Raw genomic sequence first — 56,893 nt, 5'->3', positions numbered from 1 at the left:
GGAGGGCATCTGGGCACCCAAGGCTCCGATGCTGGAAACCCTGCGGGCGGAAGCTGACCGCTTGCGCGACGAGTAGCGCTGAACCAGAGGCTTTCGATGATCATGCTGCAACGCCTCTCCCTCAGGCTTGCCCGTTACGAAGAGATGACCGCCGCTGCCCTGGCAGCGGCGGTCACGTGTCTCATCCTCGCCAACATTGCCTTTCGGGCGCTGGGCAATCCGCTTTACTGGGTCAGTGAACTGGCCATCTACGCCATGATCTGGATGACGTTTTTGATTGCCGGGGCGGTCTTGAAGCGCCGACAGGGCATTGCCGTGACGCTGCTCAGCGATCTGTTGCCCGCCACGGGTCAGCGTGCCATTACCTTGGCGGTGGACGCCATGGTGCTGCTGTTTGCGCTGCTGTTGGCGTGGCTCTGCTGGCGCTGGTATCAACCCTGGGCGTTGGCCCAGGCCGGGTTCGATGTGCGCGCCTTCCAGGGCCAGACCTTCAATTTCATCTACGCCGAAAACACCTCCACGCTGGGCATCAAGAAATTCTGGGCGTGGCTGATCGTGCCCTGGTTTGCGCTGTCGCTCAGCCTGCACGGCGTGGCCAACCTGCTGCAATCCGTTCAGGGGCTGAGGGAACGCACATGACCGTTGTGGTATTTCTGATTCTGCTGCTGGGAGCGGTGCCGATTGCGCTGGTGCTGGCGCTCACGGCCATGTGGTATATCCAGGCATCGGGCAATGCGGTGCTGTTCGATTCGTACCCTCAGCAGCTGTTCAGCGCCATCGAGAGTTACGGACTGCTGGCCATTCCGCTGTTCATGCTGGCGGGCGAGCTGATGAACGAAGGCGGCCTGACCAAACGGCTGATCGCCCTGGCGCGGCTGCTGGTGGGCGGGTTTCGCGGTGGGCTGGCATATATCAACCTGGTGGCCAACATGATGATGGCGGCGATCATTGGCTCTGCGGCGTCGCAAATCGCCATCATGTCGCGGGCCATGGTGCCCGCCATGGAGCAGGAGGGGTATGACAAGCCCTACAGCGCCGCGATTACCGCCGCCGGTGGTTTGCTATCGCCGATCATTCCGCCCTCGATGCTGTTCGTACTGTTTGGCGTCATGGCGCAGGTGCCGATCGCCGAAATGTTCATTGCCGGACTGCTGCCCGGACTGCTGTTAGGGGCCAGCTTTTTCGTGGTCATTGCGCTGGTGGGGCTGGTCCAGCAGTACCCCAAGGGGGAGTGGCCCAGCCGCCAGCAGGCGCTTCACGACGCGTTCTGGGGGCTGCCCGCGCTGCTGATTCCGGTGATCATCATTGGCGGCATTCTGCTGGGCATTGCGACGCCCACGGAGTCGGCTGCCCTGGCATCGCTGGCGGCCCTGCTGATGGGGCGCTGGGTGTATGGCGACCTGCGCCTGGGGCAGCTCCCGCAGGTGTTGGCACGTACGGCCATGAATGCAGGGCTGGTGATCATGCTGATTGCCGCCGCCGGGGTGTTTGGCTGGGTGGTGGTATACGAGCGCTTGCCGCAGATGGCCGCCGCGTGGATTGCTGCGCTGACCAGTGATCCTTTCGTGTTCCTGCTGCTGGTGATTGCGGCGCTGCTGCTGGTGGGCATGATCATCGATGGCATTGCCGCACTGATCCTGGTGGTGCCCATTCTGATGCCCATTGCGCAGAGTCAGTTTGCGATCAGCCCATATCAGTTTGGCGTGGTGGTGTGCCTGACGCTGGTGATGGGGCTACTGACCCCGCCAGTGGGAGCGGGGCTGTTCATCGCCTCCTCCATGACCGGCGCGCCGCCGCTGAAAATTTTCCGCGCCTTGCTGCCGTTCCTGCTGGCCACATTGGCCACGCTGGTGCTGCTGGCCTGGCAGCCGTGGCTGACCAATGGCCTGATTCAGCGCTGACTTGCTGGCGTGCCGCTGACGGCCAGCGCAGGCGGTTCAGGCGACGCTGTGCTCGGTGAGCGGCATGACATCCACTTCCACTTCGAGCTGGTGCTCACCGCCGCCGTTCATGACCCCTTTCAGGGGGGCCACATCGGCGTAGTCGCGCCCCCAGGCCAGCACCGGGTGCTGTTCACCGGCCAGCGTACCGTTGGTCGGGTCCAGGGCTAGCCAGCCCCAATCGGGGATCCACACGGCCAGCCAGGCATGGGAAGCATCGGCGCCAATCAGGCGGGGCTGGCCGGGGGGAGGCTGGGTTTCCAGATAGCCGCTGACATAGCGGGCAGGCAGGCCCACCGAGCGCAGCGCGCCAATGGCCAGGTGGGCAAAGTCCTGGCAGACACCCCGGCGGTTGGCCAGTACGTCACTCAGTGGCGTGGCTAGGGTGGTGAAGCTGGGGTCGTATTCGAAGGTATCGTAGATGGTCTGGTTGAGGGCCATGGCGGCTTCCACCAGCGGGCGGCCGGGCGTGAAACAGCTGCGGGCAAAGTCGGCCAGCTCATCGTTGCGGCGGATGAATGGCGAATCCAGCCGATACAGCTGCATGTCGAAACGGCTGTCCTGGCGCAGTTGCGCTGCCACGCTTTCCCAGCTGGGCGAACTGGCAGGCAGCGGCCCCAGAGGTTGAGTGTTCAAAGGCGTGACGACCGTCACGTCCAGCGTCTGGTGCACCTCTTCCATGGCGAAGTAAAGTACCCGATTGCCAAACACGTCCCGCCGCTCTGCCTGCACGTGAGGCATGGGGCTGATGGTCAGCTCGGAGGCCCCGCACTGCTGGTGCTGCGTCTTGCGAGGCAGCACGCGCGCCTCGCTGTGGCACAGGGTCACGGGCGCGCTGTAGTGGTAGCGCGTGGTGTGCCGCAGGGTGTAATTCATTCGTCGGGCTCCATGCTGACAAGTTGGCGCGGTCGCTCTACATGGCTGAAATGACTGTGGCTGATGGCGTCCGAGAGGGCGCTGAGCGGCGCAATCAGCTCATCCAGCAGCTGTTCCAACGCGGCCTGGGCATCGGGCGTGTCGGCCAGGTGGCTCAGGCGGTCGATGTCGGCCAGGTGCAGGGCGGCATTGGCCTGGATCAGCAGCCGCCGTTCGGCGTTGCGGTAGGGCGACGAGCTGCCGGGTAGGCGATCCATCTGCCGCTCCAGGCGCTTGAGCATGTAGCCCACCGAGCGAGGGTTGGTCTCGTCGAACAGCAGCAGGTCGAGAATGGCCTCGGGGTGCAGCTCGCTGCGGTAGCGGCGACGATAGGCGGTGAAGTTGTCCGTGGTGGCCAACACGACTTCCCAGAGCGCCAGCCCCGGCGAATGGGGCGCGTTCAGGGTCAGCTTGAGCAGCGATAGCAGCCCAAGCACGCGGTCCAGAAAGCGCCCGATGTCCATGAACCGCCAGCCGTAGTGATGGGGCATGGTTTCGTTGCACAGCCCAAAGAAAGCGGCAATTTGCGCCGATAATCCTTCACAGGCGCGCCGCGCCGCGCTGGCGCCCAGGCTGGGGCTGAACGTATCCACTCGCTGGCGTAGCTGATGCACCACCCGCCAGGAGTCGTCGCCCAGATGGTCACGCACGCTTCGAGCGTTACGTAGCAAATGAGCAAACAGCGGCTTGAGGGCCTGAGCGTCTTGCTCGTCGAACTGGGCCAGCAGCGCCGTGCGTTTTTGGGCAAAGCCCACCAGCGGGGGTTTGGCGCCTTCGCCGTCGCCGTTCAAGGTAGTGATTTCCAGCGCCAGCAGCAGCTCGTCCAGTAGCTGGTCGGCAATTTCGTCCTGGTCGTACTCCATCAGACGCATCAAGGCTTCGCGTAGCAAACGGGCACGGGCATCCAGCCGTTCGCCGTAGCGACCCAGCCAGAACAGGCTTTCCGCTACCCGGCTGGGCAGGTCGGTGCCATCGCGGGTAGCCACCACGGGACCGCGTGCCTGACGCAGTTGACTGACGTGAGGCTGGGGCGTGTTGGCGGTCACCCAGACGTCCTTGACGATGGGGCTGCTGAGCGACGGCGAGCCGGGGGTGCCCACCCAGGCAAGCCCCCCCGGCATGACGTGATAATCGCTGGGCTGTTGGCTGCGGGTCGCGACGCTGCCCGGGGCTCTGGAAACGAAACAGCGCAGGTTCAGGGTGGTGGGCGACAGCCGCTGCATGTGCGGGTCGAACAGGGGGGCCGTGGCAGAAGGCGTCTGGGCATTGGCGCTGGGCAGTAGCAGTGCTTCCCCCAGCAGGTGCTGGCAGAGTGCTGGCAGGTAGTCAGCCAGCTCCGGCAGCTCCAAAGCGCCTACGCCTAGCGCATTCGACATGGCTACGCCGCTGGCCCGAGCGGCTTGCAGTAGGCCCGGGACGCCCAGCTGGGAGTCACCGCGTAGTTCCAGCGGGTCGCAGTAGGCGTCGTCGCAGTGGCGCAGCACCACGTCCACCGGCTGCAGGCCGCCCAGGGTACGTAACCAGAGCTGGCTGTCGCGCACGACCATGTCCTGACCTTCCGCCAGGTCGATGTTCAGGTAGTTGGCCAGGTAGGCATGCTCGAAATAGCGAGGGCTGCCCGGCCCCGGGGTCAACAGCACCACGGTCGGGTTGTCGCGGTGCTGGTAGGCCAGTGCGGTCAGCGTGCGGTGGTATTTATCCAGGAAACCCGCCAGGCGCTTCAGCGGCGCGTTGCGGTACATTTCAGGCAGCGCGCGGGCCATGAGAATACGGTTTTCCAGCGTGAAACCGGTGCCGGAAGGCGCTTGCAGCCGGTCGCCAATAACGCGCCATTGGCCTTCGGCATCCTGGATGACGTCGATGCCGTGAAAACTGATCGCAGGGCGGTCACTGGGCTGAGAGCCGTGGCAGGGCAGCAGGAAGTGGGGCGAGGCCAGCAGCGCCTGGGTGGGCAGCAGGCCCGCATCGAATAGCGTGCGCGGGCCGTACAGGTCGTCATACAGCGCATTGAATAGCCGCGTACGCTGGGTCAGGCCGATTTCCAGCGCTTGCCATTGCGCCTGGTCGATGACCCAGGGAAGCGGGTCCAGCCGCCAGGCGCGCCCCTGGGTGTCATCGTGCATATTGAAGATGACGCCGTTCTCGGCCAGCAGCCGCTGAAGCTCTTCATGCTGCTGATAGCGGCCCTCGGCACCCAGGCTTTCCAGAGCGCCAAGCAGGCCCTGCCAGCCGGGGCGCAGTTGGCCCTGACGGTCGAGCATCGCATCAAACGTGCCGGGCTGTCCCTTGCCTAGCTGATTCAAGTAGTCCTCGATGAGCCCGGCAGCGCCGAGCTCAAGCAGTGAGGGAGAGACAGGGGCAGTCATGATCCTGAGAGTCCTGAGCGAGTAAGGGGCGGATTATCCTGCAGCTAGCGCCGATAGGAAAGCATTACTACCTCATCGGCGCGGGCTCCAGCGTAGGTCAAGGGTACACGGCAGTTCCTGACTGAGGGCTTCTGGCATGGGCGCCTGGTAGCCATGGCCGTGGCCACTGTCGCTAAAGCGGCCCAGGCGTCTGGCTTCGGCTTCGAAGGCATTGACCGGGAACGTCTCGAAACTGCGCCCCGTGGGATGCACGACGTGATAGGTGCAGCCCGCCACCGAACGCTGGTTCCAGGTGTCGATGACATCGAACACCAGCGGGGCGTGAACGGGAATCTGGGGGTGCAGGGCCGACGGCGGCTGCCAGGCCCGGTAGCGCACGCCTGCGACGGCTTCGCCGTTGCGTCCGGTGGGGGAGAGCGGTACCCGGCGGCCATTGCAGGTCACCACGTAGCGGTCGCCGCTCATGCCGTTGACCTTCACTTCCAGGCGTTCCACCGAGGAGTCCACATAGCGGGCGGTACCGCCTGCCGTGGCTTCTTCACCCAGCACGTGCCAGGGCTCGATGGCTTGGCGCAGCTCGATGGAGAGCATGGGAGTATGCAAGCGGCCATGCACCGGGAAGCGGAACTCCCGGAACGGCGCAAACCACTCCAGCTCGAAATCGAACCCATGGTGGCGCAGGTCGTGCAGCACATCGTTCAGGTCTTCCCACAGGTAGTGCGGCAGCATCCAGCGGTCCTGCAGGGCACTGCCCCAGCGTACCGGGCGCGCACGGTAGGGCGTCTTCCAGCAGCGCGCCACTAGGGCGCGGATGAGCAGCGTCTGCATCAGGCCCATGCGGGCGTGGGGAGGCATTTCAAAGCCGCGCAGCTCCAGCAGCCCCAACCGGCCGCTGTCGCTGTCCGGTGAGTAGAGCTTGTCGATACAGAACTCGGCGCGGTGGGTGTTGCCGGTCAGGTCGGTGAGCAGGTGGCGCAGCAGTCGGTCCACCAGCCAGGGCTGAACGACCTCGCCTTCGGGCATCTGTTGCAGGGCGATTTCCAGCTCGTAGAGCGCCTCGTGGCGGGCTTCATCCACCCGCGGGGCTTGGCTGGTCGGGCCAATGAACAGCCCGGAAAACAGATACGACAGGCTTGGGTGGTGCTGCCAGTAGGTTACCAGACTGGCCAGCAGGTCCGGCCGACGTAGAAACGGGGAGTCCTCTGGTGTCATGCCGCCCAGCGTGACATGGTTGCCGCCGCCGGTGCCGGTATGGCGGCCATCGACCATGAATTTTTCGGTGCCCAGCCGCGCCTGGCGGGCTTCATCGTAGAGCCGTTCGGTCTGGGCGACCAGCGCTGGCCAGCTGTCGGCCGGCATGATGTTGACCTCGATGACGCCGGGGTCCGGGGTGATCTGGAAGCTGGACAGACGCGGGTCCCGGGGCGGCGCGTAGCCTTCGATCATGACCGGGCAAGCCAGCGCCTGGGCGGTTTCCTCGATGCTGCTCAACAGGTCGAGGTAGTGCTCCAGGTGAGTCAGCGGTGGCAGGAAGACATGCAGGCGGCCCTCACGAGGCTCGACGCACAGGCTGGTATGGATCACCTTGTGTTCGCGGTCGTCGGCGGCGCTTGGCTGCTGCTGAACGGCTTCGCCTTCCGGGTGGCTATGGCTGGGGTGCAGGCTCTGGCCATGGCGCTCGGCGCTGGTGAAGCGATGCTGTTCGGCATTGCGGCGCGCCACTTCCCCGTGAATGTCGCCCAGCGCAGGTCGCGGTGCAAACAGCGACTGGGGCTGCGGCTGCTCTTCCGGGTCGGCCCAGGGGAGCGCCGACAGCGGCAGACGCAGGCCCATGGGGGAGTCGCCTGGCACCAGGAACAGGTGATCGCGTTTGAGCGGCCAACGGCCGCTTTCCCAGCGATGAGACTGGGAAATCGAGTGACGCAACGGGAGCGCATAGCCCACGACGGCGCCCAGGTCCTGCTCCAGCAGCCGTGCCAGGCGGCGGCGTTCGGCATCGTCTTTCAGGTCGGCATTACGCGGGTCGACGCTGACCGGTAGGGTCTGCTCTTTCCAAAGGTAGTAGTAGGCATCTTCGTAGGCGGGAATCCAGTGGCGCTGCGCCACGCCCAGGCGTTCGCCCAGCGTATGGATGAAGCGCTCTACCATGGCGTTGTCGACCTTGGCGTGGGGCGCGCCTTCGGTGCTGGCCAGCCACTTGGGGTCGCGCCACAGGGGCGCGCCATCCTTGCGCCAGTAACAGGCCAGCGCCCAGCGAGGCAGCGGTTCGCCAGGGTACCACTTGCCCTGTTGCTGCTGAATGACGCTACCGGCCGCGTAGGCTTCCTGCAGTCGGGTCAGCAGCGCCTCGGCGCGCTCACGCTTGTGCTCGCCCAGCGCTTCGGTGTTCCACTGGGGGCTCTCCATGTCGTCGATGGAAACGAAGGTCGGCTCGCCCCCCATGGTCAGGCGAACATCCTGCTGCTGGAGGACTTCATCCACCTGGTCGCCCAGCGCCAGAATGGCCTGCCACTGCTGATCGCTGTAGGGGCGGGTGACGCGCGGGTCTTCATGGATGCGCTCCACGCGCATCTCGACATCGAACTCCACTTCGCACTTGTCGGAAAAACCGGTAATGGCCGCGGCGCTGCCGGTGGTGGGGGTGGCGGCCAGCGGAATATGCCCTTCACCAGCGAACAGGCCGGAGGTGGGGTCCAGGCCCACCCAGCCTGCGCCCGGCAGGAAGACTTCGGTCCAGGCATGCAGGTCGGTAAAGTCCACCTCGGTACCGCTGGGGCCATCCAGCGCTTTGACGTCCGGGGCCAGCTGAATCAGATAGCCGGATACAAAGCGAGCCGCCAGCCCCAAATGGCGCAGGATCTGTACCAGTAACCAGGCGCTGTCGCGGCAGGAACCACTGGCCAGAGTTAGGGTTTCTTCACAGCTTTGTACGCCGGGCTCCATACGCACCAGGTAGCTGATGTCCTGTTGCAGACGCTGGTTGAGCGCCACCAGAAAATCGACGCTGGTGGTGGGCTCCCGAGGTACTTCCTTAAGCCATGCTTTTAGGCGCGGCCCTGCTTCGGTGACTTCCAGATAGGGGCCTAGCTCCTTGAGAAGCTCATCGGAATAATGGAACGGAATTTTTTGCGCGGCATCGTCGAGAAAAAAGTCGAAAGGGTTGATGACCGTCATGGGGGCCACCAGCTCGACGGCAATGGTGAGTTCCTTGCGTGGCTCTGGAAACACGATACGCGCATTAAAGTTGCCAAAGGGGTCTTGCTGCCAATTCAGAAAGTGGTCATCCCCTGAAATATTCAGCGAGTAGGCATCGATATGAGTACGGCAGTGGGGGGCCGGGCGCAGGCGGACGACATGGGGTGACAGTTTGACGGGGCGGTCAAATCGATAGGTTGTGCGGTGATGCAAGGCAACGCGAATGGTCATGAGCCACCCTCAAATAAAAGCGTAAATTCTCGCAGCTACTGATGAACTGCGACGCAACAAGACATTTACCCAAGAGTATCGTTGGAGTTGAACTTTTTTGCAGCTGCAATATGCCCAAGGGCGTTTAAGAAGTGTGGAAAATTGTGATCGCATCGCTTTTAATTAAATCTTGCACCAAATTGGTGCTTTTTTTCGAGAGTTTTTTTGTCAAGGCACAAGTTTGGTTCAGTGAGGGGGTGGGAAGGTATCGCGGCATTACAAAGTGGCCGCGTTTTATCAAACGTGGATGCCATAGCGTTGAAATATCGGGAAAGGTGGTACGAGTATTGCGTGGTTATATAGCTCAATAAATACGTCGATTGCACGCGGCAGGCCTACACTATTGTTCAAGGAAGTTGCCGCTTCCACCCCAGCGCCAGGAGAGCGCCCATGAGCCAAGTCAATTGGAACAACTATGCGTGCCGTGATTTTTACGATGAGTTGCTAGAAGCGCCAGGTAAACCCAGAGCTTCTGCCGATGAGCTTTGTAATATGCTGGCTCGGTTTAGCGCCGAAGAGTTAGCGGAAAGAAAAACCGCTGCGGAAATCGCCATTCGTACCATGGGGATTACGTTTACCGTGTATTCCGAAGGGGCAATGATCGACCGCGCCTGGCCATTCGATATTGTGCCCCGGATCATACCGGCCCATGAGTGGCGCAAGACGGAAGCCGGTTTAAAACAGCGCGTCCAAGCACTCAATCTCTTTATCGACGATCTTTATCACGATCAGAAAGTGGTCAAGGACAAAGTGCTGCCTGCGGAAGTGCTTGCTCAGTCGGCTAATTTTCGCCCGCAGTGTGTGGGCATTAACCCGCCCCATGGTATCTGGGCGCATATTTGTGGCTCTGATTTGGTACGCGGCGGCGATGGCACACTCTACGTGCTGGAGGATAATCTGCGGATTCCTTCCGGGGTCTCCTACATGCTGGAAAACCGCAACGTCACCAAACGGGTGCTACCTGAGCTGTTTGCGTCGGGCAAAATCCTGCCAGTAGACGACTACGTGGCGCAGCTGTATGACATGCTGGCGGCCATGTCTCCCCGTCCCGGCGATGACCCTCAGGTCGTGGTATTGACCCCCGGCATCTACAACTCGGCCTATTTCGAACACGCCTATCTTGCCCAGCAGATGGGGGTCGAGCTGGTGCAGGGTAGCGACATGCTGGTGGACGACGATGACGTGGTCTACATGCGTACGGTGGAGGGGCTGCGACGGGTGGATGTCATTTATCGTCGTGTGGATGACGAGTTTCTGGACCCTGAAGCCTTCAATCCGCATTCGATGCTGGGCGTGCCTGGGCTGATGCGCGCCTGGCGGGCGGGCAAGGTGGCGTTGGCCAATGCGCCAGGGGCAGGCGTGGCAGACGACAAGGTGGTCTACGCCTTCGTGCCCGAGTTGATTCGCTACTATCTGGATCAGGAGCCGCTGCTGCCCAACGTGCCCAGCTACCTGTGCATGTTCGATGACGACCGCAAGTACGTACTGGATCACCTCGACGAGCTGGTGGTGAAGCCTGCCAATGAGTCCGGGGGCTACGGCATGCTGATCGGGCCTCGCTCCACCAGGGAAACCCGCGACGAGTTTGCCCGCCTGATCAAGGAGAACCCGCGCAACTACATGGCCCAGCCTACGCTGGCGCTCTCCACCACGCCCACCCTGGCCAACGGCTTGCCGCAGCCGCGTCATGTGGACCTGCGCCCGTTCATTCTCTCCGGCCCCGAAACCCATGTCACCACGGGTGGTTTGACCCGCGTGGCACTGGTGGAGGGGTCGCTGGTGGTCAACTCGTCCCAGGGGGGCGGCAGCAAGGATACCTGGATCGTCGAGGTCGATGAGAACGCGGCTGATGCCGCCGAGCAGGAAGGAGTCTAACGCCATGCTGTCACGCGTAGCTGAAAACCTGTACTGGATGGCGCGCTACATCGAGCGGGCCGAAGACACCGCGCGGCTGCTGAGCGTCAATAGCCACCTGATGCTCGACCTGCCGCGCCACCTGCCGTTGGGCTGGGCGCCACTGATCGAAATGACCGGTACTCTGGATGCGTTTAACGAGCGCCATTCCAGCTTTGACGAGCGTAGCGTAGTGCATTTTTTGTGTGCCGATGCGCAGAATGGCAGTTCGATTCTTTCGGCGCTGGCCAGTGCTCGGGAAAACCTGCGCACTACCCGAGACGTGGTGCCCAGGGAGATCTGGGAGGAGGTCAACCAGCTCTATTTGAGCGTGGCCGACCATGCGGAAAACGGTGTCAGCCCGCGCCGTCGCGATGCCTTCCTGAAGAACGTGATTCGCGGCTGCCAGACGCTGACTGGCCTGATCGAAGGCACCTTGAGCCATGGGCCGGCCCGTACCTTCATCCAGTTGGGCAGACATCTGGAGCGGGCCGACATGACCACGCGTATTGTGGACGTACGTTCCGCGAGCCTGCTGCCCCAGAACCCCGAAGAGCTATTGCCGTTCGAAAACCTTCAGTGGATGAGCGTGCTCAAGTCGCTGACGGCCTATCAAATGTACCGTCAGGAAGTGCGGCTGAGAGTGCGGGGCCCCGATGTGCTGCGCTATCTGCTGCAGGACCCGAACCTGCCGCGCTCGATTGCCTGTAGCCTGGAAACGCTGGGCCATGAGCTACAGCTACTGCCCAGGCAGGACCGGGTGGCCGCCACGGTGTCGCTGGTGCGTGCCGATGTGGTCGATGCCGATATCCAGGCGTTGGCTCACTCCCCCAGCAAGTTGCATGCGTTCGTGGATGAGCTACAGATTGGCTTTGCCGCGATCCATGACACGCTCAGGGCAACGTACTTCGTGAATAGCGACAACGTGCCCAAGGTGACCCAGCGACAAAGTCAGGGCCACCTGGGGGATCATGATAACGATTGATCAAGTAGATCGAGCGTTAGCGCTGGCGCTGTGTACTAACTCATGAAGGTACGCCAGCTTGTCACGCACCGGGGGAGGCAGTACCCCCGGTGCCAGGTCCAGTAGCCCCATATCACGGTTGAGCTCATTGACGACCATCCCCACCTGATGAAACGCTCTTAACATGCTGTCCAGCGTGCCGTCATATTCGGCCCGTGAAATCCCCATGTGTAGAGCGGTGTCCAGCACGGCCACCATGTCCAGATAAAACGCAAAGGTTTCGGCGAAGTCCTCCCACGGGTGCATGGCGGCATAGGCAGAAATGAACCGTGTTGGCCAGTCGGCCGGCGCGCCTTGCTGATAGTAGGTTTCCAGCGCATCACCGTAGGTGGGGGCGTTATGGTCGCCAAACACTCGGACGCTGGCGGCCTCATCCTGATCCTTGACCAACAAGTCCCAGTAGTAATGCCCCACCTCATGGCGAAAATGACCGATCAGGGTGCGGTGGGACTCGTTCATGTCCACCCGCAGTCGCTCACGCTCGACGTCGTCGGCTTCCTTGACGTTGATGGTGATATGGCCGTTGGCATGGCCGGTATAGACCTTCTCCTGATTCGCCGTGGAGCGCCAGAGCCCTTTGTCAGGGAGGGCGTCGGCCATGAACGAGAAGCTCAAGGGGACGCGAATATCATCGCCCTGGGTTCCGTGGGGGAGCTTGAGAATCTCCAGGGTGTGGAACAGACGACGCTTGGCAGCTTCCAGTGCGGCCCAGCGCTCGCGGTGACCCTCTACGTTCAGGTCGGGAATCACATCGTTGTAGCGGCAGCAGTCGCACAGCGTGTCGGCTTCGCCTTCGGTCATGATCACCATGCGGTTGCATACGTTCTCTACCGCGTAATTATGGCACTTCATCAAGAGGGTGCCGCAGCCTTCGTGGGTGCAGCGGTATCCGCCGCCTTCCAAAGGGGCCAAGGCAACGATATTGCTGCAGGCCGGGCACCAGCCGACTTCCGACTCACAGGCAACACAATGGGTGTTCTCGAAGAACAGCGGGTTGCCGCACTGGCAATTGAACGCTTGCATGGATACCTCCTTGTGGAAAGCCACGTTATGCATCGTCGATAGGCAGGTTGAGAAGGCGCCCTGACAGCATAGCGAGGCTCTTTCCTTGAGGGAAAGGCTATTTCCCCAGTGCGGTGAATTTAGCTTTATCGAGTGGCTAATTGACGTTTACGTCAACTTGCTGATATACCCTAGGGGCTCCTTATTCAACCCCATAACAAACACAACCACGAGGAACGTCTGTATGTCCGTTCGCCAGATACCCATGTATATCGATGGCCAGCCGGTCGAGTCGCAAAGCCAGGAGTGGCGCGATGTCGTCAATCCGGCGACCCAGCAGGTCGTGGCCCGGGTGCCTTTCTGTACCCCTGACGAGGTAGAGCGTGCCATTGCCAGTGCCAAAACCGCGTTCAAGGAGTGGCGCAAGGTGCCGCTGGGCAAGCGCATGCGCATCATGCTGAAACTTCAGGCCCTGATTCGTGAGCATACCGCGGAACTCGCCGCGCTGATCACCGAAGAGCATGGCAAGACGCTGCCTGACGCAGAAGGCGAAGTAGGCCGCGGGCTGGAAGTGGTCGAGCACGCCTGCTCGATTGCGTCTCTGCAACTGGGTGAACTCGCCGAAAACGCGGCCAATGAGGTCGATGTGTATACCATGCATCAGCCGCTGGGCGTGGGCGCCGGGATCACGGCGTTCAACTTCCCCATCATGCTGCCTTGCTTCATGTTTCCGCTGGCCATTGCCACGGGCAATACGTTCGTTCTGAAGCCTTCCGAGCAGGACCCCAGCTCGACCATGCGGCTGGTGGAACTGGCCCATGAGGCGGGTATTCCGGCGGGCGTGCTCAACGTGGTGCATGGCGGGCCCGAAGTTGCCAACCAGATTGCCGACCATCAGGACATCAAGGCGCTGTCGTTCATTGGCTCTACCCATGTGGGATCGCTGCTGTATGGCCGTGCGGCGGCGGCAGGTAAGCGTATGCAGTCCATGATGGGGGCCAAGAACCACTGTGTGGTGATGCCGGATGCCAACCGTAGTCAGGCCATCGACAGCCTGCTGGGGTCGGCCTTTGGGGCAGCGGGTCAGCGCTGTATGGCCAACTCGGTGGTGGTGCTGGTAGGCGAGGCGCAGGAGTGGCTGAGCGATATCGAAGCAGGCGCCCGTAGCATGAAGGTCGGCCCCGGTACCCAGCGGGATGCCGACCTGGGGCCGCTGGTGTCTCCTCAGGCCAAGGAGCGTGTCGAGCGCTTGATCACCGCCGGTGAAAAAGAGGGGGCCACGCTGCTGGTGGATGGCCGAGGCTACACAGTAGAAGGGTATCCGGAGGGCAACTTCGTGGGGCCGACGCTGTTTGCCAACGTCACGCCGGAGATGACCATTTACCGGGAAGAAATATTCGGTCCGGTGCTATGCGTGGTGGGGGTCGAGACGCTGGATGATGCCATCGACTTCATCAACGCCAACCCGAACGGCAACGGCACGTCGATTTTCACCAACTCGGGCTGGGTGGCGCGCCGATTCGAAACCGATATCGACGTTGGTCAGATCGGTATCAACGTGCCGATTCCGGTGCCGGTGGCCTATTTCAGCTTCACCGGCTCTCGGGCTTCCAAACTGGGGGATTTGGGCCCCAACGGCAAGCAGGCCATCGCGTTCTGGACGCAAACCAAAACGGTGACCGCACGCTGGTTCGAGCCCGAAAACGTCTCCAGCGGCATCAATAGCACCATTGCGCTCTAGATATTTGGCGAACCGCTGACGCATCAGGGGCCCTCTGCCACGGCAGAGGGCCCCTGGGGATCAGACGGGTTCGAAAAGTGGCAGGCTGTCGCGCAGGAGCTGTTCTATAGGCTCCAGTTGGCTTTCATGCAGCACCAGCAGGTAAGGAGCATCCTGTTCATCGTTGAGTGGCGCAAGGAGTGCAAACTCGCCCTCTTCAAGATGGAACTCATGGATTTCTCGCAGCCCGTGGGGAGTTTCGCACTGAGAGCAGCGATAGGTGTCGTCTTCGCCGTACACCAGGCGGTGATACATCTTGAACAGCGTGTACAGCGCTAACCCCCCTTCGAACGCTTGCCAGCGAGCGGGTGTTTCTCGAATGTCTTCGTTCAAGACCAGACCTTCGGCCTCGGCATCGGCAATGGCGTCGGCCAGCGGTTCTGCCAGAATGGCGCTGCCATCGGCGGGCAGCGGTGCATTTTGCTGATTCGCCGCCGTAAAGCGCGCAGCAGCAGCATGAAAATCTGCCAGGCTGTTGAGATGGAAGTCCGCATGTTGCAGGTCGGCTGGCTCGAAACCGCCGTTCTCCCAGCCGTGAATGACACGTAGCGTAATTTGACCCCGGGCGATGGGGCGGGCCAATAAGGCATGAAGCATGATACGGATATGCAGCTGGCGTTCATCCGTGTCGTTTTCGAACGCACGGTAAGGGTCGGCGAACAATGCATGCAAACGCCCCGGCGTGTGCTCTCTTGCTTCAGAATAAGACATGGTGGTTTCCCTGTTACAGACGCCGTTTGCTCAACGCTGCCTTTTTTATGAAATACAGTCGATAAGAGTATGGCGAGCCTCAAGGTGTAATGAAAGTCTAATCCGTTAGCATTTTGTTAACCATGACCCCGTATCGCGCAAGGCGTTTATCAACACGACAAAAAAGAGGTAAGCATGTCTGCGTCATTACTCGGAGTTCTACCTGATGGGGCGCGTGCCCAAACCTGCCTAGGCAAGGGCGCATAACGCACGGCAGCGCTTTACCAGGGCGCTCCTTTCAGTGAAGATACCGCCTTCATTCACTGTCGCCAGGGGAGCCCTTCGTGGGCTGAGAATGCACGTCATGCAGACCCTGGAACCTGATCCGGATAGTACCGGCGGAGGAAGCGCGACATGCCGTACCTGACGTCTGCAGTGCTGGGCGCAGCGCTGTGCTGCTTTGCATTTTTAGGCCTTCGGGCGCGTTTTGGGGGAAGCTCGCTGGATGACTACGTCACGGCGCGCAACTCGCAAACGGCAACGACCCTGGGGTTCTCTTTTCTGGCCTCGGGAATGGGGGCCTGGATTCTCTTTGCGCCGCCTGAAATTGGCGCCTTCGTGGGGCCGGTGGCGCTGCTGGGCTATGCCGTGGGCTCGGCGCTGCCCTTCCTGGTGCTGGGGCTTTATGGCCCCAGAATACGTCGTGCGCTACCCGCCGGGCGCAGTATCGCCGAGTTTGCCGAAGCGTGTTATGGCAAGGGGGTCCGTCACTATGTCACGCTTGCCTCCGTGGCGTATATGGGGTGCTTTCTGGCAGCTGAGCTGACGGCCATCGGCGCCATTACCGCGCTACTGTCAGACGTTCCGCCTGCCTGGGTCATCATTGGTGTGGCGCTGACGACCCTCATCTATACCGTGCTCGGTGGCCTGCGCGCCAGTTTGGCCACCGACCGCTGGCAGGCCTGGCTGCTCTTGATACTGTTATGCGCCGTGGCGGGCGTCACGTTATGGCGCCTGCCTTCCATGCCCAGCGATGCGGCGCTACCGGACGTCCCCCTCGGGGCGTCGCTGAGCGTGGCGCTGACGCTGATCATTGCCGTGACCGCGGCCAATTTGTTTCACCAGGGCTACTGGCAGCGGCTCTGGGCGGCTCAGGATAGCGCCAGTCTTGGCCGTGGCGCGTGGCTGGGGGCCGTCATGACGGTGCTGGTGGTCATGGTGATTGGTGGTGTCGGCATGATGGCGGCACTCAGTGGGGTGAGCCTGGGCGAGCCACCGATGCCCTTTTTTGCCCTGTTGGCAGAGGCTCCTGTCTGGATCACACTCCCGGCTCTGGTGCTAGCCGTCACGCTGGTGACTTCCAGCGTGGATACGTTGCAAAACGGCATTGCCTCGCTGTGGGCAACGGGAGATCAGCCAAAAGCGTTGCATGCAGCGCGCTGGATCACGGTGCTGCTGATGGTGCCGGTGATCCTCATCGCCTTGCAAGGGCTATCGGTACTGAGGCTGTTTTTGATAGCCGACTTGCTGTGTGCGGCCATCGTGGTGCCAGTGCTGCTGGGCCTGTGGCAACGCATGTCGCCGCTGGCGGCGATCAGCGGTGGCGTGGCGGGGCTGGTGGGGGCAGTATTGCCGGGCTGGCTGGGGCAAGGCTCCTTGATGGCAGGCATCATGGCCGCCACGTTTCCTGGCAGTATTCCTACCCTCGGTCCCTTCGTGGGGGCGCTGCTGCTCTCGAGCCTGGTGAGTATCCTCGTGGCGTGGTGGCTCCCTTCAGGCAAGGTGTTAAAAAAATCAACGCGTTAGGCAGGCTGTGCAGTTTCGCGCTATGATGACGAAGGGGTTTGAAATACACAAAGGAGTGTTAACTATATATCGGGTTTAACCACCATGAGCCACCTGTTGCCATCCAATGAAGCGTTGCGTATTGCTGCTTTACAAGAGCTGGCGTTACTGGACACCCCCAATGAGCCGGTATTCGACCGAGTGACTCGGTTGGTCACCGTGCTGTTGAGGGTACCACTCTCCACGGTGACACTCGTGGATACCGACCGACAGTGGTTCAAGTCTCAGGTGGGGCTGGAGCTTTCGGAAACTCCCCGCGACGTGGCGTTTTGTGCCTATACCGTGCTGGCGGAAGCGCCGCTGGTCGTCAACGATGCGCTGCAGGATCCGCGCTTTGCCAGTAACCCTTATGTCATCAAACCCGACGGCATCCGCTTCTACGTCGGCATCCCTCTGAAAACCACCCAGGGGCTGGTGTTGGGCTCCCTGTGTGCCATGGATACCCGGCCCCGCGAACTAACCCCCCAGGAGTTCACCGCGCTACAGGACCTGGCCGATGTGGTGTCCGGTGAAATTCATTTGCGCGAGCGCTTGATTCAGCAAGAGAAGCGCAATGCCAGCTTCAAACGCGACCTTGCGGCGCTGCATCGTAGTCTGGAGCAGCAGATCGAGCGACGTACCCGCGAGCTCAACCTGGTCATCGAGTCGGCTTACGATGCCTACCTGAGTATCGATGATCGTGGCCGGGTGCTGGACTGGAATCGCGCCGCACAAGCCATGTTCGGCTGGTCGCGCAAGGAGGCGTTGGCCCGCCCCATTACCGATCTGATGTTTCCTGCAGGCGTGCCCGGGCAGGACGATCCTTCACCCATTGAATGGGAAGCCCGGCGTCGAGATGGTGGGCGCTTGCCGGTAGAGATTCGCCACCAGCGCTACGAACTCAGTGGGCGATGGCGACGCAGCCTGTTCATCCATGACATTACCGAGCGTCAGCAGTTGGCGCGCCTGCGAGACCAGGAGGCCAGACAAGATGTCTTGACGGAGCTGCCTAACCGCCGCGCCCTCGACGAACGCTTGCCAGAGGCCATGGCGCGTACTCGGCGGAGTCTCGTACCGCTGGCGGTCATGTTTCTCGACCTGGATGGGTTCAAACGAATCAATGACCTGTATGGACATGCCATGGGCGATGAGCTGCTGCGCGACATCGCCAGACGCTTGCAAGCCGCGCTGCGTGAAACGGACTTCGTGGCCCGTTGGGCAGGGGATGAGTTTGTGCTGATACTGGAGAACATGGACAACGACGCCATCGAACCGCTGGCGCAGAAGCTGATCCGCACTATTGAAGATCCGCTGACCATGGGCGACATAGTGCTCGAGGTCAGTACCAGTATCGGCGTGGCCGAGTATGTGCCTGGCGGAGAAGAAACCCCTCAGGAACTGTTGAAACGAGCCGATGTGGCGATGTATGAAGCCAAACGGGCAGGCAAGGCGCAGGCGCGGCTAGCAAGCCCTGTGCTGCCGTCAACCAACGCCAGCGAAGTCAAGGAAAGCACATGATTCGATGTCTGATGACCATACCCGAGGGAGAAGTGCGCGAAGGCGACCTCTCGCTGATCAATGCCTGGAAACGCCTGGAGGGCGCGCATATCTGGGTGGACATGCAAGGTGAAAGCGAAGCCAGCGAGCGTGAGGTGCTCGAAGGGTTTGCGTGCCACCCCATGGCGATACAGGATGCCCACAAGGTGCGTCATCCACCCAAGATCGAAGAGTTCGAGAATCATACGCTGATCATCTACCGAGGCATTTCCTCCTTCGATGCTCAGCTCAACTTCGTGCCTCAGCAGCTGTGCTTTTTCGTTGGTGAACGCTTTCTGGTCACGCTGCATCCTGGCCATGCGCTGAGCATCGAGCGATTGCTCAACGACCAGGGTGCGCGGCTACTGTCGCGCTCTCCCGAGCAGGTTGCCTTGCGTGTCATGTATACCTCGGCGGGCTTTTATATCGACAGCCTGCTGGAGTTCGAGACCGAGCTGAGCGACCTGGAAGACGAGCTGCTGGAAAACGGCAATGACGTGCTGATGCGTCGGATTACCGCGTACCGCTCTCGGTTGGTCAAGATGCGGCGAGTGTTCAGTTACCACAAGGGCATCACTCAGGAGCTGACGGCCTACGACTACGCGCACCTTCCGCGGGGGGAGAGCGAGACGCTGCATGCCATCACCGATGTGGAGGAACGCTTCGAGCGTCTGCACTCCTTGACCCAGATGTATTACGACATCTGTGGTGATCTGGTGGATGGCTACATCTCGATTTCGTCGCATCAGTTGAACATCACCATGCGGGTATTGACCGTCATTACCGCCATTTTCGTGCCGCTGACCTTTATTGCCGGTATTTATGGCATGAACTTCGAATACATGCCCGAGCTTGCCTACCCGTATGGTTATTTCTTCGTACTGGGGTTCATGCTGGGCATTGGCGTTGTGCTGATCTGGTGGTTCAAACGTAAAGCCTGGTTCTAGACGTTGTCCGAAAATGGGCTGCGTTCGGCCTACGGCGTTAAGGATCGGCAGTAGACTGAGCCAGGATACGCAGGCGTAGCGTCAACAGACAAAGCCCAAGGCCAATCAACAGCCATAGCGAGGCTAGCAGCACGGGAAACGCGCCGGGCCCGGCGGTGTCCAGTAGTGGGCCCGTCAGCGAAGGAATGATCAGTGCCCCGCAGCCCGCGGCCGTAAAGATGGCGCCGGTGGTGCGGCCCCGCATCACCATGGTGTGGTTGCACAGCGCAAACAGGGTGGGGAAAAAAGCCGAGGCGGAGAGGCCAAACAGCAGCGCGCCTGGGGCCAATGAAAGCACCCCTGCATGCCAGCCGCCAGCGGCGCTGAGCCCAATGGCCAGGCAGCCGACCAGTACTTGCCAGGGCGCGCACCAGCGCAGTAGCGGAATGGCCAGCAAGCGTCCTGCCGAGAGCGCCAGCCAGAATAGTGTCGCCAGCAGCGTGGCCTGCTCGCCGGGCACTCCTGATAGCGCGCCATAGGCCGTCACCCAGCCAGCAAAGGTCACCTCGATGCCCACGTAGAGGGCGAACAACACCATGAAGATGCCCAGCAGCAACGGATCACGATGCTTGTGCGCGCCAATGCTGCTGCTCGGCGAGGAGGGCGCTGGCATGGTGGGGCTGGCAAAGCGTGATAACGGCCACAGCATCCCGGCGACGCAAAGCCCCACCACCCAGAAGGTCCAGTGAAACTGGCCGGTCAGTGACAGCGCTGCCACCATCACCAGCGGGGTCAGCATATTGCCAACGCTGAAGCAGAAGTGCAGCGCGCTCACATTGGGACCTGCGGCGTCTCGGTGCAGCCACAGCAGCAGCGTATTGCCCCCGGCATTCAGCGACACTTCAGAAAAGCCCAGCAGCATGAACAGCAGCGCCAGCAACACGAGTAGTGGGCTCAAGGGCGCCAGCGCCAACCCGGCCACGGTGAGTATGCCCATGATGAGCAGCACGCGATGCCCGTTGAAGCGGTCCATCAGCACTCCGGTGACCAAAGCGCCGCTCATGTTACCTACAGCACGCGCCGTGAACAGCACGGCAATCTGGCTCATGGAAGAGCCGCTGGCGCTGGCCAGGTGGGGCAGGGCAGGCCCCAGCAGCCCGCCAGTCATACCGATAGCGATGAACAGTCCAAAATAGGTCCAGGTCAGGCGGCGATGATAGGCAGAGCTGAAATGAAGCATACCGTTCCTTGGCGGGGGGCTGGGAGGTGCCCATGAGGGATGAGCTTGAACCTTTTGGGGGCTGATCACCATTGGCGAAAAGTTGACGCCCCAGAGGGAAAACGGCGCAAGCGGTAGGGAAGCGATCACCCGGTATTGTTGGCCGCCGTTGCGGCTGGATGTCTTGAACCTGACCGGGCGTTTGTTATTGTCGTGGTATATGCACCGATCAGGAGCCAGCCCATGGCCAATACGGACCGCAGAACCTCACGTGTCACCAACGCTGCCAATGATTCCACCACCTCCATTTCTATCCCCTCCAGCATGTCGGCCATGCTGCTGACCGGTCATGGCGATGTGGACATGTTGCACTACCGGCAGGACGTGCCCACGCCGCAGCCTGGGGCCGGTCAGGTGCTGGTGCGCGTCACGGCGACCGCGAAGAACAACACTGACCGTAAGGCCCGCGAAGGGCTTTACCCCACCAAGGGCAAGGAGGAGGTCACCTCGTTCGCCATGGGCGGTGCCCCCACCTTGAGCTTTCCGCGTATCCAGGGGGCCGATGTGGTGGGGCACATCGTGGCGGTGGGCGAGGGTGTCGATGCGCAGCGAGTGGGTGAGCGGGGGCTATTGGATTTCAATCTCTACCCCGATGATCGTCGCGATATCAACCTGATGCCGGATTACTACGGACATGGTGCCGATGGGGGGTTCGCGGAATATATCGTGGTGCCTGCCGACCAGTTTCATCACATCGCCAACCCTGAATTACCAGATGCCCCTCTGGCGGCCATGGGAATGTGCTCCTATCAGACCGCCTACCACATGATGACGGCGGCCAACGTGCGGGCTGGCGAGCGGGTGCTGGTCAGTGGGGCCAGCGGAGGTGTAGGGACGGCGCTGATTCAGCTGTGCCGGATCATCGGCGCTATCCCTTATGCCGTCAGCCAGCCCAGCAAGGCCGATGCCCTATGCGGGCTGGGCGCGCAGGCGGTGATCGACCGAGGCGATTTGCCCACCTTCGTCGAGCGCGTGCTGCAGGCCACCGAAGGGCGGCCCATCGATGCGGTCATGGACCTGGTGGGGGGCGACATGACCGACCTGTTCATCGACACCATGATCGGCGATATGTCGCAGCGCACCACGTACCCCCGGCTGGCCATCGCCGGTGCCAGCGGTGGCAATCTCAGCGAAGTCATGTGGACGCGTATCTACCTGTATCAGGTGCAAATCGTCGGGGTCTCCCATGGCACCCGTGAAGAAGCCGAACAGCTGATCGCCTGGATTCGCAGCGGCGAGCTGAAGCCGGTGCTGCACGGGACGTTCAAGCTGTCGCAGCTGCACGCGGCGGAGCGCTACTTCGTCAATCGCGGCAGCGACTATCTGGGCAAGATCGTGATTGTGCCCGATGCCCAGTGGGAGGCCCATGGGGCGCCGTTCGCGCTTCAGTCGGCTGCTCTCCAATCTGCCGCTCTTCAATCGGAACGGGAGCCTCGCCAGTGAATACCGTGCATACCATCAAGCTGCTGGACACCCACGCGGGGGGCGACGTGAGCCGTATCGTCACCGCCGGGATCGATACGCTGCCCGGCAGCACGGTGCGCCAGCAAATGGAGTATCTGCGTGACGACGCCGATGGCCTCCGGCAGCTACTGCTGGGCGAACCCTATGGCATTCCGGAAATGTCGGTCGACCTGCTGGTGCCTGCTACTCACCCTGAAGCGGTGGCGGGGTACATCATCATGGAGGTGATGGGTTACCCGATTTACTCCGGCTCCAACACCTTGTGCACGGCCACGGCCGTTCTGGAAATGGGGATCGTGCCCAAGCAGGAGGGGCTTCAGCGCTTCAAGCTGGAAGCCCCGGCAGGCCTGGTGCAGATCGAAGCGCGAGTGCGCAACGGGGTCGTGGAGTCGGTGACCTGTGAAGGTTTGCCCAGCTATATCGACAGCTATCGCGATACTCTTCTGGTGCCAGGCATTGGCGACGTCACCTACTCGGTAGCCTACAGCGGCGGCTTCTACGCGCTGGTCGATGCCGAGGCGCTGGGCTTCAAGCTGGTACGGGACGAAGAAGCCGCGTTGGCGGCCTGTGCCCACAAGATCATCGAGGCCATCCAGGCCCACCGAGGGTTTTCCCACTACACTCTGGGCGATGTGGGGCCGCTGCCCTTTCTACACTTCATGGGTCCTGAGGAGCAGGTGGCGCAGGGCTATGTGCGTTCGCGCTCTGCCACCTACGTACACCCCGGCGTGATTTGCCGCAGCACCACCGGCACCGGCACCTCGGCGCGGTTGGCGCTGATGCATCATGAAGGGCGGCTGGCGCCGGGCGACAAGCTGGAAACCGTCTCGTTGAGAGAAACCGGGTTTATCGGCACCTTTACAGGCACCCACCAGGAAGGTGCCTATCAGGTGGTGGAAAATACCATTACCGGGCGCAGCTATGTGCTGGCCGATTCCACCATCGTGATCAACTGCGACGACCCGATGGTCGCCTGTGGCGAGCTGCACCATATCTTGAGTGATCGGCACGCCCAGCCTGCGCCGGTCAAGGAGTAGCGTCATCGCCGATGTCCAGGTAACCGGCCTGTTCGATACGCGTCCAGACGGGCGCTTTCTCTGCATCGGTCATGCTGCCCCAGCAGGCAATCTCATCCAGAGTGCGCCCGCAGCCGCTGCACAGCGCCGTCTCGGGGTTGATCTGGCAAATATGGCGGCAGGGTGACACAGGGCGAGGCTGGTTGAGCATGGGGGGCGTGGTATCCGGTTCGAAATGGGGGAAGGGTTCACGGAGGGCGTCAACCCAGCGGCACTTTACCACGCAGTGACTTGATCTTGCCTTTGCGGGTCTTGTGATCCACCCGCCGCCGCTGGGAGCCTTTGGTGGGCTTGGTAGGGCGGCGTGTCTTCGGCGTACGAGCCACGCTTTGAATCAACGCCTGCAAGCGGTTCAAGGCGTCTTCCTTGTTCAGCTCCAGCGTGCGAAAGCTCTGCGCCTTGATGATGACCACGCCCTCCTTGCTGATCCGCTGGTCGGACAGCGCCATCAGCCGCTCCTTGTAGGCAGGGGGCAGCGTCGAGCGCGCAATGTCGAAGCGCAGATGCACGGCAGAGGCGACTTTATTGACGTTCTGGCCGCCCGCTCCCTGGGCTCGAATCTGGCTGATATCGATTTCCCAATCGGCCAGCGTGACGCTATTGGAAATAGTGAGCATTCAATTCTCTGGTAACTTATGAACTTACAAGGCTAGCACACTTGACAGCAGGACGGCTCGACGGCCTAGTAACACTCGGTCTCTACAACAATGATTACCTGGTTCCTATGGCCTGATAAGGAGTCTTCATGGATACCCTGCTGGAAACCTCTCCACTGAGTGCCGGAACACTGTATCGCCTGCTGTCGGGCAGCATTTGCCCAAGGCCCATTGCCTGGGTGGCCACCCAGGATGGCCAGGGCAACGCCAACCTGGCGCCGTTTTCGTTTTTCAACGTGGCCAGTATCGACCCTCCCATTCTGGCTTTTGCGCCGCTGCTGGATGGCAGCGCCCAGCCCAAGGACACCCTGCGCAACCTGGAAGACGTCGGCGAGTGCGTGGTGCATGTGGGCACCGAAGGCTTGATCGAAGCGCTCAATACCACCAGCGCCAGCCTGCCGCCCCAGGAAGACGAGTTTGCCTTGGCAGGACTGGAAAAGATGGCCATGCCCGGTGTGCGCGTGCCGCGTATTGCGGCGGCGCCCATCGCCTTTGGCTGCCAGCGAGTACAGGTGATCCGCTTCGGGGATCAGCCGCTGGCAGGCAGCCTGATCCTGGTCAAAGTGGTATCGATCCACGCCGATGAGTCCGTCTGGGATGGCCGCCACGTTCACTTGGATACGCTGCAGCCAGTAGGTCGTCTGGCAGGTAGCGACTATGTGAGAGTCAGCGACCGCTTTGCCCTGAGCCGTCCTGATTAGGAACATCAGTATCTTTAGGTTGTGACTAAAGTCTTAGGCGTTTTGGCCGATGAAAGGCTAAACCCTGAGGATAAAAAAATGAAAATATCACGAGTATTGGTATTGCTGGCATGGGGGCTGGTGTCGCCCGTGGCGGCAGCGGAGTTGAAAGTAGGCATCGTTGCGCCGCTGAGTGGTGCAGCCGCTCCCTTGGGGATCGGCATGCAGCAGGGTATCGAGGCTTATTTTGCCAAAGTAAATGCCGAAGGTGGCGTCAACGGGCAGTCGCTGGTACTGCAAGCCTTCGACGATCAATACTCGCCGCTACCCGCCGCCGCGCATACCCGGCAGCTGATCAGTGATAGCTCCCTGCTGGCGGCCATCGGTAACGTCGGCACGCCCACTGCTGCCGTGACCATCCCCATCCATAACCAGCACAGCACGCTGCTGTACGGCGCCTTTACCGGCGCGGGTATCTTGCGTCGTTCACCCCCCGACCGCTATGTGATCAACTACCGAGCAAGCTATGTGCAGGAAACCGCCGCCATGGTGGCGGGGCTATTGGAAGCGGGTATCCAGCCCGAAGAGATCGCCTTTTTCACGCAGAACGACAGCTTTGGTGATGCAGGTTACAATGGCGCGCTGCGCGCCTTGCACGAAGAGGGCTTCACCGACACCTCACAGCTGGCCCACGGCCGTTTTACACGCGGTACCCGCAATGTTCACCAAGGGCTGGCAACCATTCTTCAGGCACCTGTCGTGCCTCGTGCGGTGATCATTGTCGGCACCTTTGGCCCCGCTGCCGATTTTATCCGCGAAGCGCGTCAGGACCTGCCGGATAGCGTGTTTCTGAACGTCTCTTTCGTGGGTAGCCAGGCCCTGCTGGAGGCGCTGGGGCCACTGGCCGAAGGCGTGATCGTGACTCAGGTCGTGCCGCCACTGGATGCTGATCTGCCAGCCGTGGAAGAGTACCGCCAGGCGTTGGCAGCGCATGTGCCCGGCAGCGAGCCGGATTTCATCTCGCTGGAGGGATATCTGGCCGCCAAGCTGTTCGTGGAAGGGGTGAAAGCCGCCGGTGAAAACCCGGATAGGCAAGCCATCGTGGAAGGCTTGCTGGGCTTGGGTACCATCGATATTGGCGTGGGTGAGCCGCTGACCCTGGGGGAAGGAGACCATCAGGCCAGCGATGCCGTGTGGGCAACCGTCATTCGTAACGGCCAGTTCGAGCCGGTCGATTGGGCGAACGTCGCAGCATCCTTTGAATAGCATAACCTCTGACACAGCGAATACCCCTGATGAAAAAGACGATAAGCATACGAGCCATGCTCATTAGCCTATTCGCGGCCGCCGTTTTGGGCGCGGTGGTACTGGCAGGCACTGGCTGGATGACCAATCAGCGGTTGATCAACGTCCAGCACCTGATCACCAGCGATGTACTTCCTTTGCAGGATGCCAGCCGCAGCATGGTGCTGACCATGGGCGCGTTTGGTCAGCGCCATGCCGACCTGCTGGCGGCCGACAGCGTGGAAGAGCTGGACAGCGTGACGTCGCGTAGTGCGTTGAACGAACGCTTTGCCAGCGCACGAGATGGATTGGAGCGCAGTAGCCAATCGGCGCTATCGAGCCAGCTGAGTGCGCTGGATACCCACTATCAGAGTTTGCTGGCGGGTGATGAAACACTGGAAGGGGTACGGCGTGACGTCTTGAGCCTGTCTGCACAAATGGCGGAGCAGCTGCAGAGGATGCAGACCGCCATCACCACGGTGATGCACAGCGCTGAAGACATTGCCGGCCGCACGGCGCTGGCGCAGGTTCGTGAAGAGCGTCGTCAGCGTGAGCTGATGGAAGCCTGGCGTGAAGAGGGCACGACCACGCTACCCACGCAGCTGCTGGATACCATGTTCGCCTCTAGGGTGGACATTGGTCGCTTGAGCGGTAATGCGCGTATGGCGCTGGCCACCTTGTCAGATCTGGGGCGCCAGATGAGGCAGGTGGAGAGTGTGGATGCGCTGGTCAATTTGCGTACCAATGAAATCGCCCAGCAGGTGACGCTGGCGCGCCAGTCGCTGGCCGCCATCGCGGAGGCGCCGAGTACTACCGTCGAACAGCGTGCGCTGATCGGTGAGCTGGACTCGGTGATTGCTGACCTGAACGCGCTGATGGTGGAAGATGCCAACTCCGTTTACGCATTGCGTCAACAGCAGCTTGCCCAACGGGAGCAGGTACAGACGGCTCTCACGAGCGTTGCGCAGGCGTCCAGCGAGATGCGCGACGTGCTGAACGATATCGAATCCTACACCGTCGAGCGTGCCGCCAGTGCCAGCAGCGAAGCGGAAACGTTGGCCAACGCTGGCCGTACGCTGCTAGTGATGGTCACGTTGGCCGTCATCAGCGTGCTGGCCATTTTTGGTTGGCGCACGCTGGTGCGGGTACTGGGTCCGTTGGTCGCCATGCGCCGTCAAATGGAAAGCATCAGCGGTGCTGCGGGTGAAAATGCCGACCTCTCCATGCGTCTGGCGCTGGCCCACAATGATGAAGCAGGGCAAACCGCCCAGGCGTTCAATCAGATGATGGACACCTTCGAAGCCATGGTGGCGCAGATTCGTGAAAGTGCCGAAGCCATTGCTGCCAGTAGCCGCCAGATTGCTGCTGGCAACGAGAACCTGTCTCAGCGTACCGACCAGCAGGCGGCTTCGTTGGCAGAAACCGCGTCCAGCCTCGAACAGATTACCGCCACGGTCAAACAGACGGCGGACTACGCCGACCAGGCCAAGGATGCCAGCACCAACGTCGATGGCCGGGCGCGCTCAGCCGGGGATGTGGCCCAGCGTACCACTGCAGCCATGAGCGACATCCGCCAGGCCAGCGAGAAAATCACCTCGATCATCAAGGCCATCGACGATATCGCCTTCCAGACCAACCTGCTGGCCCTGAATGCGTCGGTCGAGGCGGCCCGCGCGGGAGAACAAGGGCGTGGGTTTGCGGTGGTCGCCCAGGAAGTTCGCAAGCTGGCAGGGCGCAGCGCTGAAGAGGCCGCCCAGATTCGCCATCTGGTCGACGACAGCGTGCAAAAAGTCAGTGAAGGCGAGCAGCTGGTGACGGCCTCCAGCCAGCACCTGCAAGAGATCATCGACAGCCTCACCGAGGTCACCCGTTATGTAACCGAGATCGCCGATGCCACCAAAGAGCAGTCAGCCGGCATCGATCAGATCAATCAGGCGATTTCGCAGCTGGATCAGGTGACTCACCAGAACGCGCGCCTGGTTCAGGAGGCCACCACGGCAAGCCACACGCTGGATGAGCGTGCGGGTGACATGCACTCCCTGGTCAGCCGCTTTCAGGTGAGCCACGATGCCGGGCGTCAGCCTGTAGCGCTGCCCTCGCAGTCTCGGTCTCAACTACAGCCACAGCCACAGCCCGCCCGCTTGAAATAGCCGGTTCTCCACGGCCCCTTCCTCGACAGCGAACGCCCCGGCGTTCGCTGTTTGCATGTCAAACGGTTGAACTTTAACGCGCTTGCCTACACTGATAAGGAGTGACCAAAGACGAGGAGGCAAGATGACGACGCTAGTGATAGGTGCCAATGGCCAAATTGGTCAGCAGTTTTGTGCTCTGGCCAAACAGGCAGGCACGCCCATCAAGGCGATGATCCGTCATCAGGAGCAGGCGGCATGGTTCGAAGAGCGCGGCATTCCCACCGTCATCGCCGACCTGGAAGGTGAGCTGGAGCATGCCTTCGAAGGGTGCGACCAGGTCGTGTTCACCGCAGGATCCGGGCCGCATACCGGGCCGGACAAAACCCTGTTGATCGACCTGTTCGGCGCCATCCGCGCGGCGGATATCGCCAGCCAGCGCGGGCTGTCACGCTATATCATGGTCAGTGCGCTGCGCGCTGAAAAACCTCTGGAAGCCCCGCAGAACATGCGCCCCTATATGGCGGCCAAGTTCGCTGCCGATGCGCACCTGCGCCGTAGCAATATCTCCTACGTGATTCTCAAGCCGGGGCGGCTCACCGATGATGCCCCCAGCCACAAGTTTGCCAGTAGTGTCGAAGAAGCCGGTGATAATCGCATCTCGCGTGCCAATGTCGCCCATGCCCTGCTGAGAGTCGTGCAGACTCCCTCGATCATTGACCGCGACATCACCCTGCTGGATGGCAAGCGGCCCATCGATACGTTGCTATAGCGTGCCACCCAAGCGTTCACGCAGGTCGGCCATGAAGGTCTCGATGCGCAGTGCGTTGGTGCCCACGTCGCTGGCGCCCAGGCGAGAGGCCGAACGCATGTCCACTTGCGTGCCCGAAGCCAGTTCGGTCAAGCGAATCACCACATCGTCCTCGAAGCCAAACCAGCGAGTAGTGGCTGTGGCCTCCAGCCGGTCTGAGGAGATGTCGGCAATCTGCCAGCCCGCAGCCTCGACTTCCGCCTGTACCGCCGCCAGCACAGTAGTGGCGTCAGCCTCCACCTGCAGCGGCTGAATCTGAGGGTAGGCGGCCTGCTGCTGCCGTGCCGTGGCTTCGCCCGGGTAGTCGACAGCATTGGGGGCAGCCTCGCGGGCTTCACGAAGGGCCAAAAAAGCCGGTGGGTTCTGTGTATCGGTGGTGATGTCATGTATGACAGGTGCCTGCTGGGCACGTTGCCACTGCTGCCAAGGTAAATAAAGCAGTGCCGCCGTGGCCAGCAGGACGAGCAGTGCCGCGCTGGCGGTGCCTGCCCGTCTAGTGACGGCACTGATGAGCAGCGCCAGCACGCTCAAGGCCAGCGCGGCCATGGCCGTGAACACGCCATTGCGCAGCAACGTAAATGCCTCGCCCAGCCCTACCCATTGCCAGCGATATGCCGGGCCAGCGACGGCCATCATGGCCACGGCCGCCAACAGCGCCACCAGGCTCAGCCAGACCAGCGCGCTGGGCCAGCGGCTTTTGTTGCGTGTACGGTTGAATGATCTGGTGGATGTTCTTGTGAATGTTCTGGTCATCCCTTTCCCCTTGGCAACATGACGTGTCTGCCCAGCATAGCCAGCGATGTGGTAGCGTGGCTACTTTTCCCGCCTGATCCAGGATGCCGCCATGAGGGACGCTGACATGCACTCAACCAGACACTCTCCATCGGAGGTGACCGCCATGCAGGCAACGGCTTTGCTCGCCTGCCGAGTGCGCGCGCTGCTCGAGCAAGCGCCTCGGCAGGCCCTGCCCATGACCTACCAGCAAGTGGCGGCTGCCCTGGGGCTCACCCCGCCGGGCACCATTGCGCAAGTGGCCAATGCGCTTGAATGGCTCATGGAGGAGGACGTGGCGGCAGGGCGGCCTCTGGTCGCGGCGTTGGTCATCAGTCGGCGTGGCGAGGATCGTCCGGCCCGTGGATTTTTCGAAAAGGCCGTGGCGCTGGGTCGCTTTCCGCAGGACCCCGCGACCCATGCACAGCACTACCTGGCCGAGCGCGAGGAGGCCATGAATCGCCGTTGACTCACGCCTTGCGCAGCGGGTCGAGCAGGCCACTCAGGCCGTTATGGTCGATTTCATGCATCAAGTGCAGCAAGTGGCCAATCTCCCCGGTGGGAAAGCCCTCCCGGGCAAACCAGTTGAGGTAGGGGCCCGGTAAATCAGCTATCAGCCATCCTTCGTACTTACCAAAGGGCATTTTGCGTGAGACCAGCTTTTCGAGGTCTTCGGGTTTCATACGTTAATTCCTTTCATTCTCATTTAAGCGTTCTTTTATGTTTCCGCGCCCGCGGTTTTTTGTTAGACTTTCGTCGACAATATACCCCCCCTCGACGCTGGGCGCTCACTGCTCCGGCACGTCATTTCTGTATCGTCAGGGACATGACATGCAAAAACGTTTAAGTCTTTTACTCTGCTCGCCGCTGCTGGCGCTTGCAGCAATGCCCGTGTCGGCCGATGAACCGGTCGATGTCCTGCTGATTGGTGGCGGCATCATGAGCGCCACGCTGGGCACCTATCTCCAGGAGCTGGAGCCGGAGTGGAGCATACACCTCTACGAACGGCTGGACGAAGTCGCCGCTGAAAGCTCCAACGGCTGGAACAACGCCGGTACCGGGCACTCGGCTTTCTGCGAAATGAACTATACCCCCGAGCAACCTGACGGCAGCGTGGCCATCGAGCGTGCGGTCAACGTGACCGAACAGTTCGAGGTGTCTCGCCAGTTCTGGGCGCACCAGGTGGACCGTGGCATGCTCGGCGAGCCAGGCTCGTTCATCAACACCTCTCCCCATTTGAGCCTGGTATGGGGTGAAGACGACGTGGCGTTCCTGCGCGAGCGTCACGCCACCATGGTACAGAACCCACTCTACGCCGGGATGGAATACTCCGAAGATTGGCAGGAGCTGGCCGAGTGGATGCCGCTGGTCATGGCCGGTCGCGAGAACGACGGCACCCCGGTGGCAGCAACGCGCATGCAGATGGGCACCGAGGTGAACTACGGTGCACAAACGCGCCAGATGATCGAGTCTCTGGCCCAGGGCGACAACTTCACGCTGGGTCTGAACAGCGAAGTGCGCGGCTTCGAGCGCAATGACGACGATACCTGGCAGGTTCGTATCGCCGATTTGGCCAGCGGTGATGAGTTCACCGTCGATGCGCGTTTCGTCTTCATCGGTGCGGGCGGTGCGGCGCTGCCGCTGCTGCAGGAAACCGGCATTCCTGAAGTGGAAGGCTACGGCGGCTTCCCGGTGGGCGGCCAGTTCCTCTACACCACCAACCCGGACGTTGTGTCTCAGCACTTGGTGAAAGTGTATGGCAAGGCCGGTGAAGGCTCACCGCCCATGTCGGTGCCTCACCTGGACATCCGCTATCTGGACGGTGAACCCGCGCTGTTCTTTGGCCCGTTTGCCACGTTCTCCAGCAAGTTCCTGAAAGAGGGCTCCTGGACCGACCTGTTCGGCTCCATGACGCTGAACAACACCTGGCCGATGATGCAGGTCGGGGTCGATAACTTTGATCTCGTGCGCTATCTGGTCAGCCAGGTGATGATGTCGGAAGAAGATCGTTTCGAAGCCCTGCAGGACTTCTACCCGGAAGCCAACCCCGATGACTGGTCGCTGTGGACAGCGGGCCAACGCGTGCAGATCATTCGTGACGATGAAGAGCAGGGCGGTGTGCTGCAGTTTGGTACCGAAATCATCAGCTCTGCCGATGGCAGCATGTCGGCGCTGCTGGGTGCCTCGCCTGGCGCTTCCACCGCTCCGTCGATCATGCTGAACCTGCTGGGGCGTGTGTTCCCCGAACAGGTAGCTAGCGAGGAGTGGCAGTCTACCCTGACCGCTATCGTGCCGTCCTACGGCCAGAAACTGGCGGAAAATCCGGAGCTGCTGCGTGACGTGCGTGCCTATACGGCACAAACCCTGCAGCTTGACGAGCCCATGAACCTGCAGGCGGGTGATGCCGTCGAGGCCAGTGACGTCGAAGAGGCCGCTGACGAGGCGGAGCAGGAAGCCGAGCCCGCTGACGAAGCGGAAGCTCAGGACAGCGAGCAGGAAGAAGAGGTAACGCAGGCGTAAGTACAACGCCTGTCGTTGGTCGATACAACGCCAGCCTTCGGGCTGGCGTTGTGCGTTTTATTCAGCCCTGGGGTGCGTATTCCATCAGTAACACGGTCAGGGCGCGGGCGGCCTCGTGGCCTGGGCTATCGCCGCGATACACCACTCCGATGTCCCGGTGAAAGGTGTGCTCATCGAGGCTGACTGCCCTGATGCCGCTGGGCCAGTGGTCGAGGGCACGAGGCTCTGGCACCAGCGCCACGCCCACGCCGTTGGCCACCAGCCGAACGATGGCATCCAGCTCATCGACTTCACACACATCGCGCACCTGGCAGTGCTGATCGCGCAAGAAGCGCTCGACCTGCCGCCCCCCAAAGGATGTCCGGTCGTAACGCACGAACGGATGACGCTCCAGCAATGCTCGCCAATCGCTCCCTGACCAGCCCTGCGGTACCAACAGGCGAAAGCGTTCATGGGCCAGTGGCTGCCAGCGCAGGTCGCTATGCAGCGAGAAAGGCGGCCGAATGATCACGGCCATGTCGAGCTCTCCTGCGTCCACTTGGCTCATCAGCCCCAGTGACAGCCCAGGGACCACCCGGCTGCGGCAGTGGGGAAAGTGACGGTGAAAATGTGCCAGCACGTCCGGCAGCAGCGTACGTTGATACGAGGCAATGGCGCCTAGCGTGATGAGCGTGCCGGGTGCCTGGTCGGTGCCTGCTGCTCCCAGCGTTCGGTACAGCGCCAGCAGGGCGCGGGCTTGCTGCAGGGTGGCCTGGCCCTGCGAGGTGAGGACGGCATTGCGACCGCTGCGCTCGAATAGTGTGACCCCCAGCTCCGCTTCCAGGCGCTTCATCTGGGCGCTGACGGCCGCCTGGGTCAGCCCGGTCTGCTGTCCGGCAGCGGCAAAAGTGCCGTGCTGGGCCACGGCGACAAGCGTTTTAAGCTCACGAATCATGATCGGTAACTCATCAATATTTTTTGTGAGTTTATCAAAAAACAATTGATTTTATTTTTGCATGGCGGCTTTTAGGATGGCTGAACCAACCCTAAACGCAGCACATCGCGGCATACCCGATAACAGGAGCTTCTCATGAGCCTTTCCCCTTTCCACCTGGCAATCCCCGTTTACGATGTGCCGCTGGCACGCGCTTTCTACAACGATGTCTTTGGTCTGGAAGAGGGGCGCTCCAGTGACCACTGGGTGGATTTCAACTTCTTTGGCCACCAGCTGGTGATTCACGAGCATCCCAAGACGCCTGGGCAGGAAAGCGCGCATACCAACCCGGTGGATGGCCACAATGTGCCGGTACCGCATTTTGGTGTCATCCTGGAGTGGGATGAGTGGGAAACGCTGGCCGAGCGCCTGAAAGCCCGCGATACCGATTTCGTGATCGAGCCCTATATCCGCTTCAAGGGAGAAGTGGGTGAACAGGCCACCATGTTCCTGCTCGACCCCTGCGGCAATGCGCTGGAGTTCAAGGCGTTCAAGGACAAGAGCCAGATTTTTGCCAAATAAGCGCACTTGGGTCGCCGACAGGGCGCTTGTCAGGCGCCCATGGCCTGCTCCTGTCGGCGATGCTGTAGCGGTGGCTCGCCAAAGTAACGCTTATAGTCGCGGCTGAACTGAGGCACGCTGCGGTAGCCGACGGCCAGGGCGGTCTGGTTGACGTTATGGCGGTCCTGCCGCAATAGCTGCTGAGCCTTCAATAGCCGCAGCCGCTTCACGTACTGCGCTGGGGAAGCCCGGGTGATCTGCTTGAAGTGCTGATGAAAGGTCGAGACGCTCATGTTGGCCTGCTGGGCCAGCTGTTCCACCGAAAACGGATCGGCAAAATGAGCATGCAGGTGGGAAAGCACCTGCACGATTCTCGCATAGTGGCCATGGCCGCTGACCAGCGCGCGTAGCGCTTGCCCCTGCTCCCCCTTGAGCGCTTCGAACACCACATCACGTATACGCGCTGCCCCCATGATGCGGCACTCCACTTCGTCGTGCAGGGTGTGAGCAAGCCGCAGAACCGCAGCCTGCATGCCTTCGTTCATGGCCACCGAGGCCATGGGTCTGGGGGTTTTTACGAGCGGCCCTTGTTCGCCCATGGCGGTGACCAGCTCGTTGAGCAGCGCGGGGTCCAGAGAGACCGAAATACCCAGCAGCGGCGCCTCTTCGGAGCCGTGTGTTTCGCACTCGAAAGGCAGCGGCAGGGTCTGAACGAGATAGTGTCCAGGGTTGTAGTGAATCTCGCGGTCACCCAGGTAACCGATCTTTCGCCCTTGGGCAATGATCGTCAGCCCCGGTTCGTACATGAGCGGGGTGCGCGGCTGATGCCGTTTCAGGTACAGCAGGCTGACCCGTGGCAGAGCCGAGGCGTTCATTCCTTCCCGTCGAATCAAGGGAAAAAGGCACTGAGCGAGGGCGTTGCCCGCAGCGGTGTTGGTGGCCATGGGGGCTCCATAGGCGAGACTGTCATCAGTTTGTTTAGGACAATTGTGACTTTTTTGCGCGCGTTTTTGTTATTTTATTACGCCTTTATGGAGAAATAGGCAAAAAAATCGGAGCTTCGTTCATCGCTAACCGCGGCGGTACGGCCAATAATGGAGACTTCTCTCGCATGGGCGGGATGCCTTACCAAGGAGTTTCCATGAGCCAGGCAAAATCGTACGCCGCGTTTTCCGCCGACAAACCCCTCGCGCCGTTTACCTTTGAACGTCGTTCGCCCCGTGCCGACGACGTTGCCATCGAAATTCTCTACTGTGGCGTATGCCACAGCGACCTGCACTTTGCGCGTAACGACTGGGGCATGAGCCAATACCCCGTCGTGCCCGGCCACGAGATCGTCGGCCGCGTGACCGCCGTGGGCAGCGACGTGAGCCGCTTCCAGATAGGCGATTTGGTAGGGGTGGGCTGTATGGTCGATTCCTGCCGCACCTGTTCGGCCTGCCAGGAGGGCGTAGAGCAATACTGCCTGGAAGGCTTCACCATGACCTACGGTAGCCCCGACCGTCAGGATGGCACCCTGACTCAGGGCGGCTATTCCGATGCCATCTTGGTGAGCGAGCATTTCGTGCTCAAGATGCCTGACGGTATCGATCTGGCCTCGGCAGCGCCTATCCTGTGCGCCGGTATCACTACCTACTCACCGCTGAAGCATTTCGGGGTAGGTAAAGGGCACAAGATCGGGGTGATTGGCATGGGTGGCCTGGGCCATATGGGCGTGAAGCTGGCCAAGGCGCTGGGCGCAGAAGTCACGGTATTTACCCGTTCCGACGCCAAGGTAGAGGAAGCCAAGCGAAACGGTGCTGACCACGTGGTGGTGTCCAGCGACCCGGCGCAAATGGAGGCCGTGGCAGAGACCTACGACTTCATGCTGGACACCGTGCCGGTACAGCATGACCTCAACCCCTACCTGGCCGCGCTCAAGTACAACGGGACGCATATCATCGTCGGGTTGCTGGAGCCCATCGAGCCGACCATCGAAGCGTTCAATCTGGTCTTCAAACGCCGCGTGGTGGCTGGTTCACTGATCGGCGGGATTGCCGAAACGGAAGAGCTTTTGCAGCTGTGCGCCGACCAGAACATCACCTGTGATATCGAAATGCTGGATATCAACGACATCAACGAAGGTTTCGAGCGCATGGAAAAAGGTGACGTGCGTTACCGCTTCGTGATCGATATGGCCACGTTGAAAAACACACCCGCTTAAGTGGCCTTCGCTGGATACAGCCCGCTCCTGTTGGAGTGGGCTTTTTTGTTTATCGCATAGATGAAAATGGTTGATACATAAGTCGTAGAGGTGCCGTTTTTTCACGTGGATTGTTTTACTCTGCGCTTGAGCAGCGCCATAACAAATAAGCACAAGGGAACTCACTCATGAAGCATCTCTCGATAAAATGGAGCCTGACGGCTGCCCTCGCGGTGCTGGTGGTGATGATTGGCCTGATCAGTGGGCTGGGTTTTTACGCCAATACCAACAGCGGCCAGGCACTTGCCGAAATCAACAATACCAACGTCAGGCTGGTCAATCTGGCCAACCGAATGCAGGTCAACGCGTTACGTGCGCAGACCTTTCTCGACCGTTCGGCCAGCTTCAGCACCATGGGCAACCCTGAAAGAGGCCAGGAAAGCCTGGAGCAGGCGGCCGAAGCAACGTTGGCGGCCCAGCGCTATTTTGAAGAATTCTCTGCCGTTGCCGTGGACCCAGCAAGCGAGCTGGCCCGCCACAGTGAAGCGGTGAGCGAAGCCTACCAGGCCTTTGTAGTGGAAGGGCTGGAGCCCTTATTGAATGCGCCGCCGTTCCAAATCCAGCGCCGCCAGGTCGCACTTGGCGAGCAGAGTGCGGCGCTGGACAGCGCCATGGGTAACTTTGTGGCCTATACCGAGTCGCGTGGTCAGCAGGTGATGCAGCAGGTGGAGCGCGTAGCGACCTGGGTCGGTGCCATTGCCATTGGCCTGCTGCTGTTCTCACTGGTAGCGGCGCTGGTCATTCGTATTGCCATGGTGCGAGGGGTGGTCACTCCGTTGCGCCAGGCGCTCGACCACTTTGCGCGTATTGCCGATGGCGACCTGACCGGCCGCATCGAAGACCGCGGTCGTAACGAGATCGGTCAGCTGTTCATTGGGCTAGCCGCCATGCAGGAAAAACTCAAGACGCTGGTCCTCTCCCTGCGCAGCAGCAGTGAACACGTTTACAGCGGGGCCAGCGAGATTTCCACGGGCAGCCAGGATCTCTCCTCGCGTACCGAGCAGCAGGCCGCTGCGCTTCAGCAAACCGCGTCCAGCATGGAGCAGAGGGCGACCACGGTGGGCACCAACGCAGATATCGCCCAGCAGGCCGACCAGCTCTCCGTGGCAGCCTCGCAATCGGCCGAACGCAGCGGTGAGGAGGTCGAGCGGACCGTGCAGCTGATGCGCGAGATTGCCGCCAGTGCCGACAGGGTGAACGATATCATTGGCGTGATCGACTCGATTGCCTTCCAGACCAATATCCTGGCGCTGAATGCCTCTGTGGAGGCGGCCCGAGCCGGTGAGCAGGGACGCGGCTTTGCCGTGGTGGCCAGTGAGGTGCGTTCTCTCGCCACCCGCAGTGCTGAGTCGGCCAAGGAGATTCGCGGCCTCATCGAGCAAACCACGACGCAAATCACCAGCGGTGCCAGTCAGGCCGAACGTAGCGGGCAAACCATCTATCAGACGGTGGACGCCATTCGTCAGGTCACCACGCTGGTGGGTGAAATTTCCACGGCAACCCGTGAGCAGAGCGGAGGGATCGAGCAGATCAATGCGGCGTTGACTGAAATGGATTCGGTGACCCAGCAGAACGCGGCGCTCGTCCAGGAAACCAGCGCGGCGGCCACGGCCCTGGAGGGTCAGGCCAGCGGCCTGGCAGAATTGATCTCCACCTTCCGGCTGGCCGCTGGCGAGCAGCTGTCGCCTGCGCCACAGGAGCCAGCGCCCTCCCTGACTCGGCAAGCGGCAGGGCAGGCGCCTACGGCCAAATCTACCCAGTCACAGCAGGACGAGTGGGACGAGTTCTAAAAAGGAAGGTCATAGAACGCCCCCTGAGCGCACGACGTGCTCAGGGGGCGTTGTTCATTCAGGCGTGAGCCACCACGCGCAGGCGTACGTAATCGGCGGTCCAGTTGCCGTGCCCATCGCTCAGACTGTGCGACAGCAGGTTGACGGTATGATCGAACACGGCGTCTCTCAGGTCATCATCCAGACCGTGAAAGAACGGGCTGGCAAAGGTGTCCAGCCAGTTGGCCATGCCTTTGGGCAGCGGCGTAGGGCGCGGGATGAGTTCGATGTTGTCGATGCGGAACCCCACGGTTTGCAGCAGGTTGGCGTAATCCTCTGCCGTCGGGAAATACCAGGGGTGACGCCCTTTGGAGCTGATCCCACGGAACTGCAGCGAGGCAATCAGCGCGGTGCAAATGGCCGCCACGTTACCGTGTCCACCAAACTCGGCCACAAAGCGCCCCCCGGGCTTGAGGGCCCGCTTGACGCCGGCCAGCACGGCCTGAGGGTCGAGCATCCAGTGCAGGGCGGCATTGCTGAAAACCGCATCGAACTCGTGGTCGAAAGGCAGCTGGTGACCATCGACTACCCTGGCCGTTACGCCGCGCTGCTGCGCTGCTTCGACCATTTCCGCCGACGCATCGACGCCCAGCACGGTCGCGCCCAGCTGCATGATGCGCTCGCTCAATACGCCATCACCGCAGCCCAGGTCCAGAATGCGCTCACCCGGCTGAGGAGAGAGCAGTTTGAGCACCTCGTGGCCCAGCTTGGGCACGAAAGGTGCGTTTTCCGCGTACTGGCTAGCATTCCATGCTTGCCCAGGCGGTGTATGTGAGGCGTTTGTCATGGCGGCATCCTGTCTTCGTTATTCAGTGGTACGATTATTCAGAGTGAAACACTCTATTAGAATAACGCTTCTTGCAGTATAGCCATCCGCTGGATAAGCCCCAGGCAGTGCGTACATTTTTCACGCTAACCCTGCCCATCATTCGGGCAGGGCGAAGGCCATGACGCTATCGCCCAGCGTGGTTTCCGATTGGAAAGAGCCGCCTGCGGCGATCACCACATACTGGCGTCCCTGGTGCACGTAGGTCATGGGGTTGGCCTGCCCGCCTGCAGGCAGGCGCTGTTCCCATATCAGCTCGCCGGTCGCGCTGTCGAAGCCGCGCAGGTAATCGTCCATGGCGGCCCCAATGAAGGTCATGCCCCCTTGGGTGGCCAACGGGCCCCCGCTAGTGGGGGCGCCCACCGTCATCTTGAGGCGCGAGGGAATGCCCAGCGGCCCCTGGTCCATGCTGGTGCCCAGCGGGCGTGACCAGACGATCTCGCCGCTGTTCAGGTCGGTGGCGCTCAGAAAGCCCCAGGGTGGCGCCGTACACGGCATGTCCAGTGGAGAGAGCCAGGCACCGCGCTCCGCCGCCACCGGTGCGCCCAGCATGGGCTGGGCCTGCTGGTCGATGTAGCTGGCATCCTGAGCACCAATGGGGGCAATGTTATCCATGGTATCGGCTTCTTCACGGGGGTAGAGCACCACCTGCGAGGGCATGCGGTTGTTGTTCACGATCATCAGTTGGCGCGTGGGGTCGAACGAGGCGCTGCCCCAGTTGATGCCGCCCAGGATGCCAGGAAACTGCAGCATGCCGCCCTCCTCCAGGGTGGGAGGGGTAAACATGCCCTCGTAGCGCATGCGCTGAAACTCGATGCGGCAGTAGAGGTGGTCCAGGGGCGTCGTGCCCCAGGTATGCGCCCCGGTCAAGCGTTCGACTTCCTGCCCTGGCAGTGAGCCAAAGTTGGGCATGTCTGGTGAAAAAGGCTGTACCGGCGAGGTCCAATCTCCTTCGATGGCTCCTTGGGGCACGGCGCGCTCCTCGATGCTGCGCAGGGGTTCACCGGTTTCACGGTCGAAGACGAACACCTGCCCATATTTGGTGGCTTGTACCACGGCGGCTCTGGGGCCTTCCTCGGTGGGGAAGTCGATCAGCGCTGGTTGCGCCCCCAGGTCGTAATCCCATAAATCATGTATCACGGTGGTGAATTTCCAGGCGACGTCGCCGGAGTCGGCTTCCACGGCGACCAGCGATGCAGTGAAGGCATCCTCCTCGGGCGAGCGGTCGCCGCCATATTGGTCATTGGTAGGGTTGCCGGTGGGCAGGTAGACCAGCCCCAGGGCTTCATCCGCGGTGATGGCCGCCCACACGTTGGGGGTGCCGCGCGGGTACACTTCACCGGGTTCGGGCTGTTGATCGGGAGTCGTCCAGACCGCGTCCCAGGTCCACTGCCACTCGCCCGTCAGGGCATGGTAGGACCTAACGGCGCCGGAAGGGCCGTCCCGGCGCTGATTGTCGGTCACCTGATGCCCTACGATCACACTGTCGTTGACCACGGTAGGGCCCGACGTATTGGAGAGATAGCCCGGTGCCTGCGGGTCCATGAACTCATACAGGTCCACGGTTCCCTGCTGGCCGAAATCGGTGCACTGAGAGCCATCATCGGCATTCAGGGCCATCAGGCGTCCATCCATGGTGCCCATCAGCAGACGGCGCGGGCACTGGGTCGTGGGGTCGTCGGTTTCATGGTATGCCAGCGAGCGGCAGGCGGCAGAAAAGACATGCTCCAGCGCATCGCGGTCGACCTGTGGGTCGAAATGCCACTGCTGCTCGCCGTTGCCGGGGTCCAGTGCAAACACCTGGTTGCTCTGGGTACAAACATAGACGCTGTTGCCCACTTTCAGCGGTGTATTCTGAAAGGCATAAGGTGTCGCGTCACTATGGGGAGTATCGCCGGTATTGAAGGTCCAGGCCTCGCTGAGCCGTGCCGCGTTGTCTGGCGTGATCTGGCTTGCCTCGGAAAACCGCCGAGCCGAAGCATCGCCGCCATAGGCCGGCCAGTCCATGGAGGTCTGTTCGTTCATGGCAGGCGGAGAGGCGCCTTCCGCCAAGCGTGCCTGCGCCGGGGAGTCGATATCCACATGACGATCCTGCAACAGCCACAGAAGTGCCAGGCCCGGCAGCGCCAGGGCGATCACTCCCGGCAGGCGTGCCCCCCAGCCAGGCTGGTGGCCGCGGTGTCGGTACAGCGCGGGCAACAGCAGCAGTGCTACCACCAGCAAACCCCACAGCACCCCCATGCGCGCCAGTAAGTCCACCTGCCAAATCGGCAGCCAGCCTTTCTGGTCGATTTCCCATAGCGACCAAGCCAGGGTCGCCAGCACCGTCGCGGCGTAGAGCCAAACGCCCGTGGGGGAGCGGCGCCATATCAGTACGGCGGCGCTCAGGATGGCAAGGCCCGCCAGCAGGAAATACCACGAGCCCCCGAGCAGAACCAGATATCCCCCTCCCACGATCATGGGCAGGCTCAGTAGCAGGAGTACGCCTGCCAGGGCGAGCATGGCCCAGACGGCCGGTCCTTTTCGATAGGTAGCGTCCATGTCTTTTCCTGTGGTGATGTGTCGGGTATTGCCTGTGTGGCGACGATACTGAATTAACCTTAGAAGAGTGAGCAGGGCTTGGCAAGTGGCAGAGGGTTGTTTAACCCATGTGGCCTGGTGAAGCTGCATTTGCCTGCCAGCGAGCCTCGCGGGTTGCCGCAAGCGGGCAAGAATGCGTTACGATTCGAGTCTTCCAATGAAGCACGCCCCCCTACTATTTCGTGATCAGTGAGGCACCATGAACGACGTTATCAAGCTCTTGCAGTCCCACCGTTCCATTCGTAAATTCACCGATCAGGAGATCCCTCGTGGGCTGCTCCTGGAGCTGATCAAGGCCGGGCAGGCGGCGGCGACCTCCAGCCATGTGCAGGCTTACAGCGTGATTCACGTGAAAGATGCGGCCAACCGGGAGCAGCTGGCCGAACTGTCCGGTGGCCAGGGCTATGTGGCCAGCAGTGCGGTGTTTCTGGTGTTCTGCGCCGACATGAAGCGTCCTACCGAAGCCTCGGCGCGCACCGGCGCCAACGTAGAGCGCGGCATGACCGAGCAACTGCTGGTGGCCACCGTGGACACGGCCCTGATGGCCCAAAACGTGGCCGTGGCGGCCGAGTCCGAAGGGCTGGGTATCTGCTACATCGGCGGGATTCGCAACAACCCCGAGGCCGTCAGCGAGCTGCTCAAACTGCCGCCCCATGTCTACCCGGTATTTGGCATGTGCCTGGGTTACCCGGACCATCAGCCGGAGGTCAAACCCAGGCTGCCCGTTGAGGCGATTCTGAAAGAGGACTACTACACTGAAGACAGTGATCAGGTCGTGGCCTTCGATGACACCATGCGGGCCTACTACCAATCACGCAGTAGCGGCAATAAAAATAGCGACTGGTCGCACAACCTCACCCCTCTGTTCGACAACAAGCTGCGCCCCCATATGCGTGACTTTCTAGTGAAGCGTGGCTTTACCATGAAATAAGGAGCCCCTCATGTCCCTACAGCGTGCCTACCTTCTGTTCGCCGGCCTTTACAGCCTGCTGCCTGTCATGGGCATCGTGGCCATTTTCTTCGGGGGTGGGACACCGCTGGCGCTGGTGCACCTCTCCTTTGGGGTGTTGGGCGTCGTGGGGCTGTGGGGGTACATGCTCAACCGGGGCGTCATGAATCAGCGCATGTGGCGGCCGCTGGCGCTGGTGTTTGCCGTAGGAAGCCTGGTGCAGATGGGGATCGTACTGAGTGTGCCGGTGGCGGGGGTAGCGTTGACCTGGATGCTCATCAGCAGCATTTTTGCCCTCATCCTGGCCGTGATGCTCTATCACTACGGCAATCGAGACCAGCCGCTGTGGGCCAGTGAAGAAGAGCGAGCCGCTGCGATGAAGCTGGCCCAGCTGCTGGAGCAGCAATCCAACGTCACGGCGTATCACCGTGAGCCCGGCCATGAGAACAGTGTCTGCGTCTCCAAAGTGGGCAATGCCTATCATGCCAGCGTTACCCGCCGCACCCCTAAGGGGCAGGAGACGTTCGAGCAGCGCTTTCGCCATCCTGAAACCCTGCTGTTTTTTGCCGAAAAGTTCGCGAGCGTCGCGCCGCAGGCGTTTACCGGCCAGGAGGAGCGAGGCTCACAGCTGGCGTGATGTCCCGCCATCTTGCAGCAACGGGCTCTTCGCCAACTGGCTGGCCAGTTGGCCCTTGATGAACTGATAGAGAGGCGTGAGGCGCTTGGGTAGCCGCTCCTCGGCCACGCGCTGATCGATGTAGTAGGCCGCGCGACTGCCACAGTAGTCGATGACGCCGCCCACCTGGTGAAACTGGAGACCGGAAGCCTTCAGCAAGCGACTGAAGCGTGGCTCCAGCATGGCGAACACATGATGGCGCTGACTAAGACCCACCAGTGCCGTGGCGGCAAGAAACAGGCTCAGGCTAAGCAGAGCGGGGCTCTCCTTGATGCTCTCGTAGGGGCTTTGTACTTCGCTTTGCTTGCGACGCACGGTGGGGTGAACGGCCAGGCGCGATACTTCGCATACCTGATGGGAAGCAAAATGGCGCGGGTGCGTGTTCGGCAAGAACAGGTGCGCTCCGTAGTAGGCTTCCAGTGGCAGGCTATGCAGCCCATGAGCGTTTTGCTCGTCGAACAGCACGACCCTCAGACATCCTACATCCAGCCCTGTCGCCTTATGGTGGAGCAGGCACAGCAGCGACTGTTGGTCATGGTCATCGTGTTCGATATTGAGCGCGCTGCTATTGCCAAGATCGTAACGCAGCTCTTCGATGAAGACCGCGTGGCGCAAGGTAAAGGCGCGCCGCTTTTCGGTGGGCGTCTGGGCAATCAGCAGAGAAAAGTGAGTATCAAAAAAGGCCGGTGTAAAGATATTTTCGACGAGTGTATCAGGGGTGGTGACGGAGGGGGCGATGGGTATGATCACCGTCGTTTATCCTTTCAGGAGCTGTGTTAAGGGAATGGGTTTACCCAAATAGAACCCTTGACCATAGGTAATGCCGTACTCTTCCAGAATAGGCGACAACGCTGCCTGATCGACAAACTCGGCGATGGTCTGTTTGCCGAACCCCTTGGCAATGTCAGCAATCGCCTTGACGATGGTGTGGCTGTCGGGATTGATCAACAGGCTACGGATGAAGGAGCCATCGATCTTGATGTAATCCACCGGCAGTTGGCCAAGATAATGGAAACTGCTGAAGCCGATGCCAAAATCGTCCAGTGCGGTGCGGCAGCCCAGATCTCTGAACGTTTGCAGGACGTTACGGGCGGTGGAAAAGTCGGTGATCGCTGCCGTTTCCGTGACTTCGAGAATCAGGTGATGCGGGTCGGCACCGCTGCTGCGCAGCTCGTCGGTGAGGTACTGCTTCAACCCCAGGTCGTGAAGCGACTGGCCCGACAGGTTCACGGCCAGTGAAACGCCGCGCTCCTGCAGCTTGCCCAGCGCCTGTAGGCTGTGCTTGATGACCCAGCGATCCAAAGCGACGACCAGGCCGCTCTGCTCGGCAACCGGTATGAAGTGCTGAGGCGCTATCAGGCTGCCATCGGGTTGACGCATGCGGATCAGCACTTCGTAATGTTTGATGTCGTGATCCTTGAGACGCACGATGGGCTGAGCCATTAGTTCGAACTGCTCGTGCTCCAGCGCGTTGTGCAGCTGTTCCACCCAATACACGCGATCCTGTAGCTCATCCTTGGCATTTTCGGCTTGGGACAGCAGATACCAGTCCTGGTGGCTGCTCTCCTTGGCCTTGTACATGGCCATGTCGGCACTGGCCAGCAGGTCGGCGGAGGTTTGCCCGTGGGCCGGGAACAGCGCGATGCCCATGCTGGCGGAAATATGATGCTTCCGGCCGGCAGCCTGAAAGCCAATGCGGCTCAGCAACTGGTTGATATAGTCGGCAACGCTGATGGCCTGCTCGCTGTTCACTCCCTCCAGTAACAGGGCGAATTCATCGCCGCCCAGCCTGGCAATCGTGCCTCGCTGCCCGAGATTGAGGAACAGAGTGTCGGCGACTTCGCGCAATAGCTGGTCGCCTACGGGGTGCCCGCTCAGCTCGTTGACTTCCTTGAACTGGTTGAGGTCGAGCAGCACGATGGCGCCTTCGCTCTGGCACAGCAGGGCGTGCTGAACCGCATCCTGGAAGTAGCGGCGGTTGTACAGCTCGGTGAGTGGGTCGTGCTCGGCCAACCAGGTCAAACGCTCCTCGGCGGCTTTGCGCTCGGTGATGTCCAGACCTACCGAGATACGCGCCACCTGCTTCTGGTGGCTACTGGTGAGCGGCGCATGGTACCAGGCCACGGTGGCGTAGCGCTTGTCCTGGGTATGCAGCGTTTTCTCTTCCTGCTGATGGCTGGTCAACTGTCCCGTGGGCGCTTCCCGATGAGTGTGATCCCCTTGTGGCGTGTGCGCCGTGCTGTCGAAGATGTCATAAAAATGGCGGCCTTCCAGATCCCGGTCACACAGCCCTAAACGGCTGCGGGTATACTCATTGACCCGCTGAATGCGCCCGGCAGCCGTTTGCACGACGATGAACACCTGGGCCGTATCCAGCAGACTATTGACGAAATCGCGCTCGCTGGCCAGCTCCTCGATACGCTCGGCCAGCTGGTCGCTGTGATCATGTACCGACGACTCCAGGCGCTCCAGCTGATCGGTCAAGGTGCGTGTGGCACTTTCCAGAATGTCGATCTCGTTGGAACGCCTGGGCGTGGTCTGGGGCAAATGAGCGCGCACACGCTGAAACTGCCCGTCCGACAGCGCCGGTAACAGGGCTGCCACCCGGCGCAGCCGCGCCATGGGGCCGAGCAGAATCGCCAACAGCAGCAGCTCCGCCGCCAGCCAGCCCGCAACGCCCAGTGCCAATAGCGTGTTGGTGGCCCGTTGGATGGCAGCGGTTTGCGTCGTGATGTCGGACACCAGCAGAAAATAGCTGGTGCTACGCCAATCGGCGTCGTCTTCCATGTAAACCGCGCTCAGCTCCAAGTGTCGCCCGGCATACTCCATACTGAAGGGTGTGTCTGCCAACTGATAGATAGGCGTGGCCAGTGAGGCCTGCTCCAACAGTGACAAGGTCGGCTCCCGGTTGGTGATGGCGACCAAGTGGCCGTTCCAGCCTGGCAGGTATCGCGATGGATCGTTGGCGTCGCTTTCGACCTGCCCCGTGACCATCAGCGCGACTTCGCTACCCGAGACCTCCTTGGCTTCACGGGTCACGTCGGCGAGTGAGCGAGACAGCATGACCATGCCAATGCTGTCACCCTCCACCAGAATGGGGACCGCTGCATATTGCTGGCAGCTGGTGGTACAGCGCAGCGTTTTGATGGGCACTTCCCGCGTCAGCAGATCGTCCACCCAGCCGCGAATGGGCAGCTCCATATCGGGAGCGCCCATCCCGGACTGCCCGCGCTGCTGCCCCTGACGATCGAAGACGAACACGCCATCTACCCCGGCTTCCAACTGCAGCGAAGGCCACTGGGCTGCCAGCACCGTGCGTAGGCCTTCATCATCGTTCTGAGCCAAGGCATTGCCCAGGTCGGGGGCGTTTGCTGTCAAGCCTGCCAACTGGCGCAGGTTATCGGCAGAGCGCTGCATGGCCAGGCGGATTTCTCGCTGTTGACGCTCGTGGTGCCCTTGGCGGCTCTGTTCGAGCTGCTGGGTCAGATGGTGATGGCCCAGCCAGACAAACAGCGCCACCAGCACCAGTAGCAGCAAGCTGCTGGGCGCAATGACGCGCCAGGCAAGGCTCGAACGACGCTTGACGGAGTGGCTGGACTGGTGCATCGAGACAGATCCCGGTGGCAGGGTTTAGAAGCGCAGTGAAAGTTGAAACAGCAGCATGTTCCAATGCTTGCGAGTCAGGCTGGCATCGGGGTTGTCCTGTCGAGGGAGCCAGCCGGTGCCATCCACATAGTGATACTCCCCGGACAGCATGAGCTGGGAGGTAGGCGTCCACTGCACGCCGAGGGTCATGTCATCGGCAAACTGCGAGTGCGCAGGCCCAAACCTGGCCCGTTCATAGGCATGCCCCGAGCGGTCGTCGGTATTATTGACCAGCCGGTCGAAGCGAATCAGGCCGCTCCAGTCGGGAGAGAAGCGCCGCTGATACTGTACGTACCAGCTTTCACCCGTGATATCGAAGGTGCGTGGCAGGTGATCACCGCTTAGGGACTGCTGGCGCAGTGCGTATTCGGCGGTCAGGCTCCAGTGCTCCTGGTTGTACTGCACAGAGGCTATCCAGGGCTGAAACTTGAAGTCGGCTTCCTGGCCCATCAGCGTCGCTTCCAGATTGACCGAGGCCGCGCTCAGCGCCGCTACCCACTGGCCGCTGTGATCTTCGAACAGCAGTTGCGCAATAGCCGAGGGCGCTGATGCTGAGACCCGCTGAGCAGTACCGCCAAACAGCTGGTCGGACAATGCTGACCCCGTTTGTGGGCGACCCAAACCGCCTCTCAAGCGCCATGTACCCGCAGAGGTATGCTCCTCGGCATACAGGCTAATGCCGTCCGCCGCCAGCCCCAGCGCGCGGGTGCGATCGAAGTAGATGGATTGAGGCAGCAGAATGCTCGGGCGCGTAAAGGCGACATCGCGCGTCTGGTTGTAGAGTCCAAACGGGTTCTTGAAACGGCCTACTTGCACCCCCAACGTGCGCGCGGGGCTGGCCAGCATCTGGTAGTCCACCACGCCATAGTCGAGAGTGGGGGCCGCATCGCTGGTATCGCCTCCTGCGCGGCGGCTGAGCAGTTGGCCTGCCACCAGTACCCGGCGGTGCGGGCGAAACGAGGCGTTCAACCCCAGCTCGGTATACTCCAGGCTGCCCTTGTCGCTACTGTTGCCAAAGAAGTCGTTATGGTCGGTAATGACCAGTGCCTGGCTGAGAAACCCGTGCACCTGAAGGGTATCGGCGGGGTGGTCATGGGCCATGCCTGCCACGGGCAGCCAGGTCAGCAAGCCCGCCAGGGCGCAGCGTTGCGCCAGGCGCTTACTCCATGGAGATGACACGGACGCTTTCATCCAGGTACTCCCGTTCAAGGTAGCCCAGCGCGCCGGGAGTGCGGGCAACTTGCTCGCGCATATCCACCTGGTCGCGTACACGGTGGGGAGCTTGCCCCATGCCAGAAAACACCATCCTGTCCCAGGCCAGCTGCAATTGATGCGGGTAGACGGCTAGCATCTCCTTGGCAAAGCGCGCATGGACAGTATCGCGATTGGGTAACACAAAGACCTGCATGGCCTGGCCGTTGGGCCAGGTGCGTTGGCGCATGGCAAACATGGCACGCAGAGCGTCGCGGGGCAGGGCCGAGTGCTCGATGTCGGGATGGGCCACCAGTACGATGACCGCGAGCGACTCTGCGGGCTCGGCCCTGGCCGTGGCAGGCATGAGCAGCAGCCAGCATAGCGCCAGCAGCCCATAGGTGCGCCAGTGGTTACGCGGCCTCACGCTAAGCCAATGCACCAGGAGTAGGCGCCATGTGTGTAAGAATGAGGGACCCCTCCCTACCATGTAAAAACGATGACCTGACAACGCTTTTTTATATCAGCAAGATAGCACGCTAAAGTGTGGCCGGGTAATCGTGATGAACGCTGGAAAAGCATGCCTATTCAACGATGAGTGCCTGTACACGATCCGGGTAATCCGAAAACAGCCCATCGACGCCCAGCCCCATCAGGCGCTCCATCTCCGAAGGCTCGTTAACGGTGTAAACGTGCACCGGCAGGCCGTTCTGCTGGGCCAGCTCGATAAAGTCAGCATCGATGACATCCTGCCCATCATGGCGTGCGTTGGTGCCGATACCGACCGCGTATTCGGCGATGCGCTGAAAGTCGCTGGCACGCATCTGGGCGGGGGCTGGTGTGGTGTCGTTCCACTCGACCAGGGGAGTGCCTTCGCCCTCGCTGGGGGAGTACCACAACAGTTGCACCAGCGGGATCTCAGGGTTGAGCGCCTCTATTTTCAGCAGGCTGTCCTGAGCAAACGACTGCACCAGAACACGCCCTTCCTCGACCATATCGTAGGCTTCCAGGCGCTCCACCAGTGCGGCTTCCAGGCCCGGGTTCAAGTGGGGTGACTTGGTTTCGATGTAATAGCGGGTGGTATGCCCGAAGTGATCGAACAGCTCCTCCAGCGTCAGCATGGGTAAACCGACAAAGTCTTCCGACGCTTGCTCGGGGTTTGCTTCGTTGAACCAGCTGCCGGTATCCAGCGCCTTCAGTTCGGCCAGCGTGTGCTCATGGATATGCCCTTCACCGTTACTGGTACGTTCCAGGGTGTTGTCATGAAAAATGACCACTTCGCCATCGGCGGTGAGCTGAGCGTCCAGCTCCAGATAGTCCACCCCCCACTCGTGAGCCAGCTCGTAGGCGGGCAGCGTGCTTTCGGGGGCATGGCCACTGGCCCCGCGATGTGCGATGACCTGAAAGTTTTCCAGCGCGTTCAACTGCTGAGCGAGTGGAGACTCGCTGGCGATTCCCACAGAAGCAACGGCCATGAGTGCCGTCAGTGCGGTAGCCGTACCCAAATAGCGCGACATGGTAACTCCATCTATAGGCAACATTTATCAAAACCATAACGTCTCTCTATCGAAAACGCACGCACTCGCTGACAGAGGCTTGCCTATCGTAACGCCCGGTGATGCAACACACTCAGCGAAGCCTACGGCAACTGATGTATGCTGATTTGAAAAGCCATTCAAAACGTGAAGGGGGCATCATGGGGTCTAAGCAGGGCTGGGGCAAAAAGGGCCGGGGAGCGCTGGCGCTACGCGTGCTGCTGGCGACGATCGTGGGCGTGGCGCTGGGCAGTGTCGTACAAACCCAACTGAACCTGGCTGAGCTGCAGGCGCTGGGCGTGGCCATTCCGCTGGGTACGCGGCTATCGACCACGGCTCAGGACTTGCTTCACTTTGCGCCTGTATACGCAGGGCTCTTTCTGGTGGGGTTTCTCATCTCCCAGGCCGTGGCGGGCTGGCTGGCTCGGCGGTGGCCTGCCAGCCTTCGCCGCCTGGCTTTTGCGCTGGCGGCCGTGGCTGGGCTATGGCTAACCTTCCGGTTGACCAACACGTTTGCGCCCATGCCCACACTGGTGGCTGCCACTCGTAGTGCCGGTGGGCTGGCCGCCATGCTGGCAACGGCCGCCGTGGCAGGCTGGCTGCTGGCCGTGTTGACATGCTCCGCGTCGAACAGACGGCGTAGCAACGCACCTTTGGCCATCGTGCTGTCTACTTTTATGCTGCCTGTGATTCAGCCCGCTGCCGAAGCCCAAACGGCTTATCAGATCGACACCCTGGCCGATGCGCTGGAGCACCCTTGGTCGCTGGCATTCTTGCCCGATGGCCGCTTTTTAGTGACCGAGCGCCCAGGACGCCTATTGCTGCTGGATGACAGCGGCCAGACGCTGGCCGACCTGGAGGGCGTGCCGGAGGTGTTTGCCTCTGGGCAGTCGGGGCTGTTCGATGTGCTGCTTTCTCCCCGGTTCGAGACCAATCAACAGCTCTACCTCAGCTACGTCTGTGGTACAGCCAGTGCCAACCATACCTGCCTGGCTCGAGCCACCCTGGGCGATGGGCGTTTGGAACAGGTGGAAGAGATTTTTCGGGTTCACCCCGCCAAGCGTGGCGATGCCCACTATGGGGGCCGCCTGGCATGGCTGCCGGATGACACGCTGATCCTCACTCTGGGCGATGGTTTCGATAACCGTGAAGATGCCCAACGGGTGAGCAGCCATATCGGCAGCATCGTGCGCCTGAACGCCGATGGCAGCGTGCCCGACGACAACCCCTTCCTGGCCCGGGCCGATGCACTGCCCGAGCTCTACAGCATTGGCCATCGCAACGTGCAGGGGCTGGTCTACGACGCTCAGCGCCAGCAGCTGATTGCCCACGAGCATGGCCCGCGAGGCGGAGATGAGCTCAACCTCATCCAACCCGGCAACAACTACGGCTGGCCGATTGCCACCGGCGGGCTGGATTACACCTGGGCCAGGGTCTCGCCGTTTACGGAATACCCCGGCATGCAGCCCCCGGCGCTGGAGTGGACGCCTTCTATCGCCCCTTCGGGCATGGCCGTCTATCGGGGCGAGCTGTTTCCCGAGTGGCAGGGCGACCTGCTGGTGGGGGCATTGGTCAATCGTGAAGTGCGTCGGGTACGCTGGCAGGAAGACGGCAGCGCCGAAGACGTAGAGGGGCTGTTTGGTGAGCTGGACGCGCGCATTCGTGACGTGCGAGTAGGCCCCGAGGGCGCGGTCTACCTGCTGACCGACAGCCCCCAGGGCAAACTGGTCAGAGTGACGCCAAGCGAGCCACAATAAGTACGAGATAATAAGTACGAGACAATAAGCACGAGAAAGGCAACTCCGCGGCGCTGCGCCGCGCGATGAGGAGATAGCGCATGCTGGCTTACACAATGGTGGGAACCCAGGATCTGGAGCGTGCTCTTCAGTTCTACACGCCGCTGTTCAATGCCATGGGGCTGGATATCTGCTGGCAGGATGACAGCTGTGTTTCCTTCGGCGACCCGGATGATGTCGAAGTACCCCAGTTTTTCGTGGGCCTGCCGTTTGATGGTCATCCTGCCACGGTAGGCAATGGCACCATGACCGCCTTCCAGTTCAGCGACATCAAGGAAGTGGATACGCTGCATCAGCTGGCCCTGCAGAGCGGTGGCAGCGACGAAGGCGAACCCGGTTTTCGCCCTCAGTACGGCGATGGCTTCTACGCGGCTTACGTCCGCGACCCCGACGGCAACAAGCTCGCCTTCGTGGTGTATCCACACCGGGTTGGGCTTTAAGCTCCCAATTCTCTGCGCAACCAGCTCGCCAGGGCTTCGCTGCGGCGGGCGTTGGTGTGTTTGGGTAGCCACAGGCAGAGCCTGGCCGGGGTTTCGATATAGCCCCAGGGGGCGACCAGCCGACCGCTTCTCAGGTCGTCTTCCACCAGCAGCCTGGGGGCAATGGCGACCCCGAGCCCTGCCACGGCGGCTTCCATCAGGTAGTAGAGGTGTGCAAACCCTTGGCCCTGCTGCAGGGCTGCTTTCAATGCGGCGGGTTCCAGACCTTGGGCGGCAGCCCACTGCGGCCACGCCTGTGGGCGTGATGCGGTATAGAGCAGCTTGCTGCCAAACAACGATGAGGGGGCTTCCACGTTGCAGGCCTCGGCCAGCCGGGGGCTGGCTACGGCGCAAATTTCCTCGGCTATCAGAGGAATGCGTTCGCCTTCCTCGGGCCAGGGTGGTTCGAAGAAGGCCAGCGTGGCGCTGGTCTCGGGCTTGCCCGGTTGTTCGGCATCGCTCACCACCACTTGCAGCTTCAGTTCGGGCAGCGCCTGGTTCAAGCGGTCCAGGCGGGGGATCAGCCAGCGGGCCAGCAGGCTGCCGGGGCAGGCCAGCGTAAAGGGCGCCTCTTCCACCTCATGCTTGAGCAACGTGCAACTATCCCTGAGTTTGGCGAAGGCCTCTCCAACCCCGCTTTGCAACTGCTCACCGTGGTGGGTCAGCACCAGCCCGCGCCCAGCTTTCGTGAACAGCGCCACGCCAAAATGCTCATCCAGACTCTTGAGCTGTCGGCTTACCGCGCCGTGGGTCACGCTCAGCTCGTCAGCGGCCGCAGTGACACTGCCCAGCCGAGCAGTGGCTTCAAAGGCGCGCAAAGCGCTCAACGGGGGCAGGCTGTGTTGCATGGGGTCTCCTGAAACAGTTGCGAAAAAATCACAGGTGCTTGCCATCTTATCGATTTTTCTTCCGACCTGCCTGCGCTAACGTCGACACATTGCAAAAACGCCCCAAATCGCAGAGGTCGAGATGAACCAACCGTTAAGCCTACCCGATGCCAACGGCATGTTTGGCAGCTTTGGTGGCCGTTTTGTGGCCGAAACCCTGATGCCGCTGATTCTCGAGCTTCAGGATGAGTACGCCACGGCCAAAAACGACCCCGAATTCCAGCGCCAGCTCGCCTATTTTCAAGGCGACTACGTGGGGCGCCCCAATCCGCTCTACTTTGCCGAGCGCCTCACCGAGCACTTCGGCGGTGCCAGCATTTACCTCAAGCGTGAAGAGCTGAATCACACCGGCGCGCACAAGATCAACAACTGCATTGGCCAGGTACTGCTGGCCAAGCAGATGGGCAAGAAGCGCATCATCGCGGAAACCGGCGCAGGCATGCACGGCGTGGCCACCGCCACCGTGGCGGCCCGTTTTGGGTTGCCCTGCGTGATCTACATGGGCGCCACCGATATCGAGCGCCAGCAGCCCAACGTGTTCCGCATGAAGCTGCTGGGCGCGGAGATCGTGCCGGTCACTTCCGGTACCGGCACGCTCAAGGATGCCATGAACGAAGCGCTGCGCGACTGGGTCACCAACGTAGACGACACTTTCTACATCATCGGCACCGTGGCAGGCCCGCACCCGTACCCGGCCATGGTGCGCGATTTTCAGGCGGTGATTGGCCATGAAACCCGCGCCCAGATGCTCGAAAAGCAGGGCCGCCTGCCGGATTCACTGATTGCCTGTGTCGGCGGCGGCTCCAACGCCATGGGCCTGTTCTATCCGTTCATCAACGATGACAGCGTGCACATGGTCGGTGTGGAAGCGGGCGGTACAGGCGTCAAGAGCGGCCTGCACGCCGCCAGCCTCAACGGCGGCACCCCCGGCGTATTGCACGGTAACCGTACCTACCTGCTGCAAAACGAAGATGGCCAGATTACCGACGCCCACTCCATTTCCGCAGGGCTCGATTACCCCGGCATTGGCCCCGAACACGCCTGGCTGCACGAGCAGGGGCGGGTCGAGTACGTCTCTGCCACCGATGACGAAGCGCTGGAAGCGTTCCAGATCTGCTGCCGCCAGGAGGGCATCATCCCCGCCCTGGAAACCGCCCACGCCCTGGCAGAAGTCGCCAAGCGTGCGCCGACACTGCCCCGCGAGCACCTGATGGTGGTCAACCTCAGCGGACGTGGTGACAAGGACATGAACAGCGTGGCCCAGCATCTGGGCGACCGCTTCGGCATGAAACACTCATGAGCGCGATACAGGAGACTCCCATGCAACCTACCTTGCAACGTACTTCTCGGCTCGACAGCTGCTTTGCCGCGCTCAAACAGCAAAACCGCCCAGCGCTGGTCAGCTACCTCACTGCGGGCGACCCGGACCCCGAGACCTCCCGCCGCCTGCTGCACGGGCTGCCGGATGCCGGTGTGGATATCATCGAACTCGGCATGCCGTTCAGTGACCCCATGGCCGATGGCCCCGCCATTCAAAAGGCTGCCCTGCGCGCCCTGGAAAAGGGCCAGACCCAGGCCAAAACGCTGGCAATGGTGCGCCAGTTCCGGGAGCAGAACAGCACCACGCCCATCGTGCTGATGGGCTACTACAACCCGATTTACTGCTACGGCGTCGAGCGTTTTCTCAGTGACGCCGCCCAGGCAGGGGTAGACGGGCTGATCGTGGTGGACCTGCCTCCCGAGCACGACGAAGAGCTGTGCCAGCCCGCCGCCCAGCACGGCATCGATTTCATTCGCCTGGCCACGCCCACCACCGATGCCAAGCGGCTACCCAAAGTGCTGGCCAACGCTTCCGGGTTCATCTACTACGTTTCCGTGGCGGGCGTGACCGGCGGCAGTGCCCCCACACCCGAGCGTCTGGAAAGCGCCGTGCACCAGCTGCGCGAACACACGCCGCTACCCATTGCCGTGGGCTTCGGCATTCGCACCGCCGAACAGGCCGCCACCATTGGCCGCTTCAGCGACGCCGTGGTAGTGGGTTCTGCACTGGTAGATTGCATCGAACATGCCAGCCGCGGCGATGACGCCGTGGCGCGGGTGCATGGGCTCGTCAAAGAGCTGGCGGAGAGTGTGAGAGGCTGCCGAGAAGCCCAGCAGGAACATGCCAGTTTGCCAGCCTGAAGGAAGTGGGAAAGCGCTATCAAAAACACAGAGCGGGCCATCATGGCCCGCTCTGTGTTTTACTGAATCCACCAAGCCCAACTTGCCGTTGTTTCTAGAAAACAGGCATCATCCACGTTTGACGGCGGGATAACGTCACGTGTACTCAAACAGAGGAAAACCATGGGCAAGCTCTTTTCATTGCTGGTACTGCTGGGGTTGGGCTACGCAGGCATCTATTTCTACTACGGCGTGGTGATCGAGAAGGAAGTCGAGCAGCAGTTAGAAGCCCGTGGGCTGTCATCGGTGAGCGTGGATAACGTCGAGTACGATTGGCTGGCCCCGGTGAGCGACAGCGCCAATATTGCCGTGACGCTTAGCTACCGTGGCTCCCAGGCAGCAGTCAATGTGCAATTACAAGGCCACCCGCTGTTCTCTGATGACGTCACGTTACAGCTCGATAGCCTGCAAGCGCTGCGCTTGGGCCTTAGTTTCGGTCAATAAGATTTCTGAAAGGACACCCCCATGTTTACCGGTCTGAGTGCGTTTCCGCTGACTCCCATGAACGAGCAGGGCATCCACGAGCAGGAATTCATCCGGCTAGTGAGCCGTTTGGCGCAAGCGCAGTTGGATTCCATCGGCGTGCTGGGCTCCACTGGAAGCTACGCCTATTTGAGTGTGGAAGAGCGGGCTCGGGTGGCCAAGCTGGGCGTGGAAAACGCCGCTGGGGTGCCCGTGGTGGTGGGCATTGGCGCGCTGCGCACTCGCGATGTGCTGGCCAATGCCGAACATGCCCAGCAGGCCGGGGCGAGCGGGCTACTGTTAGCGCCTGTTTCTTATCAAAAGCTGACCGATGACGATGTGTTCAACCTGTTCAGCACCATCAGCCGCGCTATCAGCGTACCGCTGTGCGTGTACGACAACCCTGGCACCACGCATTTTACGTTCAGCGACGAACTGCACGGGCGCATTGCCGAGCTGCCCCAGGTGCGCTCGATCAAAATTCCGCCGGTGCCCAACCATCTAGACGAGGCCAACGCTCGTGTGGCGCGGCTGCGGGCGCTGATTCCTCATGATGTGACCATCGGGATCAGCGGCGACCCCGCCGCCGCCACGGGCCTGCTGGCAGGCTGCGAGGCGTGGTACTCGGTGATCGGCGGGCTCTACCCAGAACTCGCGCTGGCGCTCACCTGCGCCGCCCAAGCGGGCAACGCCGAAGAAATCCAAGCCTCTTCCGACGCCTTGGCCCCGCTATGGGCGCTGTATCACGACTATGGTGGCAGCCTGCGGGTGGTGGCGACCATGGCCGAACTCACTGGCCGCGTGAGCGCCCCCTGCCTGCCTCAGCCGCTGAACACCCTGCAAGGGGAGGCCCGCCAGCAGGTGGCAGCGGTGATCGAGGCGTTGGGGCTTCACTAGATCGCATCGAGCGAAGCGCACGTGGTTTACAGCCCTTGTGCCCCACGCCGCAGCCAGTCGTGAACGAATGCCAGCTTGCGCAGGGCCACATCTGAGAGCACGAAAGGATAGAGATCCGACAGGCCCATCGAGCGATTCACGTGGTTCACGCCCGCTACCAAAGAGGCCGCAATATGTATCAGCCGCTCGGCGTCCGGCTCTGCGTAGGCATCCCAGTTGTGGTCGTCCGGTAGCGCGGGCGAGGTCATGCCCGACGATACGAAGCTGTCGGTGATATCCGTCAGGTGCAGCAGGTGCGAGGCGGTTTCTGCCCAATCCTCGTGGGGGTGGGAAGAGGCATAGGTGGAAAGAAAGCGCGTTTGCCAATCCGCCGGCGGGCCGTTTTGGTAGTGGCGCTGCAGCGCCGCCGGGTAGTCTTCCCGCTCATCGCCAAACGTCTCGCGGAAGGCCGTCAGAAAATCCTCTCGCAGGCTAAGCCGCCACCACAGCATATGGGCGATTTCATGGCGCATATGGCCAATCATGGTGCGGTAGGGTTCATCCAGCGCCTCTTTACGGGTGGTGCGCAGCACGGCATCCGCTTCCGCCACGCTAATCGTCACCACGCCCCCCACGTGTCCCATGGGTACCGGCGTACCGCCTTCTGCCAACATATGAAACACCGGCGGCGCGCCCGGGTCTTCCGGGCGAAACCAGTGCCAGCGGCCAGATTATCGATGACCCAGCGCTTGGCCGCCTCGGTGTGCGCCCAATGGGGTATCGCATCGGAAATGGAAGGGTCTGGCGCCAGGGCGGTCATCGCGCAGGCGCGACAGAACTCGCCCTGCTTCGGGGCAATCCAGTTACAGCCAATCACCTCGCGGTTGGCGCAGAAGGGCGGCATGGGAATGAACGCCCGCGCCTGGGGGTCGTAGGCCACCGGCACACCATCCGCCGTGACCAAATTATCGAACCAGAGTGAACCGGCACCGACCGGATTAGAAAACACGCGCATAGGCCGGGTATCTTAAGAGAAACGAAGCTTCAGTCTAGGGGCCGTCGCCCGCCGACGCCAACGGCAATTGAGATACCCGCCGACTCAAGCGCTACACCACCGGTACCGTGCCTCCATCTATCACGAACTCCGTGCCCGTAATCGAGCCCGCCAGCGGCGAGGCCACGAACGCAATCAGGT

Annotated in this window: 49 protein-coding genes, 1 pseudogene and 1 riboswitch (2 of these 51 running past the window's edge); of the genes and pseudogenes, 28 read left to right on the top strand and 22 right to left on the bottom strand. The window is 61.4% G+C overall.

Annotated features, from left to right (window positions below; genetic code table 11):
* The 3 genes in view from IE061_RS06580 to IE061_RS06570 are tightly spaced (at most 20 nt apart) and all read left to right on the top strand, a layout consistent with a single transcriptional unit that may run on beyond the window.
* A protein-coding gene (locus IE061_RS06580) for a TRAP transporter substrate-binding protein (protein WP_193461278.1) crosses the window boundary here: on the top strand, positions 1–76 show its 3' end. Its footprint begins 911 nt before the window's first position; only the last 76 of its 987 coding nucleotides appear in the window; its start codon lies beyond the left edge, outside the window; it ends in the stop codon at positions 74–76.
* Positions 77–96: 20 nt separating this feature from the next.
* The gene (locus tag IE061_RS06575; protein ID WP_016916444.1) at positions 97–639 is read left to right on the top strand and encodes a TRAP transporter small permease; all 543 of its coding nucleotides are present in this window, start codon (positions 97–99) and stop codon (positions 637–639) included.
* A complete protein-coding gene (locus IE061_RS06570) occupies positions 636–1,901 on the top strand; it encodes a TRAP transporter large permease (protein WP_016916445.1) in 1,266 nt (421 codons plus the stop codon). The genes IE061_RS06575 and IE061_RS06570 overlap by 4 nt, the downstream gene beginning before the upstream one ends.
* A gap of 36 nt (positions 1,902–1,937) precedes the next feature.
* Here the strand turns inward: IE061_RS06570 and IE061_RS06565 are convergent, their stop codons facing one another.
* The 3 genes from IE061_RS06565 to IE061_RS06555 form a co-directional block, all read right to left on the bottom strand.
* Complete coding sequence (locus tag IE061_RS06565; RefSeq protein WP_189462646.1) at positions 1,938–2,816, bottom strand: transglutaminase family protein; 879 nt, start codon at positions 2,814–2,816, stop codon at positions 1,938–1,940.
* The gene (locus tag IE061_RS06560; RefSeq protein ID WP_016916447.1) at positions 2,813–5,221 is read right to left on the bottom strand and encodes a circularly permuted type 2 ATP-grasp protein; all 2,409 of its coding nucleotides are present in this window, start codon (positions 5,219–5,221) and stop codon (positions 2,813–2,815) included. The genes IE061_RS06565 and IE061_RS06560 overlap by 4 nt, the downstream gene beginning before the upstream one ends.
* 72 nt (positions 5,222–5,293) lie before the next feature.
* Positions 5,294–8,647, bottom strand: coding sequence for a transglutaminase family protein (locus IE061_RS06555; RefSeq protein ID WP_193461277.1), 3,354 nt, complete (start codon positions 8,645–8,647; stop codon positions 5,294–5,296).
* Between the two features lie 429 nt (positions 8,648–9,076).
* On the opposite strand from IE061_RS06555, the gene IE061_RS06550 reads away from it, so the two are divergent.
* Positions 9,077–10,561 (top strand): circularly permuted type 2 ATP-grasp protein, encoded by a 1,485-nt coding sequence (locus IE061_RS06550; protein ID WP_081135171.1) that lies wholly within the window; start codon positions 9,077–9,079, stop codon positions 10,559–10,561.
* 4 nt (positions 10,562–10,565) lie between these two features.
* Entirely contained in the window at positions 10,566–11,564 is a 999-nt protein-coding gene (locus IE061_RS06545; RefSeq protein ID WP_016916450.1) for an alpha-E domain-containing protein, read from the top strand.
* On the opposite strand, the gene IE061_RS06540 is transcribed toward IE061_RS06545, so the two are convergent.
* Positions 11,565–12,626 (bottom strand): zinc-binding metallopeptidase family protein, encoded by a 1,062-nt coding sequence (locus IE061_RS06540; RefSeq protein ID WP_081135172.1) that lies wholly within the window; start codon positions 12,624–12,626, stop codon positions 11,565–11,567. It lies immediately after the preceding gene.
* Positions 12,627–12,849: 223 nt separating this feature from the next.
* Here IE061_RS06540 and IE061_RS06535 point away from each other — a divergent pair, with 223 nt between their 5' ends.
* Positions 12,850–14,346 carry a CoA-acylating methylmalonate-semialdehyde dehydrogenase gene (locus IE061_RS06535; RefSeq protein WP_081135174.1) on the top strand — a complete coding sequence of 499 codons (1,497 nt, stop codon included), beginning with the start codon at positions 12,850–12,852 and terminating at the stop codon, positions 14,344–14,346.
* 60 nt (positions 14,347–14,406) lie between these two features.
* Here IE061_RS06535 and IE061_RS06530 read toward each other — a convergent pair whose 3' ends face one another.
* Positions 14,407–15,096, bottom strand: a complete 690-nt coding sequence (locus IE061_RS06530; RefSeq protein WP_016916454.1) for a hypothetical protein — start codon at positions 15,094–15,096, stop codon at positions 14,407–14,409.
* A 300-nt stretch (positions 15,097–15,396) separates the two neighbouring features.
* Positions 15,397–15,500, top strand: a riboswitch (TPP riboswitch).
* On the opposite strand from IE061_RS06530, the gene IE061_RS06525 reads away from it, so the two are divergent.
* The 3 genes from IE061_RS06525 (at position 15,490) to IE061_RS06515 (ending at position 19,382) form a co-directional block, all read left to right on the top strand.
* The gene (locus IE061_RS06525) at positions 15,490–16,881 is read left to right on the top strand and encodes an SLC5/6 family protein (protein WP_081135178.1); all 1,392 of its coding nucleotides are present in this window, start codon (positions 15,490–15,492) and stop codon (positions 16,879–16,881) included. (Overlaps the previous riboswitch by 11 nt.)
* A gap of 84 nt (positions 16,882–16,965) precedes the next feature.
* Positions 16,966–18,417 (top strand): diguanylate cyclase domain-containing protein, encoded by a 1,452-nt coding sequence (locus IE061_RS06520; RefSeq protein ID WP_193461276.1) that lies wholly within the window; start codon positions 16,966–16,968, stop codon positions 18,415–18,417.
* Positions 18,414–19,382 carry a magnesium transporter CorA family protein gene (locus IE061_RS06515; protein WP_193461275.1) on the top strand — a complete coding sequence of 323 codons (969 nt, stop codon included), beginning with the start codon at positions 18,414–18,416 and terminating at the stop codon, positions 19,380–19,382. Before IE061_RS06520 ends, IE061_RS06515 begins: the two co-directional genes overlap by 4 nt.
* Positions 19,383–19,419: 37 nt before the next feature.
* Here the strand turns inward: IE061_RS06515 and IE061_RS06510 are convergent, their stop codons facing one another.
* Positions 19,420–20,601, bottom strand: a complete 1,182-nt coding sequence (locus tag IE061_RS06510; RefSeq protein WP_193461274.1) for an MFS transporter — start codon at positions 20,599–20,601, stop codon at positions 19,420–19,422.
* 303 nt (positions 20,602–20,904) lie between these two features.
* Here IE061_RS06510 and IE061_RS06505 point away from each other — a divergent pair, with 303 nt between their 5' ends.
* Both IE061_RS06505 and IE061_RS06500 read left to right on the top strand, forming a co-directional pair.
* On the top strand, positions 20,905–22,083 hold the full coding sequence (locus tag IE061_RS06505; protein WP_193461287.1) for an alcohol dehydrogenase catalytic domain-containing protein: 1,179 nt from the start codon (positions 20,905–20,907) through the stop codon (positions 22,081–22,083).
* Positions 22,080–23,141: a proline racemase family protein gene (locus tag IE061_RS06500; protein WP_193461273.1), complete on the top strand. Its 1,062-nt coding sequence runs from the start codon at positions 22,080–22,082 to the stop codon at positions 23,139–23,141. Before IE061_RS06505 ends, IE061_RS06500 begins: the two co-directional genes overlap by 4 nt.
* Here the strand turns inward: IE061_RS06500 and IE061_RS06495 are convergent.
* The gene (locus IE061_RS06495) at positions 23,131–23,331 is read right to left on the bottom strand and encodes a DUF1289 domain-containing protein (protein WP_039175821.1); all 201 of its coding nucleotides are present in this window, start codon (positions 23,329–23,331) and stop codon (positions 23,131–23,133) included. The two genes, IE061_RS06500 and IE061_RS06495, sit on opposite strands and share 11 nt — an antisense overlap.
* Before the next feature lie 49 nt (positions 23,332–23,380).
* Entirely contained in the window at positions 23,381–23,797 is a 417-nt protein-coding gene (arfB, locus tag IE061_RS06490; protein WP_193461272.1) for an alternative ribosome rescue aminoacyl-tRNA hydrolase ArfB, read from the bottom strand.
* A gap of 128 nt (positions 23,798–23,925) precedes the next feature.
* On the opposite strand from arfB, the gene IE061_RS06485 reads away from it, so the two are divergent.
* The 4 genes from IE061_RS06485 (at position 23,926) to IE061_RS06470 (ending at position 28,701) form a co-directional block, all read left to right on the top strand.
* Positions 23,926–24,537, top strand: a complete 612-nt coding sequence (locus tag IE061_RS06485) for a flavin reductase family protein (RefSeq protein WP_193461271.1) — start codon at positions 23,926–23,928, stop codon at positions 24,535–24,537.
* Between the two features lie 78 nt (positions 24,538–24,615).
* A complete protein-coding gene (locus tag IE061_RS06480; protein ID WP_193461270.1) occupies positions 24,616–25,782 on the top strand; it encodes an ABC transporter substrate-binding protein in 1,167 nt (388 codons plus the stop codon).
* 56 nt (positions 25,783–25,838) lie between these two features.
* A complete protein-coding gene (locus tag IE061_RS06475; RefSeq protein ID WP_230478398.1) occupies positions 25,839–27,950 on the top strand; it encodes a methyl-accepting chemotaxis protein in 2,112 nt (703 codons plus the stop codon).
* 124 nt (positions 27,951–28,074) lie between these two features.
* A complete protein-coding gene (locus IE061_RS06470) occupies positions 28,075–28,701 on the top strand; it encodes an SDR family oxidoreductase (protein WP_081135194.1) in 627 nt (208 codons plus the stop codon).
* Here IE061_RS06470 and IE061_RS06465 read toward each other — a convergent pair.
* Positions 28,696–29,493, bottom strand: coding sequence for a DUF1499 domain-containing protein (locus IE061_RS06465; protein ID WP_081135197.1), 798 nt, complete (start codon positions 29,491–29,493; stop codon positions 28,696–28,698). The genes IE061_RS06470 and IE061_RS06465 overlap by 6 nt on opposite strands.
* Positions 29,494–29,599: 106 nt before the next feature.
* Between IE061_RS06465 and IE061_RS06460 the strand changes: the two genes are divergently transcribed.
* On the top strand, positions 29,600–29,980 hold the full coding sequence (locus tag IE061_RS06460) for a hypothetical protein (protein ID WP_373294950.1): 381 nt from the start codon (positions 29,600–29,602) through the stop codon (positions 29,978–29,980).
* Between the two features lies 1 nt (position 29,981).
* Here the strand turns inward: IE061_RS06460 and IE061_RS06455 are convergent, their stop codons facing one another.
* Entirely contained in the window at positions 29,982–30,194 is a 213-nt protein-coding gene (locus IE061_RS06455; protein WP_016916469.1) for a DUF3820 family protein, read from the bottom strand.
* A 148-nt stretch (positions 30,195–30,342) separates the two neighbouring features.
* Here IE061_RS06455 and mqo point away from each other — a divergent pair, with 148 nt between their 5' ends.
* The gene (gene mqo / locus IE061_RS06450; protein WP_026002011.1) at positions 30,343–32,031 is read left to right on the top strand and encodes a malate dehydrogenase (quinone); all 1,689 of its coding nucleotides are present in this window, start codon (positions 30,343–30,345) and stop codon (positions 32,029–32,031) included.
* Positions 32,032–32,092: 61 nt separating this feature from the next.
* Here mqo and IE061_RS06445 read toward each other — a convergent pair whose 3' ends face one another.
* The gene (locus IE061_RS06445) at positions 32,093–32,965 is read right to left on the bottom strand and encodes a LysR family transcriptional regulator (RefSeq protein ID WP_193461268.1); all 873 of its coding nucleotides are present in this window, start codon (positions 32,963–32,965) and stop codon (positions 32,093–32,095) included.
* A 135-nt stretch (positions 32,966–33,100) separates the two neighbouring features.
* On the opposite strand from IE061_RS06445, the gene IE061_RS06440 reads away from it, so the two are divergent.
* On the top strand, positions 33,101–33,526 hold the full coding sequence (locus IE061_RS06440) for a VOC family protein (protein WP_081135203.1): 426 nt from the start codon (positions 33,101–33,103) through the stop codon (positions 33,524–33,526).
* A 29-nt stretch (positions 33,527–33,555) separates the two neighbouring features.
* Here the strand turns inward: IE061_RS06440 and IE061_RS06435 are convergent, their stop codons facing one another.
* Positions 33,556–34,449, bottom strand: a complete 894-nt coding sequence (locus IE061_RS06435) for an AraC family transcriptional regulator (protein ID WP_016916473.1) — start codon at positions 34,447–34,449, stop codon at positions 33,556–33,558.
* 197 nt (positions 34,450–34,646) lie between these two features.
* Here IE061_RS06435 and IE061_RS06430 point away from each other — a divergent pair, with 197 nt between their 5' ends.
* Together IE061_RS06430 and IE061_RS06425 are read left to right on the top strand one after the other, a co-directional pair.
* Positions 34,647–35,708, top strand: coding sequence for an NAD(P)-dependent alcohol dehydrogenase (locus IE061_RS06430; RefSeq protein WP_193461267.1), 1,062 nt, complete (start codon positions 34,647–34,649; stop codon positions 35,706–35,708).
* A gap of 167 nt (positions 35,709–35,875) precedes the next feature.
* Positions 35,876–37,537: a methyl-accepting chemotaxis protein gene (locus tag IE061_RS06425; protein WP_193461266.1), complete on the top strand. Its 1,662-nt coding sequence runs from the start codon at positions 35,876–35,878 to the stop codon at positions 37,535–37,537.
* A gap of 58 nt (positions 37,538–37,595) precedes the next feature.
* On the opposite strand, the gene IE061_RS06420 is transcribed toward IE061_RS06425, so the two are convergent.
* Together IE061_RS06420 and IE061_RS06415 are read right to left on the bottom strand one after the other, a co-directional pair.
* Positions 37,596–38,363 carry a class I SAM-dependent methyltransferase gene (locus tag IE061_RS06420; protein WP_081135209.1) on the bottom strand — a complete coding sequence of 256 codons (768 nt, stop codon included), beginning with the start codon at positions 38,361–38,363 and terminating at the stop codon, positions 37,596–37,598.
* Positions 38,364–38,501: 138 nt separating this feature from the next.
* Positions 38,502–40,943 carry a membrane-bound PQQ-dependent dehydrogenase, glucose/quinate/shikimate family gene (locus IE061_RS06415; RefSeq protein WP_193461265.1) on the bottom strand — a complete coding sequence of 814 codons (2,442 nt, stop codon included), beginning with the start codon at positions 40,941–40,943 and terminating at the stop codon, positions 38,502–38,504.
* A 238-nt stretch (positions 40,944–41,181) separates the two neighbouring features.
* Between IE061_RS06415 and nfsA the strand changes: the two genes are divergently transcribed.
* Positions 41,182–41,913: an oxygen-insensitive NADPH nitroreductase gene (gene nfsA, locus IE061_RS06410; RefSeq protein WP_016916478.1), complete on the top strand. Its 732-nt coding sequence runs from the start codon at positions 41,182–41,184 to the stop codon at positions 41,911–41,913.
* A gap of 10 nt (positions 41,914–41,923) precedes the next feature.
* The gene (locus IE061_RS06405) at positions 41,924–42,568 is read left to right on the top strand and encodes a hypothetical protein (protein ID WP_016916479.1); all 645 of its coding nucleotides are present in this window, start codon (positions 41,924–41,926) and stop codon (positions 42,566–42,568) included.
* Here the strand turns inward: IE061_RS06405 and IE061_RS06400 are convergent.
* The 5 genes from IE061_RS06400 to IE061_RS06380 all read right to left on the bottom strand — a co-directional run bounded on the left by IE061_RS06400 (position 42,554) and on the right by IE061_RS06380 (position 48,960).
* Positions 42,554–43,357 carry a PEP-CTERM/exosortase system-associated acyltransferase gene (locus IE061_RS06400; RefSeq protein ID WP_016916480.1) on the bottom strand — a complete coding sequence of 268 codons (804 nt, stop codon included), beginning with the start codon at positions 43,355–43,357 and terminating at the stop codon, positions 42,554–42,556. The genes IE061_RS06405 and IE061_RS06400 overlap by 15 nt on opposite strands.
* A 6-nt stretch (positions 43,358–43,363) precedes the next feature.
* Positions 43,364–46,213, bottom strand: a complete 2,850-nt coding sequence (locus IE061_RS06395) for a bifunctional diguanylate cyclase/phosphodiesterase (RefSeq protein WP_016916481.1) — start codon at positions 46,211–46,213, stop codon at positions 43,364–43,366.
* Between the two features lie 24 nt (positions 46,214–46,237).
* The gene (locus IE061_RS06390; RefSeq protein ID WP_230478397.1) at positions 46,238–47,443 is read right to left on the bottom strand and encodes a porin family protein; all 1,206 of its coding nucleotides are present in this window, start codon (positions 47,441–47,443) and stop codon (positions 46,238–46,240) included.
* A complete protein-coding gene (locus IE061_RS06385) occupies positions 47,412–47,870 on the bottom strand; it encodes a hypothetical protein (protein ID WP_373294949.1) in 459 nt (152 codons plus the stop codon). Before IE061_RS06385 ends, IE061_RS06390 begins: the two co-directional genes overlap by 32 nt.
* A 157-nt stretch (positions 47,871–48,027) precedes the next feature.
* Entirely contained in the window at positions 48,028–48,960 is a 933-nt protein-coding gene (locus IE061_RS06380) for a glycerophosphodiester phosphodiesterase family protein (RefSeq protein WP_193461264.1), read from the bottom strand.
* A gap of 179 nt (positions 48,961–49,139) precedes the next feature.
* Here IE061_RS06380 and IE061_RS06375 point away from each other — a divergent pair, with 179 nt between their 5' ends.
* Both IE061_RS06375 and IE061_RS06370 read left to right on the top strand, forming a co-directional pair.
* Complete coding sequence (locus IE061_RS06375; protein WP_016916485.1) at positions 49,140–50,735, top strand: PQQ-dependent sugar dehydrogenase; 1,596 nt, start codon at positions 49,140–49,142, stop codon at positions 50,733–50,735.
* Positions 50,736–50,815: 80 nt separating this feature from the next.
* Positions 50,816–51,214, top strand: coding sequence for a VOC family protein (locus IE061_RS06370; protein ID WP_016916486.1), 399 nt, complete (start codon positions 50,816–50,818; stop codon positions 51,212–51,214).
* Here the strand turns inward: IE061_RS06370 and IE061_RS06365 are convergent.
* Complete coding sequence (locus IE061_RS06365) at positions 51,211–52,101, bottom strand: LysR family transcriptional regulator (protein ID WP_016916487.1); 891 nt, start codon at positions 52,099–52,101, stop codon at positions 51,211–51,213. The two genes, IE061_RS06370 and IE061_RS06365, sit on opposite strands and share 4 nt — an antisense overlap.
* A gap of 121 nt (positions 52,102–52,222) precedes the next feature.
* Here IE061_RS06365 and trpB point away from each other — a divergent pair, with 121 nt between their 5' ends.
* The 4 genes from trpB (at position 52,223) to IE061_RS06345 (ending at position 55,719) form a co-directional block, all read left to right on the top strand.
* Entirely contained in the window at positions 52,223–53,440 is a 1,218-nt protein-coding gene (gene trpB, locus IE061_RS06360) for a tryptophan synthase subunit beta (protein ID WP_193461263.1), read from the top strand.
* 32 nt (positions 53,441–53,472) lie between these two features.
* Complete coding sequence (trpA, locus tag IE061_RS06355) at positions 53,473–54,321, top strand: tryptophan synthase subunit alpha (protein WP_193461285.1); 849 nt, start codon at positions 53,473–53,475, stop codon at positions 54,319–54,321.
* A 162-nt stretch (positions 54,322–54,483) separates the two neighbouring features.
* A complete protein-coding gene (locus tag IE061_RS06350) occupies positions 54,484–54,804 on the top strand; it encodes a hypothetical protein (RefSeq protein ID WP_193461262.1) in 321 nt (106 codons plus the stop codon).
* A 21-nt stretch (positions 54,805–54,825) separates the two neighbouring features.
* Positions 54,826–55,719 carry a dihydrodipicolinate synthase family protein gene (locus IE061_RS06345; RefSeq protein WP_193461261.1) on the top strand — a complete coding sequence of 298 codons (894 nt, stop codon included), beginning with the start codon at positions 54,826–54,828 and terminating at the stop codon, positions 55,717–55,719.
* Positions 55,720–55,745: 26 nt separating this feature from the next.
* Here the strand turns inward: IE061_RS06345 and IE061_RS18220 are convergent.
* A pseudogene (locus IE061_RS18220) lies at positions 55,746–56,713 on the bottom strand (zinc-binding metallopeptidase family protein).
* Positions 56,714–56,804: 91 nt separating this feature from the next.
* On the bottom strand, positions 56,805–56,893 hold the 3' end of the coding sequence (locus IE061_RS06335; protein WP_044628434.1) for an SDR family oxidoreductase. Its footprint extends 685 nt past the window's final position; 89 of the gene's 774 nt are visible here — the last part of the coding sequence; its start codon lies beyond the right edge, outside the window; it ends in the stop codon at positions 56,805–56,807.

The organism is Vreelandella hamiltonii (assembly GCF_014651795.1).
GTDB lineage: Bacteria > Pseudomonadota > Gammaproteobacteria > Pseudomonadales > Halomonadaceae > Vreelandella > Vreelandella hamiltonii.
This window is presented reverse-complemented; position numbering and strand designations above follow the sequence as displayed.

Excerpts from the sequence above, each read along its gene's own strand:
- IE061_RS06435 (WP_016916473.1), bottom strand. The coding sequence starts at position 34,449 with ATGGCCACCAACACCGCTGCGGGCAACGCCCTCGCTCAGTGCCTTTTT.
- trpB (WP_193461263.1), top strand. The coding sequence starts at position 52,223 with ATGAACCAACCGTTAAGCCTACCCGATGCCAACGGCATGTTTGGCAGC.
- IE061_RS06485 (WP_193461271.1), top strand. The coding sequence starts at position 23,926 with ATGGATACCCTGCTGGAAACCTCTCCACTGAGTGCCGGAACACTGTAT.
- nfsA (WP_016916478.1), top strand. The coding sequence starts at position 41,182 with ATGAACGACGTTATCAAGCTCTTGCAGTCCCACCGTTCCATTCGTAAA.
- IE061_RS06575 (WP_016916444.1), top strand. The coding sequence starts at position 97 with ATGATCATGCTGCAACGCCTCTCCCTCAGGCTTGCCCGTTACGAAGAG.
- IE061_RS06565 (WP_189462646.1), bottom strand. The coding sequence starts at position 2,816 with ATGAATTACACCCTGCGGCACACCACGCGCTACCACTACAGCGCGCCC.
- IE061_RS06350 (WP_193461262.1), top strand. The coding sequence starts at position 54,484 with ATGGGCAAGCTCTTTTCATTGCTGGTACTGCTGGGGTTGGGCTACGCA.
- IE061_RS06425 (WP_193461266.1), top strand. The coding sequence starts at position 35,876 with ATGAAGCATCTCTCGATAAAATGGAGCCTGACGGCTGCCCTCGCGGTG.
- IE061_RS06430 (WP_193461267.1), top strand. The coding sequence starts at position 34,647 with ATGAGCCAGGCAAAATCGTACGCCGCGTTTTCCGCCGACAAACCCCTC.
- IE061_RS06535 (WP_081135174.1), top strand. The coding sequence starts at position 12,850 with ATGTCCGTTCGCCAGATACCCATGTATATCGATGGCCAGCCGGTCGAG.
- IE061_RS06390 (WP_230478397.1), bottom strand. The coding sequence starts at position 47,443 with ATGAAAGCGTCCGTGTCATCTCCATGGAGTAAGCGCCTGGCGCAACGC.
- IE061_RS06375 (WP_016916485.1), top strand. The coding sequence starts at position 49,140 with ATGGGGTCTAAGCAGGGCTGGGGCAAAAAGGGCCGGGGAGCGCTGGCG.
- IE061_RS06555 (WP_193461277.1), bottom strand. The coding sequence starts at position 8,647 with ATGACCATTCGCGTTGCCTTGCATCACCGCACAACCTATCGATTTGAC.
- IE061_RS06440 (WP_081135203.1), top strand. The coding sequence starts at position 33,101 with ATGAGCCTTTCCCCTTTCCACCTGGCAATCCCCGTTTACGATGTGCCG.
- IE061_RS06370 (WP_016916486.1), top strand. The coding sequence starts at position 50,816 with ATGCTGGCTTACACAATGGTGGGAACCCAGGATCTGGAGCGTGCTCTT.
- IE061_RS06405 (WP_016916479.1), top strand. The coding sequence starts at position 41,924 with ATGTCCCTACAGCGTGCCTACCTTCTGTTCGCCGGCCTTTACAGCCTG.
- IE061_RS06415 (WP_193461265.1), bottom strand. The coding sequence starts at position 40,943 with ATGGACGCTACCTATCGAAAAGGACCGGCCGTCTGGGCCATGCTCGCC.
- IE061_RS06445 (WP_193461268.1), bottom strand. The coding sequence starts at position 32,965 with ATGATTCGTGAGCTTAAAACGCTTGTCGCCGTGGCCCAGCACGGCACT.
- IE061_RS06570 (WP_016916445.1), top strand. The coding sequence starts at position 636 with ATGACCGTTGTGGTATTTCTGATTCTGCTGCTGGGAGCGGTGCCGATT.
- IE061_RS06550 (WP_081135171.1), top strand. The coding sequence starts at position 9,077 with ATGAGCCAAGTCAATTGGAACAACTATGCGTGCCGTGATTTTTACGAT.
- IE061_RS06345 (WP_193461261.1), top strand. The coding sequence starts at position 54,826 with ATGTTTACCGGTCTGAGTGCGTTTCCGCTGACTCCCATGAACGAGCAG.
- IE061_RS06520 (WP_193461276.1), top strand. The coding sequence starts at position 16,966 with ATGAGCCACCTGTTGCCATCCAATGAAGCGTTGCGTATTGCTGCTTTA.
- IE061_RS06525 (WP_081135178.1), top strand. The coding sequence starts at position 15,490 with ATGCCGTACCTGACGTCTGCAGTGCTGGGCGCAGCGCTGTGCTGCTTT.
- IE061_RS06460 (WP_373294950.1), top strand. The coding sequence starts at position 29,600 with ATGCACTCAACCAGACACTCTCCATCGGAGGTGACCGCCATGCAGGCA.
- IE061_RS06530 (WP_016916454.1), bottom strand. The coding sequence starts at position 15,096 with ATGTCTTATTCTGAAGCAAGAGAGCACACGCCGGGGCGTTTGCATGCA.
- IE061_RS06545 (WP_016916450.1), top strand. The coding sequence starts at position 10,566 with ATGCTGTCACGCGTAGCTGAAAACCTGTACTGGATGGCGCGCTACATC.
- IE061_RS06510 (WP_193461274.1), bottom strand. The coding sequence starts at position 20,601 with ATGCTTCATTTCAGCTCTGCCTATCATCGCCGCCTGACCTGGACCTAT.
- mqo (WP_026002011.1), top strand. The coding sequence starts at position 30,343 with ATGCAAAAACGTTTAAGTCTTTTACTCTGCTCGCCGCTGCTGGCGCTT.
- arfB (WP_193461272.1), bottom strand. The coding sequence starts at position 23,797 with ATGCTCACTATTTCCAATAGCGTCACGCTGGCCGATTGGGAAATCGAT.
- IE061_RS06505 (WP_193461287.1), top strand. The coding sequence starts at position 20,905 with ATGTCGGCCATGCTGCTGACCGGTCATGGCGATGTGGACATGTTGCAC.
- IE061_RS06470 (WP_081135194.1), top strand. The coding sequence starts at position 28,075 with ATGACGACGCTAGTGATAGGTGCCAATGGCCAAATTGGTCAGCAGTTT.
- IE061_RS06395 (WP_016916481.1), bottom strand. The coding sequence starts at position 46,213 with ATGCACCAGTCCAGCCACTCCGTCAAGCGTCGTTCGAGCCTTGCCTGG.
- IE061_RS06475 (WP_230478398.1), top strand. The coding sequence starts at position 25,839 with ATGCTCATTAGCCTATTCGCGGCCGCCGTTTTGGGCGCGGTGGTACTG.
- IE061_RS06560 (WP_016916447.1), bottom strand. The coding sequence starts at position 5,221 with ATGACTGCCCCTGTCTCTCCCTCACTGCTTGAGCTCGGCGCTGCCGGG.
- IE061_RS06455 (WP_016916469.1), bottom strand. The coding sequence starts at position 30,194 with ATGAAACCCGAAGACCTCGAAAAGCTGGTCTCACGCAAAATGCCCTTT.
- IE061_RS06420 (WP_081135209.1), bottom strand. The coding sequence starts at position 38,363 with ATGACAAACGCCTCACATACACCGCCTGGGCAAGCATGGAATGCTAGC.
- IE061_RS06480 (WP_193461270.1), top strand. The coding sequence starts at position 24,616 with ATGAAAATATCACGAGTATTGGTATTGCTGGCATGGGGGCTGGTGTCG.
- IE061_RS06515 (WP_193461275.1), top strand. The coding sequence starts at position 18,414 with ATGATTCGATGTCTGATGACCATACCCGAGGGAGAAGTGCGCGAAGGC.
- IE061_RS06380 (WP_193461264.1), bottom strand. The coding sequence starts at position 48,960 with ATGTCGCGCTATTTGGGTACGGCTACCGCACTGACGGCACTCATGGCC.
- IE061_RS06495 (WP_039175821.1), bottom strand. The coding sequence starts at position 23,331 with ATGCTCAACCAGCCTCGCCCTGTGTCACCCTGCCGCCATATTTGCCAG.
- IE061_RS06540 (WP_081135172.1), bottom strand. The coding sequence starts at position 12,626 with ATGCAAGCGTTCAATTGCCAGTGCGGCAACCCGCTGTTCTTCGAGAAC.
- IE061_RS06465 (WP_081135197.1), bottom strand. The coding sequence starts at position 29,493 with ATGACCAGAACATTCACAAGAACATCCACCAGATCATTCAACCGTACA.
- IE061_RS06365 (WP_016916487.1), bottom strand. The coding sequence starts at position 52,101 with ATGCAACACAGCCTGCCCCCGTTGAGCGCTTTGCGCGCCTTTGAAGCC.